Genomic DNA, 56,827 nt, shown 5'->3' on the forward strand with positions numbered 1-56,827 from the left:
CTTCGTGGACGACCTCGCCCCGGCGTCCCGCGTCCGCGACACCTCCTGGATCAAACCGGGCCCGGCCCTGTGGACCTGGCTGGCGGGCGGCAAGGAGGCGGGACAGAGTCTGGCGGCCCAGGAGAAGTACGTGGACTACGCGGCCGAGCGCGGCTGGCCGTACGAAGTCGTGGACGCGGGCTGGTACTTCAGGACCGACGCCTGGGACGTGGTCGATCCCGACTGGCAGACGAACAGCTGGATGCCGGAGCTGGTGCGCTACGCGGCGGCGAAAGGCGTCGGCATCCACGTGTGGCTGCACTACAGCCTGCTCACCGACCCGGCCGAGCGCGAGAAGTGGCTCGGGACGCTGGAGAGCTGGGGCGTCAAGGGCGTGAAGATCGACTTCATGGATTCGGAGTCCCAGGAGCGGATGCGCTGGTACGACGAGGTGCTGGAGTCCACCGCCCGTCACCACCTCATGGTGAACTTCCACGGCTCGACGATCCCCAAGGGCATTCAGCGCACCTGGCCGCAGGTCATGACGATGGAGGGCGTCGGAGGCGAGGAGAAGCGCACGAACACCCCGGAGCAACTGGCCTCGCTCCCCTTCACCCGCAATGTCATCGGCTCCATGGACTTCACACCGGGCGCCTTCCATCGCCCGTACCGCCCCAACGTGGCGTCGGACGCGGGTGAGTTGGGTCTGACGGTTCTCTACGAGTCGGGCATCCAGAACCTCTCCGGGACCCCCGAGTCGTACGACGCGCGCCCCGAGGCCCGCCGCTATCTGGAGCAGCTTCCCGCCCGCTGGGAGGAGAGCCGACTCCTCACCGGTGACCCGGGCCGCTCGGCGGCCCTGGCGCGACGCGCCGCCGACGGGCGCTGGTTCATCGGCGGCACGTTCACCGGCCCGGCCCGCACGGTCGACGTACCGATGCGCCTGGGCGCCGGCCGCTGGCTGGTGGAGACGGTGACGGACGGACCGTCGGGGCTGGTGCACGAGACGCATGCCGTACGCGGTGGCGACACCCTCGCCGTACCGGTGACGACGGACGGCGGCTTCGCGGCGATCGCCTGCCGCGCGCACGAGGGCCGTACGACCTGCGAGAACTGATCCGTCATCCACTAACCCCTGAAACTTGCTTGACTGGTTACAAGTGGACATGATGCACTACTGAAACCAGCAAAGAGAGTTTCAGGGGTTAGGGGAGCCGCTCATGAACGCGCACCGGATCCACCACCGCACGACCACCGTCCGCGGCCACGAGATCCACTACCGGGAGGCGGGGCCCGTGGATGCCCCGGTGCTGCTCCTGCTGCACGGCTTCCCGACCAGCTCGCACATGTTCCGGGACCTGATGCCGCTCCTCGCCGACCGGTACCGCCTGATCGCCCCCGACCACCTGGGATTCGGCCGCTCGGCGGCGCCCGCGGCCACCGAGTTCCCGTACTCCTTCGCCCGGCTGGCCGAGATCACCGGCGAGTTCACCGAGCGGCTCGGGCTGAAGGAGTACGCGCTCTACATCCAGGACTACGGCGCCCCGATCGGTCTGCGCCTCGCGCTCGCGCATCCCGAACGGGTGACGGCGATCATCACCCAGAACGGCAACGCGTACGAGGAAGGGCTGGGCGCCGAGGCCTGGGCGCCCGTCCTCGCGCTGATCGCCGCGCGCACGCCCGAGACCGAGGCGCCGGTCCGCGAGATCAGCAGCCCCGACGGCATCAAGTGGCAGTACCTGCACGGCGTCCCCGACCCCACGCTCGTCAGCCCCGAGGCCTACGAACACGACGCGGCCCTCATGGCCCGCCCCGGGCAGCCCGAGATCCAGCTCGACCTGATCTCCGACTACGGCTCCAACTTCGCCCTCTACCCGGCCTTCCACGAGTACTTCCGCGCCGGCCAGGTCCCCCTGCTGGCCGTCTGGGGCGCGCACGACGAGATCTTCGTGCCGGCGGGCGCCCTGGCCTTCCGGCGCGACCTGCCGCAGGCCGAGATCCACCTGCTGCCCACGGGGCACTTCGCCCTGGAGACGCACGCCGACCAGATCGCACGGCTCATGGGGGACTTCCTCGACCGGCACCTGACGACGGCCCACGGCTGAGCGTCGGATCGCCCACACGGCTGATCCTCCGCGCGGCATGCGGCATCGGGCTCCGGCAAGGGGAACGGTGACGTCATGAGCGACACGACCAAAGCACTGCTCGAGGGCGGCCCGGATGACCTGCCCGAACGGATCGTCCCGATCCCGCCCCCCGGAACGGATGTGAAGATCGAGTTGCGCAACGGATACGAACACTTCAGGGCGACCCCGCGGCAGGCGGACACACCGGAGGGCAGGCTGCCCGTGTACGAGTGGTGGGAGCGGACGGAGCTCCCCGGGTAATGCCACTCCGGGCCCGGCGAGGGACGGCTGATCACCGCATCGCCGCCGTCACCGCCTCCCGGAAGCCCTTCGGGTCCTCCACCCACGGCATGTGCCCGGCCTCCGGCAGGATCACCCGCCGTACCCGCGGCAGCGACCGCTCCAGCGAGTCGACCGCCGAGCGCGGCCGGATGTCCCGGGCGCCGTCGACGATCAGCACCGGCACGTCGAGCGTCGCGCAGGCGGCGGACAGCTCCGGCGTGCCCCAGATCCGCTTCCGTTCCTCGTTGAGGGCCTTGTTGCACGCGTCGTTGATCCCGAACCACGGGTCGGCCATGCGCCGGGCGTGGGCCGACGCCCGCTCCCGGTCCTCGAACTCGGTCGACCACTGGAGCACCGCCCGCTCCCGGTCCTCGTCCTCGGTCCGGTGCGGAAGGTCCGTCAACTCCTGCCAGCGGGCCCGCCGTTCAGGATCGTCCCGGAGCCGGGCGAGGAAGCGGACCACGAAGGCGGGGTACCAGTCGGCGTCCGGGCCGATGCCCGTACCGGAGACGTACACCAGCGCGCTCACCCGCCGCGGGTGGGCGAGCGCGTAGCTCAGCGCCAGCTGGGCGCCCCAGGAGTGGCCGAGCAGCGCCATCCGCTCCAGCCCGAAGTGCCGTCGTACGGCGTCCAGATCCGCGACGAAACGCTCGCTCGTCCAGGGGCCGGCGCACCGCTCGGACCGTCCGCACCCGCGCTGGTCCCAGCGGACGACCGGGGTCACGTCCGCCAGCAGCTCAGCCACGTCCGCGAACATGTCCCACAGGCCCGGCCCGCCATGGCACAGCACCAGCGGTGCCCCCGGACCCGACCTCGCCGCCCACAGGCGGCGCCCGTCATCGGCCTCAACCGTCTCGCTCTTCGCCCCGGTCATGGGGCAAGTCTGCCCGCGCGGACATGGAAACGGGCCGGGAAGCCTGCTCGGGGGGTCAGGCTTCCCGGCCCGGGTGTGCGGGGGCGTGTCAGCCCATGTGCGGGTACCCGTAGTCGGTCGGCGGGACCAGCGTCTCCTTGATGGCGCGGGTCAGCGTCCAGCGCATCAGGTTCTGCGGGGCGCCGGCCTTGTCGTTGGTGCCCGACGCGCGGCCACCGCCGAAGGGCTGCTGGCCGACGACGGCACCGGTCGACTTGTCGTTGATGTAGAAGTTGCCCGCCGCGTAGCGGAGCTTCTCCATCGTGTACGCCGCGGCCGCGCGATCGTTCGAGACGACCGAGCCCGTCAGCGCGTAGTCGGACGCCGACTCCATCTGGGTCAGCATCTCGTCGTAGTTCTCGTCCTCGTAGACGTGCACAGCGAGGAAGGGACCGAAGTACTCCGTCTTGAAGACCTCGTTCTCCGGGTCCGAGCACTCGACGACCGTCGGGCGCACGAAGTAGCCGACCGCGTCGTCGTACGAGCCGCCCGCGACGATCGTGCAGGACTCGTCGGCCTTCGCGCGGTCGATGGCGGCCTTGTTCTTGGCGAACGAGCGCTCGTCGATGACCGCGCCGATGAAGTTCGACAGGTCGGTGACGTCACCCATGGTCAGGTAGTCGACCTCGGCCGCGAACTCCTCCTTGAAGCCGGAGTTCCAGATGGAGGCCGGGATGTACGCACGGGAGGTGGCGGAGCACTTCTGGCCCTGATACTCGAAGGCACCGCGGGTCAGAGCGGTCTTGAGGACCGCGCGGTCGGCGCTGGGGTGCGCGACCAGGAAGTCCTTGCCGCCGGTCTCGCCGACGAGCCGCGGGTAGGAACGGTACTTCTCGATGTTGTTGCCGACCGTCTTCCACAGGTACTGGAAGGTCTTGGTCGAGCCGGTGAAGTGGATACCCGCGAGGTCGCGATGGACCAGGGCGACCTTGGAGACCTCGATGCCGTCGCCGGTGACGAGGTTGATGACGCCCTTGGGCAGGCCCGCCTCCTCCAGGAGCTGCATCAGCAGCACGGCGGCGTGGGTCTGCGTCGGGGACGGCTTCCACACGACCACGTTGCCCATCAGCGCGGGCGCGGTCGGCAGGTTGCCCGCGATCGCCGAGAAGTTGAACGGCGTGATCGCGTAGACGAAGCCCTCGAGCGGGCGGTGGTCGAGGCGGTTCCAGACGCCCGGCGAGTTGGCCGGGGGCTGCTCGGCGAGCAGGTCACGGGCGTACTTGACGTTGAAGCGCCAGAAGTCGACCAGCTCGCAGGGACAGTCGATCTCGGCCTGCTGGGCGGTCTTCGACTGGCCGAGCATGGTGGAGGCCGCGAGGGTCTCGCGCCACGGGCCCGACAGCAGCTCGGCGGCGCGCAGGATGATCGCGGCGCGGTCGTCGAAGGACATCGCGCGCCAGGCCGGGGCGGCGGCGAGGGCCGCGTCGATGGCGTCCTGGGCGTCCTGCTGGGTGGCGTGGGCGCCGGTGCCGATGACGGCCTTGTGGTTGTGCGGCTGCACGACCTCGAAGCGCTCACCGCCGCCGAGCCGCTTCTCGCCGCCGATGGTCATCGACAGCTCGATCGGGTTCTCGGCCAGCTCCTTGAGCTTGGCCTCCAGACGGGCGCGCTCGGGCGAGCCGGGGGCGTAGCCGTGCACCGGCTCGTTGACGGGGGTGGGGACCTGGGTCACAGCGTCCATGGTTTCCGTAACTCCTTTATGAGCGGGTGGTTCGGGCTCAGCCCTTGGTGAGGATCGAGCGGGCGAAGAAGAGGAGGTTGGCCGGCTTCTCCGCGAGTCGCCGCATGAAGTAGCCGTACCAGTCGGTGCCGTACGCGGTGTAGACCCGCATGCGGTGGCCCTCGGCGGCGAGCCGCAGGTGCTCCTCGCTGCGGATGCCGTACAGCATCTGGAACTCGTACTCGTCCAGCTTGCGCCCGGCCTGGCGCGCGAGCTCCTGCGCGATGGAGATCAGTCGCGGGTCGTGGGACCCGATCATCGGGTACCCCTCGCCCTCCATCAGGATCCGCAGGATGCGGACGTACGCCTTGTCGGTCTCGGCCTTCTGCTGGTAGGCGACATCGGCGGGCTCCTTGTAGGCGCCCTTCACCAGGCGTACGCGGCTGCCGCTCGCGGCGAGGCGGCGGGCGTCGGCCTCGGTGCGGAACAGGTAGGCCTGGATGACGCAGCCGGTCTGCGGGAAGTCCTTCCGCAGCTCCTCGTGGATGGCGAACATCGAGTCGAGGGTGGTGTGGTCCTCGGCGTCCAACGTGACGGTGGTGCCGATCGCGGCGGCGGCCTCGACGACCGGGCGGACATTGGCGAGGGCGAGCTCGTGACCGCCCTCCAGCGCCTGCCCGAACATCGACAGCTTGATGGACATCTCCGCCTTGGTGCCGAGGTCCAGGTCCTTGAGGTGCTCGATGAGCTCCAGGTACGCGTCCCGGGCGGCGAAGGCCTGCTCGCGGGTGGTGATGTCCTCGCCGACGACGTCGAGGGTGACCTCGAGCCCCTTGGCGACAGCGTCCTGGACGATCGGAATGACCTGGTCGACCGTCTCGCCGGCGATGAAGCGGGCGACCACCTGCTTGGTGCCGGGGGCCGCCGACACGAAGCGGCGCATCTTGTCGCTGCGCGACGCGGCGAGAATCACGGGACCCAGCACGGGGCACCTCCACGGAAAGAACGGACGGCCGCGGCCCCTGAAGAGACTTTTCGGGGACGGCACGGAGAACCACCGTGAAACCTAAGGATCCCTCCGATCGTCGACCATCGACAGCTGTCACGCATCCGTGCCCTGGATCTCAGACATCTGTATGAGGCGCCGTGGAATATGGGGCAGAATGCCCGTGTGACGGGCGATTTCAAGGCGGTCCGCGGGGCAGGCCGCGGTGAGTATCAGGAGCTGGTGGACGAGATCTCGGCGCTCCTCGGTGCCCCCGCGACGCTGGAGAACCGCGACTTCGAGCTGATCGCCTTCGGCGCCTACGACAGCGACAGCGACTTCGACGAGGCCTCCCTCGACCCCGTCCGCACCCGCTCGATCCTCACGCGCCGCTCCACGTCGGCGGTCCGGGCGTGGTTCGAGAGCTTCGGCATCGCCCGTGCGACGGGGCCGGTGCGCATTCCACCGACTCCCGAAGCCGGGGTGTACAGAGGGAGAATCTGCCTCCCGGTACGCCATCGGGGGGTCGTCCTCGGTTACGTATGGCTGCTGGCCGACGAGCCCGGGCCCACCGACACCCAGCTGACCGCCGCCATGGAGGTCGCCTCCCGCATCGGCGCCCTGCTCGCCGACGAGGCCCAGGCCGGCGCGGACCTCACCCGCGAGCTGCGCGCCGTGCTCACCGCCGAGCGCGGCTGGCAGCGCGACATGGCCGTCGCCGAACTGCGCACCGCCCTCGGCCCTCGCGGCGACGGACTGCACACCCTCGTCTGCGTCGCCCCCTGGGCCTCGGCCGATCCGGACGACGCCCCTTCCGCCCGTACGGTGCCGGGCGCGACGGCGCTGTGCACGGTGCCGTGGGGGGCAACCGGACAGAGCCTGGCGCTGCTCGTACGACTGCGCTCGGCGGACGTACTGACTCCGGCGCTGACGGCGGCTGCGCGGTTCGTGCGCAAGGCGGAGGGCGGGCGCGGGGTGGGTCGGCCCACGGGCGGCGGCACAGCGACAGGGAGCGAGCCGGGCGAGGCGACCGGATCCGTATCCGGCGGGGCGGCCGGCGGCGACCCCCGCCGTGCCGCGGCCGGGGTCGCCGCCGCCCGCGTCGGGCTCGCCGAGCTGGGCACGGCCTGGCAGGAGGCGTCCGCCGCCGCGCGCGCCGTACTGGCCGAGCCGCGCCTCGGCCCGGTCGCCGAGTGGGGGTCCATCGGGCCCTTCCGGCTCCTGACCTCCCTGCCTCCGGAGGCCGCCCAGGACCCTGCCGTGCGGGTCCTGCTGTCCCCCGCCCACCGCGAACTCGCACGCACCGCCGAGGTGTTCCTCGACTGCGCGGGCCAAGCCGGGCGCACGGCGGCGGAGTTGGGCATCCACCGCCAGACCCTCTACTACCGTCTCTCACGGGTCGAACAGCTCACCGGCCTCGACCTGGACGACGGCGAGGACCGGCTGTTGCTGCACATGGCGTTGAAGGGGGCGCGGCTCTAGTACCTGTCTTTCGGAGCACGCAGACTTCGGGTCACGGCGCCTCACCACTGCCGGTGTGCGGGGCTCGGTGCGTGCAACTGCAAGGCTGAGGAGGGAGTCGACGCGATGGGGTCCCCCCACGCGAGCGAAGCCGGGCGTGGGGGAGTCGGCGGCTGACAACAACGCCACAGATGCGCGTGCCGCGCCCCGCGGCCCAGGCGTCATCCGAAAGACAGGCCTCAGGCCCGTCCGGGGACAGGGAGTGTCTCCGGACCGGCCCGTCTCCAGCGATGGGGGCCGTCCGGCCGTCGAGGCCGCCGCCCCTCCTAGTGCCGCGTCAGCCAAGGTTCGCCCCGTCGCGACGCCCGGCACGCTCCCCCACTGCCTTAAGGGCGTGGGAGCTGCCCCCACTCGCCGCACCGGCCGAAAGCCCAAGTACATCCAGTACGAGGACTTCCGGCCGGCACTCCCCCAGCCTTCGGCCGGGGGACCCCCAGAGCACGCACCGGACGCCGCTCCTCAACGGGCAAACCTTGGCTGACGCGGCACTAGAAACACGGACCTGCGAGCAGGTCGCCGACCGCCGCGATGCCCTCCGCGATCGCACGCTCCCCCACATCCCCGAAACCCAGCACCAGTTGAACCGGCGTGGTCGCGTGCGTGGAGCGGCACGGGCTCATGCCGTACAGCCCGACGGACCGCTCCCGCGCCGCGATCACGACGGCCCGCTCGTCGGCGGGAGCGGCGAGGTGCGCGACGGCGTGGAACCCCGCGGCGAGGCCGGTGAGCCGGACCTCGGGGGCGTGCGCTGCGAGGGCGGAGACAAGGGCGGTACGCCTGGTCGCGTAGACGGTGCGCATGCGGCGCAGATGGCGGTCGTGGCGGCCGGACTCGATCAGCTTGGCGAGGGCGAGCTGATCGAGGGTCGGGGAGCCGCGGTCGCTGAGGCGCTTGGCCTCCGTGACGGGGCCGGTGAGCGCGGGCGGGCAGAGCAGCCAGCCGATGCGCAGCGCCGGGGCGAGGGACTTGCTGACGGTGCCGATGGAGATCACCCGGTCCGCGGCGAGCCCTTGCAGCGCGCCCACGGGCTCCCGGTCGTAACGGAACTCGGCGTCGTAGTCGTCCTCGATGACGTACGCGTCGTGCCGCACGGCCCACTCGATGAGGGCGAGCCGCCGCGCGGGCGCGAGGACGACTCCGGTGGGCCACTGGTGCGCGGGGGTGACGATGACGGCCCGTGCTCCGGTCGCGTCGAGCGCTCGTACGTCGATGCCGTCGTCGTCTACGGGTACGGGCACCGCGGTCAGGCCCGCGGCCTGCGCGGCGGCCGTAGCCGTGCCGGGCGCGCCCGGGTCCTCGTACGCCACGACCCGCACGCCGCCCCGGGCCAGACTGCGCAGCGCCAGCGCGAGGCCCTGTGCGTAACCGGAGCAGACGACGATCCGCTCGGGGTCGGCCGCCGCGGCACGCACCCGGCGCAGATACCCGGCCATGACCTCGCGCAGGACCGAACTCCCGCGCGGATCTCCATAGTCGAGGCCGGTCGTCGGCATGGCGCGGCCCGCCTCGCGCATCGCCCAGAGCCAGTCGGCGAGCGGGAAGCCGCCCAAGTCCGGTACGCCGTGCCGGAAGTCGGCGATCAGGCGCGGGGCCGCCGGGTGGGCGGAGGTGGGCGCGGGTGGCACATGGGCTCCCGCGGCGACCCGCGTGGCGGAGCCGACGCGTGTCACGAGGTATCCCTCCGCCTGGAGTTGGGCGTAGCAGTCCTGGACCAGTCCCCTCGACAGGCCGAGCGCGCGGGCGAGTTCGCGGGAGGAGGGGAGGCGTTCACCCGCGACCAGCCGACCGGTGCGTATCGCGTCGCGCACCTGTCGTTCCAGCTGCGCGCGAAGCTGCTCAGCGCTGCCCCGGTCGACGGACAGGAGCAGCTCGGGCGACAAACCGGCCCACTGCACAGGCATGGAATTGGAGCTTACCGGCAGTCCGGCAACGACCTAGCGTCGTTCCCATGACGACTGCCGCGACGACACAACCCCCTCTCCTCACCCGCCCCTTGTTGCTCCGCTTCGTAAGCATGATCGGCGCCTTGGTGAGCTTCTTCCTGCTCCTGTCGGTCGTCCCCCGCTATGCGACGGCGTCGGGCGCGGGCCTGGCCACCGGCGCGCTGATGCTCTCGACGGTCCTCGGCGAACTGGCCGCTCCCCGCTTCGTCGCGCGCTACGGATACCGCGTCGCGCTGATCGCGGGCCTCGCCCTGCTCGGCGCACCCGCACTCGTCTTGACCGCCTCCCGCGACATGGCATGGATCGTGGCGGTCTGCCTGGTCCGCGGCCTGGGCTTCGCGCTCACGCTCGTGGCGGGCGGCGCGCTCACCGCGTCGCTCATTCCCGACGGGCGCCGGGGCGAGGGCCTGGCGCTGGTGGGCGTCGTCTCCGGCGTACCGTCCCTGATCGCCCTGCCGCTGGGTGTGTGGCTCGCCTCGCACGTGGGCTGTACGCCCGTCGCGGTGACCGCGGGCGTGGCCGCGCTGGCCGCGATCGCCTCCGTGCCCGGCCTGCCGGACCGGGAGGCGACGGCCGAGAAGCCGGTGGGCATGGTGGCCGGGCTGCGGACCGCCGCCCTGACCCGCCCCGCCGCCGTCTTCGCGACCACTGCCCTCGCGACCGGGATCATCGTCACGTTCCTGCCGCTCGCCGTCCCCACCGCGTACACCGGCGTCGTGGCGGTGGCCCTCTTCATCCAGTCCGCCGCGTCGACCGCCGCCCGCTGGCTGGCGGGCAGGTACAGCGACCGACACGACCCGGCGCGACCCGTGCTGCCCGGTCTGGTCCTCTCCTCCTCCGGCATGCTGATCACGGCCCTGACCGGCAGTCCGGTCGCCGTCCTCGCCGGAGTGACCGTCTTCGGCATCGGCTTCGGCATCACCCAGAACGCCACGCTGACCCTGATGTACGCGAGGGTCGGGGCCTCCGGCTACGGCACCGTCAGCGCGCTGTGGAACCTCGCGTACGACGGCGGCATGGGCGTCGGCGCGGTCGGCTTCGGCGCGCTGGCCGGACGGACTGGCTATGCGCCGGCGTTCGCCGTCACGGCCGTACTGATGCTGGTGGCTCTGATCCCGGCGCTCCGGGACCGGCGGACGAGCGCCACGACGAAGGACTGACGAGCACCACGGGTGGCCGACCCGCAGGAAGACCTCGGCCCCGGCTGCCTGTTCGTCTGTCACGACCGCGCGGCCGTACGCCACTTCACGAACCGCGCGATCGAGATGCGCGAGGGCGGACTCGTACCGGCCCGACGCCTCAGCCCTGCTCCTGCCTCTTGTCCTGCTTCTTCGCCTCCGCGGCACCGGCCGCGTCGATCACCCTCCGCAACCCCTCCGTAAGGTCATCGGCAGTGGACGCACTCGCCGGGTCGAAGAGCCACTGCACCATCAGACCGTTGAGCAGCGCCTGGTAGAAGCCGCCGAGCGACTGCACGGTCCGCTCGTCGAGCGTCTCCTCGTCCAGGCCCGTCATCATCGCGACGAGCCCGGACCGCCCCTCGATCTGGGCCTTCGCCATCAGATCCCGGAGCTGCGGCACCCGGTCCCCCTGCGTGGCGATCTCCATGCTCGCGGCCCACAGGGGTCGGAAGTCGTCGAAGGACTCCAGCAGCCGCGTCCACACGCTGTGGAACCGCTCGAGGGAGCCTCCGCGCTCGGCTTCGAGCGCCGAGGCCGGGGCGAACTTCTCTCCCCACTCCTGAATCAGCTCCACGAAGGCCTGCGTCAGCAGCGCGTCCTTCGATCCGTAGTGGTAGCCGATGGACGCCAGGTTCGTCCCCGACTCCTTGACGATGTCGCGCGCCGTCGTGCGCACGAACCCCTTCTCCAGCAGGCAGCGTTTGGCGCCTTCGAGCAGATCCTCACGGTGTCCCATGCGGACCAGCGTACCCGCGATCCATACAGTCGTCCCATACTGACGTCCAAAACAGCCGTCTTAAACGCTCGTACTAGACAAGCGTTTAAGACGTGCGTACAGTCGCTGCCATGACGCACTCGACGAGCACAACTCCCGCACCCGGTACACCGGATGGCCCCGCCGCCCTCGCCGGCCGTCGCGAATGGACCGCCCTCGGCGTTCTGATGCTTCCGCTGCTCCTGGTCTCGATGGACGTCTCGGTCCTCTACTTCGCGATCCCCTCGATCAGCGCGGACCTGGAGCCCAGCGGCACCCAGCAGCTGTGGATCTTCGACATCTACGCGTTCGTGCTCGCCGGGCTGCTGATGACGATGGGCTCGCTCGGCGACCGCATCGGCCGCCGCAGGCTCCTCCTCTTCGGCGCCGCCGCCTTCGGCACCGCCTCGGTGATCGCCGCGTACGCCAACAGCCCCGAGACCCTGATCGCCGCCCGCGCACTCCTCGGGATCGGCGGCGCGACCCTGATGCCGTCGACGATGGCGATCATCCGCACGATGTTCACGGACTCCGGCCAGCGCGCGAAGGCGATCGGCATCTGGTCCGGCGTCATGACCGGCGGCGTCGCGCTCGGTTCGGTGATGAGCGGTGTCCTCGTCGAGTACTTCTGGTGGGGCTCGGTCTTCCTGGTCAACCTGCCCGCGATGGTGCTGCTGCTGGTCCTCGGCCCGATCATGCTCCCGGAGTCCAAGAACCCGGAGCCCGGCCGCTTCGACCTGCTCAGCGTGCCGCTGTCGATGGCGGCGGTCCTGCCCGTCATCTACGGCATCAAGGAAATCCCGTCCGAGGGCTGGAAGTTCGAGTACGTCGTCTCGGTCCTCGTCGGTCTGGTCTTCACCGCGCTCTTCGTCCACCGCCAGCGCACCGCGAAGTCCCCGCTGATCTCCCCGGCCCTGTTCCGCGGCCGCGGTTTCGCGCCGGCCGTCGTCCTCAACCTGATCTCCAACTTCGGGATGATGGGCTCGGCGTACTTCACCACCCAGTACCTGCAGTCCGTGCTCGGCAAGAGCTCCATGGAGGCCGCGCTGTGGGCGCTTCTCCCCACGATCCTGGTCGGCGTCGCGGCCCCGGTCGCCGCACAGCTCGTCCAGAAGGGCGTGCACCGCGCCCACGTCGTCTCCGGCGGCTTCGTCACCGCCGCCTGCGGCTACGGGCTGCTGACCCTCGCCGGTACCGACTCGATGTGGCTCGTCCTCGCCGGTGCCGGTGTCCTCGCCGCCGGAATCGTCACCGTGATGTCGCAGATGATGGACCTCGCCCTCGGCACCGTCCCCGTCGGCAACGCGGGCGCCGCCTCCTCCCTCCTGGAGACCGGCGCGGAGTTCGGCGGCGCGCTGGGCATGGCCGTCCTCGGCTCCATCGGCACGGCGGTCTACCGCCACGAGATCCCGGCCGGCGCTCCGGCCCCGGCCCACGAGACCCTGGGCGGCGCACTGGCCGTGGCCCGACACCTGCCGGGCGACGCGGGGCAGGCCCTGACGACGGCCGCGCGAGAGGCCTTCACCAGCGGGATGCAGGCCGCGGCGATCGCGGGGGCGGTGCTGCTGCTGGGAGCGGCGGCGCTCGCCACGGCGACGCTGCGCAAGGTGCAGGTGCCCGAGGCCGCGGAGACCGCGGAGACCGCGGAGTCGCTCGCCTGAGGGCCCGCTGCTGGGACGGGGCCGGGGGTTTCCCCGGCCCCGTCCGGCGTTTCCTCCTGGCAGGCGCCGTAGGGGATTTCGCCCCCTCCGCCCCTACCCGTCCCGTACCTGGGGGCTCCGCCCCCAGACCCCCGTATCGCGCTGACGCGCTCGCCCTCAAACGCCGGACGGGCTGAAGATCTCCAGCCCCGGCCGGCGAAGATTCAGCCCCTCCGGCGTTTGAGGAGCGGGAGTTTGGGGGCGGAAGCCCCAAGTGACGGGAATGGGTAGGGGCGGAGGGGGCGAAAACCGTCGTGTGGGCCGCACAGCGCGACCGTACGGGTGTCAGTTCCGCGTGCCAGGATGGTCCCCGTGGCACAGACATTCGGTACGCCGTTCATCGGGCGAGAGCACGAACTCGCCCGGCTCACCGGCGTGCTGGAGCGGGCGAAGCACGGCGACCCCCGCGCCGTACTGGTGGCGGGCGACGCCGGCGTCGGCAAGACCCGCACGCTGACAGAAGCCGCGACCCACGCCGCAGCCACCGGCATGACCGTCCTCACCGGCCACTGTGTGGACCTGGGCGACGTGGGCCTGCCGTACCTGCCGTTCACGGAGATCCTCGGCGTACTGGCCGCGGACGACAGGTTCGCCCCCGCTTTCGCCGCGCACCCGGCGGTGGACCGCCTGCTGAGCACCGGATCCGGCACCGGCACCGCGCCCGACCCGGGCAGCCGCCTGCAGCTCTTCGAGGGCCTGGCCGGTCTCCTCGCCGACCTCGCCGACATCGCCCCGCTCCTGCTGATCCTCGAAGACCTGCACTGGGCGGACCAGTCCTCCCGGGACCTCCTCCGCTTCCTGCTCAGCCGCGGGCTCCTCCAGCGCCCGAGACCCGGCGCCCCCGCCCACCGCCTGGCCGTCTTCGCCTCGTACCGCGCGGACGATCTGCACCGCCGCCATCCCCTGCGCCCACTGCTCGCCGAGCTGATCCGGCTGCCCGCCGTCGACCGCGTGGAACTGCGGCCGATGGCCGACGCCGAAGTGGCCCGTCTCGTCCGGGCGCTGCGGACGGACTCCCTGTCGGACACCACGGTCCGCCGTATCGTCGACCGGGCCGAGGGCAACGCCTTCTACGCGGAAGAGCTGCTCGCCGCGCTGCCGGGCGACTTCGACCCGGCGTCGCCCGCCATGCCGAGCGGGCTGGCCGACGTACTCCTCATCCGGATCGAGCAGCTCTCCGAGACCGCCCAGCAGGTGCTGCGCACGGCCGCCGTCGCCGGGCGCCGTGTCGAGCACGACCTGCTGCGGGACGCCGTACAACTGCCGGAGGACGAGCTGGAGTCGGCGCTGCGCGAGGCGGTCGGCCGGCAGCTGCTGGTCCCCGGCGAGGACGCCACGTACTCGTTCCGGCACGCCCTCACCCGCGAGGCCGTGTACGCCGATCTACTGCCCGGCGAGCGCGTCCGGCTGCACGGGGCGTTCGCCAAACTGCTGGCGGGCCACGGCCGTTCCGCAGAGAGCGCGGCGGAGCGGGCCCATCACTCACGGGAGAGTCACGACCTCGCCGACGCGCTCACGGCCTCGCTCGAAGCCGCCGACCACGCCCAGCGAGTCGGCGCGCCGGCGGAAGAGCTGCACCATCTGGAGACCGCACTCGAACTGTGGACCACGGTGGACGCTACCGCCCGCCCCCAGGACGGCGACTCGGTGACCCTCACGCTGCGCGCCTCCGCGGCCGCCGCACGCGCGGGCGAGGCGCACCGAGCGGTCCACCTCACCCGCGCCGCCCTCGCCAGGGCCGGTTCGGACGCCGACTCGGAACTCGCCGCCCGCGTCCGCTACACACTCGCGGGCAATCTGATACGCATCGACAGCCTGAAGGCCGCGTTCACATACAGCAGCGAGGCGCTCGCCATGATCCCCGCCGAGCCCGCGTCGTACACCTGGGTGTGGGCGGCGGCGACCCACGTCATGGCAGCGCGATACGTGGGGCACGACGAGGACGCCGAGCGGGTCGCCCGCCAGGCGCTGCGCACCGCAGAAGAACTCGAACTCGCCGATGCCCAGGCTGACTTGATAATCTCGCTGGTGGGTCTGGAGGCGCACAACCGGCGTACGCCTCAGGGCCGGGACCGACTCCGGCAGGCCCGCGAGCTGGCCCGGAGCGCCGGCAACATCCCGGTCGAGATGCGCGCGCTCTACAACCTCGCCATCGGGTGTTACGAATCCGGCGACCTCGACGAGTGTCTGACCTCGCTCACCGACGGCCTGGACCGAGCCCGCCGCGCCGGTCTCCTCTCCTCGCCGTACGCACTGGAGCTGCGCTACCTCCAGTCCCTGGTGCTCTACACGCTGGGCCGCTGGGACGAGTGCGCGCGAGCGGCCGCCGCGGATGCCGGACGGCTGCCCGCGGCGGGCGGGTTCGCGACCGGTCCCGCGCTGTACGTCGCCCTGGCGCGCGGCGATCAGGAGACGGCCGTCGCAGGGGCTCGAGCGCTGCTCGACGGGCCCTTCGACTGGATGGCGACCCTCGTCGCGAACATCGTCCTGACCGATGCCGCGGCACTGCGGGGCGACGCGCAGGCGGCCGTCGAGCGGGTGCACAGCGCACTCGAAGCCCTCACGGACACCACGGGCGCCGAGCGGCCCGACGTAGGTGTGCGGCTGGCGGCGCTGGCCCTGGCCGCTGTCGCCGACGCGGCCGAGGAGGCACGGCTGTCCGGTGACCCGGTGGGGGCCCGCCGTTGGACGGACACCGCGACCGAGTTGGTGGAGCTGGCCAGGACCACGGCGGCCAGGGGCGAGGACGGTACCGAGCAGGGCCCCGAAGGCCGGGCCTGGCTCGCCCGCGCCGAGGCGGAGTGGAGCCGTGCCCGCACCGGGCCGGACGTCGCGGCCTGGGAGAAGGCCGTCGCCGCGTTCGGCTACGGCGATCCGTACGAGCTGGCGCGCTGCGGACGGCGGCTCGCGGAAGCCCTGGTGACGGCCGGTCGCCGCGAGGAGGCCGCCGAGCACGCGCGCACGGCCCGTGACACCGCCGTCCGCCTCGGCACCGTACCGCTGCGAGAGGACCTGGAGGCCCTCATCCGTCGCGGCCGCCTCGCCGAGTCACCGTCCGCCGAGAACCGCATCGCCGTACTGACCGCCCGCGAGAGCGACGTCCTGCGGCTGCTCGCCCGCGGGCGCACCAACCGCCAGATCGGCGAGGAGCTGTTCATCAGCGGCAAGACGGCCAGCGTCCACGTCTCCAACATCCTCGCCAAGCTCAGCGCCGCCAGCCGCACGGAGGCGGTGGCCATCGCCTACCGCGAGGGCCTGATCGCGCCGGAGACGACGACGTCCGGCTGACCCGGTCATACGACAGAGGGCCGGACCACCCGATGGTGGTCCGGCCCTCTGCGGCGAATGTCAGACGAGGTTCACCGAACGCGCCGAGGTCGCGCCGATCTCCTCGGCGAGCTCGGAGAGGACGGCCTGCGAGACCGTGTCGTCGACGGTGAGGACCGCGAGGGCCTCGCCGCCGACGGCCGCGCGGGCGACCTGCATGCCGGCGATGTTGATGCCCGCCTCGCCGAGGATGCGGCCGACGGTGCCGACGACGCCGGGACGGTCCTCGTAGCGGAGCACGACCATGTGGTCGGCGAGCGCGAGGTCCACGTCGTAGTCACCCACGGCGACGATCTTCTGCAGGTGCTTCGGGCCCGCGAGCGTGCCGGAGACCGACACCTCCTCGCCGTTGCCGAGCGTGCCGCGCACGGTGACCACGTTGCGGTGGTCGGGGGACTCCGAGCTGGTCGTCAGGCGGACCTCGACGCCGCGCTCCTGCGCGAACAGCGGGGCGTTGACGTACGACACGGTCTCGTCGACGACGTCCTCGAACACGCCCTTGAGCGCGGAGAGTTCGAGCACCTTCACGTCGTGCTGGGTGATCTCGCCGTACACCTCGACGTCGAGGCGGACCGCGACCTCGCCCGCGAGGGCGGTGAAGATGCGGCCGAGGCGCTCGGCGAGCGGCAGACCCGGCTTGACGTCCTCGGCGATGACTCCGCCCTGGACGTTCACCGCGTCGGGCACCAGCTCACCGGCGAGGGCGAGGCGCACCGAGCGGGCGACGGCGATGCCGGCCTTCTCCTGCGCCTCGTCCGTGGAGGCACCGAGGTGCGGGGTGCAGACGACCTCGTCGAGCTCGAAGAGCGGAGAGTCCGTGCAGGGCTCCTTCGCGTACACGTCGAGGCCGGCGCCGGCGACGCGGCCCTCCTTGAGCGCCGAGTACAGCGCCTCCTCGTCGACGATCCCGCCGCGCGCGGCGTTGACGATGCGCACCGACGGCTTGACCTTGTGCAGCGCCTCGTCACCGATGAGACCGAGGGTCTCGGGGGTCTTGGGCAGGTGCACGGTGATGAAGTCGGAGACCTCGAGCAGCTCGTCGAGGGTCAGCACCTTGACGCCCATCTGCGCGGCCCGGGCAGGCTGGACGTAGGGGTCGTACGCGACGACCTTCATGCCGAACGCGGACATGCGCTGGGCGACCAGCGCACCGATGCGGCCGAGGCCGACGACACCGAGGGTCTTCTCGGCAAGCTCGACACCGGTGTACTTGCTGCGCTTCCACTCGCCGTTCTTCAGCGCCGAGTTGGCCTGCGGGATGTTGCGCGCGGTGGCGAGGAGGAGACCGCAGGCCAGCTCGGCCGCGGTCACGATGTTCGAGGTGGGGGCGTTGACGACCATCACGCCGGCCTTGGTGGCGGCGGAGACGTCGACATTGTCCAGGCCGACACCGGCTCGTGCGACGACCTTCAGCTTCTTGGCGGCCGCGACGGCCTCGGCGTCGACCTTGGTGGCCGAGCGGATCAGGATCGCGTCGACGTCTGCGATCGCGGGCAGCAGCTCGGCGCGGTCCGCGCCGTTCGCGTGCCGGATCTCGAAGTCCGGGCCCAGGGCGTCGACGGTCGCGGGCGACAGCTCTTCAGCGATGAGTACGACAGGTTTCGAGCTCACGTGAGTCCTCACAAGTCCAATGCGGACGGCCGTCCCGACGGCCGCAGGCGGTGGAGGTTGGCTAGCCGCGTGGAAGACGCACGACGCTGTGGGCCTGACGCGTATGTTGTGCAGCAGTGTAGTGGCGTCGCGGTGGTCGTCTTACGCCGCTGCGGAAGGATCACCCGTCCGTGGCTGGACGGGATGGACAACGCCGCGCTTCGGGCGTTACCCGGGGTTCGACGAAGGGGCCGGAGCGTCACGCCCCGGCCCCCCGTCGTACGGCCTACGCCTCGTCGTCGTTCACCCACGACATGAGCTTGCGCAGCTCCTTGCCGGTGGTCTCCAGCAGGGACTCGGCGTCCTGCTTCTTGTACTCGTTGTACTTCTTCAGACCGGAGTGGTACTCCTCCATCCAGTTACGGGCGAACGTGCCGTCCTGGATCTCGGCGAGGACCTTCTTCATCTCGGCCTTGGTGGCGTCGGTGATGATGCGCGGGCCGGTGACATAGTCGCCCCACTCGGCGGTCTCCGAGACGGACCAGCGCATCTTCTCCAGGCCGCCCTCGTACATGAGGTCGACGATGAGCTTCAGCTCGTGCAGGCACTCGAAGTACGCGATCTCCGGCTGGTAGCCGGCCTCGGTCAGCGTCTCGAAGCCCGCCTTGACCAGCGCGGCGGTACCACCGCAGAGGACGGCCTGCTCACCGAACAGGTCGGTCTCGGTCTCCTCGGTGAAGGTCGTCTTGATGACGCCGGCGCGGGTGCCGCCGATGCCCTTGGCGTACGACAGCGCGAGCGCGAAGGCGTTGCCGGTCGCGTCCTGCTCGACGGCCGCGATGCAGGGAACGCCGCGACCCTCCTCGTACTGGCGGCGCACGAGGTGGCCCGGGCCCTTGGGGGCGACCATGGCGACGTCGACACCGGCCGGGGGCTTGATGAAGCCGAAGCGGATGTTCAGGCCGTGACCGAAGAACAGGGCGTCGCCGTCCTTCAGGTTGCCCTGGATGGACTCCTCGTAGACCTGGGCCTGGATCGGGTCCGGCACCAGGATCATGATGACGTCGGCCTCGGCGGCGGCCTCCGACGGGGTCACCACGCGCAGGCCCTGCTCCTCGGCCTTCGCCTTGGACTTGGAGCCCTCGTGCAGACCGACGCGGACGTCGACACCCGAGTCGCGCAGCGACAGCGCGTGGGCGTGGCCCTGGCTGCCGTAGCCGATGACCGCGACCTTGCGGCCCTGGATGATGGACAGGTCGGCGTCGTCGTCGTAGAACAGCTCGGCCACTGGGGTTCTCCTTGTTTTCCGGTATTGCCGGTGTTGCGTCCCACCGTACGGCGGGCGGGGGAAGGGAAGTTTTCGGGTCTCGGCATACGGGCGATCGGCGATCACCGACCGCCCGCATCAAGACCGTTTACGGACTCATGGAGACCGTTTCAAGACTTACGCCGATCGGTCCAACGAGCGCAGCGAGCGGTCCGTGATCGAACGCGCCCCGCGCCCGATCGCGATCGTGCCGGACTGGACGAGCTCCTTGATGCCGAACGGCTCCAGCATCTTGAGCATGGCCTCCAGCTTGTCGCTGCCGCCGGTGGCCTCGATGGTGACGGCCTCCGGGGAGACGTCCACGGTCTTGGCGCGGAACAGCTGGACGATCTCGACGATCTGGGAGCGCGTCTCGTTGTCGGCGCGCACCTTCACCAGAACGAGTTCGCGCTGCACCGCCGAGGACGGCTCCAGCTCGACGATCTTCAGAACGTTGACGAGCTTGTTGAGCTGTTTGGTGACCTGTTCGAGCGGGAGTGCCTCGATCACGTTCACCACGATGGTGATGCGGGAGATGTCGGGGTGCTCGGTGACACCGACGGCGAGCGAGTCGATGTTGAAGCCGCGCCGGGAGAACAGGGCGGCGATCCGGGCGAGGATGCCTGGCTTGTTCTCGACGAGGACGGAGAGGGTGTGCTTGCTCATGGGTCTGACTCGGCTCTCTCTCAGTCGTCTTCGTTGTCGCCGAAGTCCGGGCGGACGTCCCGGGCGGCCATGATCTCGTCGTTCGAGGTTCCGGCGGCGACCATCGGCCACACCATCGCGTCCTCGTGCACGATGAAGTCGATCACGACGGGGCGGTCGTTGATCGAGTTCGCCTCTTCGATGACCTTGTCGAGGTCGTCCGGGGACTCGCAGCGGATCGCGTAGCAGCCCATGGCCTCCGACAGCTTCACGAAGTCGGGGACGCGGGTGCCGGCGCTCGGCTGCTTGCCGTCGGCCTCGGGGCCCGAGTGCAGCACTGTGTTGGAGTAGCGCTGGTTGTAGAAGAGGGTCTGCCACTGGCGGACCATCCCGAGGGCACCGTTGTTGATGATGGCGACCTTGATCGGGATGTTGTTCAGGGCGCAGGTGGTGAGCTCCTGATTGGTCATCTGGAAGCAGCCGTCGCCGTCGATCGCCCAGACCGTCTGGTCCGGCTGACCGGCCTTCGCACCCATCGCGGCCGGGACCGCGTAGCCCATCGTTCCGGCGCCGCCGGAATTCAGCCAGGTGGCGGGCTTCTCGTACTGGATGTAGTGCGCGGCCCACATCTGGTGCTGGCCGACGCCAGCGGCGAAGATCGTGCCCTCCGGCGCGAGCCTGCCGATGCGCTCGATGACCTGCTGCGGCGACAGCGAGCCGTTGTCGGGCTGCTCGTAGCCCAGCGGGTATGTCTCGCGCCAGCGGTTGAGGTCCTTCCACCAAGCGGTGTAGTCGCCGTGGTGGCCCTCGCTGTGCTCCTTCTGCACCGCCTGGACCAGGTCGGCGATGACCTCGCGGGCGTCACCGACGATCGGCACGTCGGCAGCGCGGTTCTTGCCGATCTCCGCCGGGTCGATGTCGGCGTGGACGATCTTGGCATACGGGGCGAAGCTGTCCAGCTTGCCGGTGACGCGGTCGTCGAAGCGGGCTCCGAGGGCGACGATCAGGTCGGCCTTCTGCAGCGCGGTGACGGCGGTGACCGCACCGTGCATGCCCGGCATTCCCACGTGCAGCGGGTGGCTGTCGGGGAATGCGCCGAGCGCCATCAGGGTGGTGGTGACGGGCGCTCCGGTGAGTTCTGCGAGGACCTTCAGCTCGGCGGTGGCCTTGGCCTTGAGGACGCCGCCGCCGACGTACAGGACGGGCCGCTTGGCCTGGGTGATGAGCTTCGCGGCCTCGCGGATCTGCTTGGCGTGCGGCTTGGTCACCGGGCGGTAGCCGGGCAGGTCCTGGGTGGGCGGCCACTGGAAGGTGGTCTGTGCCTGGAGGGCGTCCTTGGCGATGTCGACGAGGACGGGTCCCGGGCGGCCGGTGGAGGCGATGTGGAAGGCCTCCGCGATCGTCCGCGGGATGTCCTCGGCCTTGGTCACCAGGAAGTTGTGCTTGGTGATCGGCATGGTGATGCCGACGATGTCCGCCTCCTGGAAGGCGTCCGTACCGATCGCCTTGGACGCGACCTGCCCGGTGATCGCCACGAGCGGCACCGAGTCCATGTGCGCGTCGGCGATCGGGGTCACCAGGTTGGTGGCACCCGGGCCGCTGGTGGCCATGCAGACGCCGACCTTGCCGGTGGCCTGCGCATAGCCGGTGGCCGCGTGACCTGCGCCCTGCTCGTGGCGGACGAGCACGTGCCGCACCCGCTCGGAGTCCATCAGCGGGTCGTAGGCCGGGAGGATCGCGCCGCCGGGAATGCCGAATACCGTCTCGGCCCCGACCTCCTCGAGAGAGCGGATGAGGGACTGCGCACCCGTGACGTGCTCGGGGGCGGACTGCTGCCCTCCGGAACGGGGCCGCGGCTGCGGATGGTGGGCCCCGGTGGCCTGCTCGGTCATCGGCATTCTCTTCTCGATGCTGAGGGTTTTTGCGAGTTTTGTGCGGTGTACGACTGGTGCCTGTGCAACAAAAAACCCCTCGTGCCGTGAGGCAAGCGAGGGGAGCGCGCCGGGTGCGGTCGCTGGGTGTTCCGGGTCCGTCCGGTGGCCACCAAGCTTCAGCCGACGCGCTTTCCAAGTACGAGAATTCGGGTGCGCATGGCATTGACCCTCCCCCCGGCACGCACTGACTGTCAAGTGGGTGGGACGGGAGTCTCATTATGTGAGCGGAGGGCCGTTCCGCCCCCGAAAACAGAAGGCACACCACTCGTATACACCCCTGCGCCGCCGCCCGCGAACGCCGGCTCGACCGGCCCGTGCGGCACCGGATACTGGCCGGAAGACAGCGCCCGGCGCAGCCGGTACTCGTCGAGCGGCCCCGAGAAGGCCATGCCGTGCCCATGGGTGCAGCCCATCGCGCGCAGAGCGATGACCTGCTCCGGAAGATCGACCCCGTCGGCCACGGACTGCAGCCCCAGGTCGGTGGCGATCCGCAGCAGCCCGCTGGTGATCTTGTGCAGCCGGGCGGACTCGACGACACCCTCGACGAGACCCCTGTCGAGCTTGAGCATGTCGATGGGGAGCCTTCTGAGTGCCGTGATGGCGGCGTATCCGCTGCCGAAGCCGTCCAGGGCGACCCGGACGCCGAGGCGCCTGAGCGCGTTCAGCCGGCGCTCCAGCTCGTCCAGGGAGACCCGGGGGTCGGTGTCGGACAGCTCCACGATCAGGGCGCCGGAGGGCAGGCCGTGCCGGGTCAGCAGAGCTTCCACCGAGCCGACGGGCAGCGAGCGGTCCAGCAGGCGCCGCGCGTTCATCCGGACGGCGACGGGCACGGCGGCGCCCGCGGCCGCGCGCTGGGCGGCCTGCTCGACGGCTTCTTCGAGCATCCAGCGGCCGAGCTCGGCGGTCTTGTCGCTGTCTTCGGCGACTCGCAGGAACTCTGCGGGTGTGAAGAGCACCCCCTGGGAGGAGCGCCAGCGCGCCTGCGCGGTGACCGATGTGATCCGGCCGTTTTCGAGCGACACCACGGGCTGGTGCAGCAGCGCGAACTCGCCGTCCTGAAGAGCCGAGCGCAGCCGGGTGGCCAGCTCCGCCTTCCGTACGACGTCCTGCTGCATCTGGGGCGCGTACAACTCGACGCGCCCCTTGCCGGCCGCCTTGGCGCGGTACATGGCGAGGTCGGCGTTGCGCTGCAACTCGCCGGCGCCCAGGCCCGGTTCTGCGAAGGCGACGCCGATGGACGCGGCCACCCGGACATCGTTGCCGTCGATGGCGTACGGCTGCGAGAGCCTGACCCTGAGCCGGTCGGCGAGCTCCATGATGTGGCGTTCGCGTGCGGTGCGGTCGCGGGTGCCGTCACCGACGATCAGGGCCGCGAACTCGTCGCCGCCGAGGCGGGCGGCGGTGTCGCCGTGCCGCACCGAGTCCTGGAGTCTGCGGGCGGCCTGGACGAGGAGCTCGTCGCCGGCCTGGTGCCCGATGGTGTCGTTGACGGCCTTGAAGCCGTCGAGGTCGATGAACAGGACGGCGGTGCCGCGGTCGGAGGAGCGGCGGCCGGAGAGCGCCTGCTGGACGCGCCGGGTGAACAGCGCGCGGTTGGGCAGGTCGGTGAGTGGGTCGTGCTCTGCGTTGTGCTGCAGCTGTGCCTGCAGACGCACCCGTTCGGTCACGTCACGGCTGTTGAAGATGAGGCCGCCCTGGTGCCGGTTGACAGTGGACTCGACATTGAGCCAGCCGCCGTCGCCGGACCGGAAGCGGCACTCGATCCGGGTGGTGGGTTCCTCGGTGTGGCTGGCCGTAAGGAAACGTCGCACTTCGTGCACTACGCAGCCGAGGTCCTCCGGGTGGATGAGCGAGGCGAGCTCGGAGCCGACGAGTTCGTCGGCGTCGCGTCCGTAGACCCCCGCGGCGGCCGGGCTGACGTACCGCAGGATGCCGTTGGGCGCGGCGATCATGATCACGTCGCTGGAGCCCTGCACCAGGGAGCGGAAGTGGTTCTCCTTCTGGGCCAGCTCCTGGGTGAGGGTGATGTTGTCGAGCAGCATGATGCCCTGGCGCACGACGAGGGCGAGCACTACGAGCCCTGCGGTGATGAGCACCACGCGGTCCACGTTGCGACCGTTCAGGACGTTGTAGAGGATCCCCAGCGTGCAGACGGCCGCGGCCAGGTAGGGCGTGAGGGCGGCCAGCGATCCGGCGATCGGGCGCGTGGCCGGGTACCGGCTGTGGCCGCTTTCCTGGAGGAGGCTGTGGCCACCTTCCTGGAGGAGCACGTGCATGTGTCCTCCCTGCTGTCCTTCGTGCCGTTTCGCCTGATGTCCGTGCTGCCGCTGTTGGCCGTGATGGCCTTGTCGGCCTTGATGTCCGTGCTGCTCCCGGTGCCCTTCTTGGCGCTGTCCCGGGATGTGTTCGTGCACCACGCGGGCGTGCCCGTTCGTCGGCCCCTCGGCGTCCGGCTGTCCGTGCCGGGTGCCGACCCAGGGGGCGTACGCGAGAAGCAGCGAGCCGGCGAACCAGCCCGCGTCGAGGAGCTGCCCGGAGTGGTAGTTGTTGTGCAGGAGGGGCGAGGTGAACAGGGCGTCGCACATCACGGTCAGGGCGAGAGCCCCGATCGCCGTGTTCACCGCGGATCTGTTCACCGACGAGCGCCGGAAGTGCAGCGCCAGCACCATGCTGACCAGTGCGATGTCCAGCAGCGGGTACGCCAGCGACAGCGCGGTGTGGGCGACGCTGGGCCCGTCGAACTTCGCGGCCTGGGCGAGCGCGAGGCTCCAGGACAGCGTGAGCAGCGAGCCGCCGATCAGCCAGGCGTCCAGCGCGAGGCACACCCAACCCGCCTTGGTGACGGGCCTCTTGGCGAGCACGAGCAGTCCTACGATGGCGGGTGGCGCGAAGCACAGGAAGAACAGGTCGGCGTAGCTCGGGCTGGGCACCGGGCGGCTGAGGACCACCTCGTACCATCCCCAGACCAGGTTGCCGAGCGAGGCCATGGCGGAGGAGAGCGCGAAGAGCAGCCACGCGGGTCGAAAGCGGCTGCGGCGGCTGCGCGCGTAGAGGAAGCAGGAGACCGCCGCGGTGCCCGCCGCGGCGCTCAGCCCGAAGTCGCCCATGATCAGCGCGAGGGTCGCGGAGCCCCAGTCGAGCGCGGAACCGACGGCGTATCCCGCGCACACCAGAGCCAGTACGAGTTGCGGGAACAGGCCCGGCCCGCCGCCGAATACCGGGCGGCGGATCAGCAGCGCCACTGGGGAGCTCACCGGGCCGACCCGGTCCGCACTCCGGGGTCCCGCTGGTCCCCGTGCGCTGGGTGCGCATGCCTCCGGCGGCCGCTGTTCCTGCGGTGGTGATGGCCACCGTGGCCACGTCTGCGCGTGGCCACGCGCCAGGGTCGTCGGCGGCCCCGCCGCGTCGGATCGTTCGTCCATAGGCCGTGCATCGCCCGTCGCCCCCCTCGCAGTCTCACATGTCCATCCCCGGCGCCGAACGGTGCGCGGCGCAGCCCCTGTCGGGACGATACACCAGTCTCGTCACTCAGGGACATAGTTCCTCTACGCTCCGTAACGACCAGGGAGGATGTCGGCACTGCCCGCATTCAAGGAACTGCGGAGGGTGCTCGAAGCGGACGCGGAGCGAACGGGACGTGACTTACGTGCCGGTGGTAAGGACCACGTTCCGCAGCGGCTCCCGGTTCACGAAGCGGTTCAACTGGTCCACCAGGAGCCGCTTGGCGCGCGGCAGGAACGCCGAGGTGGGCCCGCCGACATGGGGGCTGATGAGCACGCCGGGCGCGTGCCACAAGGGGTGGCCCTTCGGCAGTGGCTCGGGATCGGTGACGTCGAGGGCCGCGGTGATGCGCCCGCTCTCCAGCTCGGCGAGGAGCGCCTTGGTGTCGACGACGGGGCCGCGGGCGACGTTCACGAGGAGTGCGCCGTCCTTCATCCGGGACAGGAAATCGGCGTTCACCAGGCCACGTGTGCCGGCCGTGAGGGGCGTCGAAAGCACGACGATGTCGGCTTCCGGAAGCAGAGAAGGCAGTTCTGTGAGCGGATGCACCGGACCGCGCGCCGTGGTGCGCTCAGAGCGCGCGACGCGCGCCACCCGCGCCAGCTCGAAGGGCGCGAGCCGGTCCTCGATGGCGGACCCGATCGACCCGTACCCGACGATCAGTACGGTCTTGTCGGCCAGCGCGGGATAGAAGCCCGAGCGCCACTCCTCCTTGTCCTGGCCTCGTACGAAGCCGGGGATGCCCCGCAACGAGGCGAGGATCAGGGCGAGAGCGAGTTCGCCGGTGCTCGCCTCGTGCACTCCCTGGGCGTTGCACAACTGCACGCCCGGGGGCAGGAGCTTGAGGCTCGGCTGGACGTGGTCGACACCGGCGGAGAGCGTCTGCACGACCCGGACCGATGCCATTTCGGCCATGGGCCGCTGCGAGACGGCGGGCCCCTTCATATAGGGCACGACATAGAACTCACAGGCGGCGGGATCAGCGGGAAACTCCTGGTCGCCGTCCCAGAAGCGGTAATTGAGGCCCTCGGGGAGGCCGTCGATCTCGTCGGCGTGAATCGGAAGCCACACATCGGAAGTCATGGTCAGGAGGCTATGCGAAGCACCCGCGCGCGCAGAGGTTAGTTTGGGGTGCCAGGAAAGGGAGGGTGCGGCCAGGTGGAGCGCAGGACGATCGGGGCTGCGGCGCTCGATGTGGGGGCGGTCGGGCTCGGATGCATGCCGATGAGCTGGGCGTACACCGGTTCGCGGCAGCGCGGCGAGGAATCGCTCCGCGCGGTGCACACTGCGCTCGACCGGGGTTCGACGCTGCTCGACACGGCCGACATGTACGGGCCCTTCACCAACGAACTGTTGGTGGGGCGGGTGCTCAAGGAGCGGCGCCCGGAGGCCTTCGTGTCGACCAAGGTCGGCCTGCTGGTGGGCGAGCAGCACATCGTGGCCAATGGCCGCCCCAGCTATGTGAAGCGTGCGTGCGACGCCTCGTTGCGGCGCCTGCAGACGGACGTGATCGACCTCTATCAGCTGCACCGCGCGGACCCGGAGGTTCCGGTCGAGGAGACCTGGGGCGCGATGGCCGAACTCGTGTCGGCCGGAAAGGTGCGGTCGCTCGGACTGTGCGCGGTGGGTGCCCGATCGGCCCGCCGCTCGGGAGCACGGCTGCACGACGGAACGATCCGGCAGCTGGAGCGGGTGCAGCAGGTCTTCCCGGTGAGTGCCGTGGAGGCCGAGTTGTCGGTGTGGTCGACCGAGGCGCTGGACGCGCTCCTGCCGTGGTGCACGGCCCGCGGGGTCGGCTTCCTGGCCGCGATGCCGCTCGGCAACGGCTTCCTGACCGGCAGGCTGACCCCCGGCGAGGGCTTCGAACCCGATGACGTACGCGCCCGCCATCCCCGCTTCACCGCCGAGATGATGGCCGCGAACCAGCCCATCGTCGCCGGGCTGCGGCGCATCGCCCGACGGCACGGGGACCACGAGAACGCGGTCACGTCCGCACAGGTGGCGCTGGCGTGGGTGCTGGCGCAGGGACCGCAGGTGGTGCCGGTGCCGGGGACCAAGCGGGAGCGCTGGGTCACGGAGAACGCGGGAGCGGCCGGGCTGCGGCTGACGGCGGAGGATCTAGCGGAAGTGGCGGGGCTGCCGGGGGCGCTGGGATCCTGGGACTGAGACGCGGTGTGCGGATTCCCCGGGTGTGATCGGGAACCTGGGACACGCGAGCGGTGTATGAACTGTAGGACCGCCGTGTCGAAGGGACCTTGATGGTGCAACGTCGAGCAGTGACAGCCGTGTTGGCCGCGGCCGCGCTTCTGGTGACGGCCGGTTGTTCCTCCGACGGCGGAGGGAAGTCGGACGGCGGCGGGAGCCTGTTCCCCGGTGCCGGGAGTACGAAGCCGGGGTCGTCGCCCTCGGAGCAGGCCGCAGAGGAGACACCGCCCGCCAAGGGCTCGGTGAAGGTCGTGCGCACCGTCACCGAGGACCTCAACACCCCCTGGGGCCTGGCACCGCTGCCCGAGGGCGGCCTGCTGGTGTCCTCGCGGGACGAGGGGACGATCACGCGGGTCGACGAGAAGACCGGCAAGAAGACGGAGCTGGGCGAGGTGCCCGGGGTGGCCCCCGCCGGAGAGGGCGGCCTCATGGGCATCGCGCTCTCCCCCGGCTACGCGTCCGACCACATGATCTACGCCTACTTCACGACGGCCTCGGACAATCGCATCGTCCGCATGCTGTACGACGAGCGGAAGCCCGCTGGGGAGCAGCTCGGCGCGCCGGACACGATCTTCAAGGGCATCCCCAAGGGGATGATCCACAACGGCGGCCGGATCGCGTTCGGTCCGGACAAGATGCTGTACGCGGGCGCGGGCGAGACGGGTGACCGGGGGCTGGCCCAGGACAAGAAGTCGCTGGGCGGCAAGATCCTGCGCATGACACCGGACGGCGAGCCGGCACCGGGCAATCCGTTCGGCGACTCGGTCGTCTACTCGTACGGGCATCGCAATGTCCAGGGCCTCGCCTGGGACGACAAACAGCGCCTGTGGGCCTCCGAGTTCGGCCAGGACACCTGGGACGAGCTCAACCAGATCAAACCGGGTGACAACTACGGCTGGCCGGTGGTCGAGGGCAAGGGCGACAACCCCAAGTACCACAACCCGATCGCCCAGTGGCACACGGACGACGCCTCCCCCAGCGGCATCGCGTACGCCGACGGCTCCATATGGATGGCGGGCCTCAAGGGCGAACGCCTGTGGCGCATCCCCTTGAACGGCACGAAGGCCTCCGCCGCCCCCGAGGCCTTCCTCACGGGCAAGTACGGCCGCCTGCGCACGGTCGTCTCCGCGGGCGGCGACAAACTCTGGCTGACGACGAGCGAGACGGACGGACGCGGGAGCCCCGGTAAAGGAGACGACACGATTCTGGAGCTGGAGGTGAAGTAGGAGGTGAGGTAAGGAGGAGGCGGACGCGCGGGGCCTCAGGACTCGCCGGGCTCCGGCACGGACTTCTCCGCGGTGCTCGCCCGCTCCGGCGCGCGTTCCTCCGCGGTGCCCGCCCACTCCGGCGCGGGCTCTTCCGCGTTGCTCGCCCGCTCCGGGACGGGCGCCTCCCCCACGCCGGCCTCGTCCGCGTTCGGCGGCTCAGGCTCATGCTTCGGCAGCCGTACGACCACCTTGCCCGAGGACAGGTCTATGGGGCCGCGTCCCGGGTCGGCGTCGTTCAGGTCCACGCGGGTCAGTTCCAGGCGTTTGCGTTCGTCGTTGGTGTGCTTGCGGCCTGGTGCGAAGAGCTCCTCGAACATGTTGAACACGGTGCCTCCCTCGGCCCGGATCCCTTACGGCTTAGACCTCAGCCCACCGCCTGGGCAGCGGGGGCCTCCGGCGGGAAGAGCCGCAGCCGGTGTGCCAGGGCCGCCGCCTCCCCCCGTCCTGAGACGTCCAGCTTGGCCAAAATGTTCGAGACGTGGACGCTGGCAGTCTTCGGGGAGATGAACAGTTCCTCGGCGATCTGGCGGTTGCTGCGGCCGGCGGCGACCAGGCGGAGGACGTCGCGCTCGCGGCTGGTGAGGCCGAGCGCCAGTGCCGGGTCGACGGGGGCGAGGACGGATGATTCGGGGGCGTGGACCAGGGCGAGGCGGGCCCGCTGGGCGAGCAGCGCGACGGCGTCGGCGAGCGGGCGCGCGCCCAGATGGTCGGCGACCGCCCGGGCCAGCCGGAGGAGCTCCGTGGCGCGGGCACGGTCGCCCTCGTCGGCGCCCGAGGTCAGCAGGGCCTCGGCGAGGCGGTGGCGGACGCGGGCGAGGTCGTAGGGGCGCTCCAGGGGTTCGAAGGCGGTGACCACCTCGGACCAGTGGTCCGGGCTGGTCGCGCCCTCGGCGCGGCGGAGTTCGGCGCGCACCCATTCCTGGTGCGCGAGCCAGATGGGTGCGCCCGTGGCGAGGGACTTCGCGGCCTTGCGGATGCGCTCCACGGTCTCGGCGCGGCCCGGTTCGGTGGCGGGCAGTCCGAGGGCGTCCGCCTCCGCGGTGGCGGCGGCGAGCAGCAGTGGCCAGCCATAGCGCTGGGTGCCGGGCGGGAAGCCCGCGTCCAGGGTCTGCTCCAGGGCGGCGCGGGCGTCGAGGAGGCGGCCCTCGGCGGCGGCGATGCCGATCGCGGTGCGCACCAGCGGCAGGGTGTGCTGCGGCGTAGGGTCGTGGGTGCCGAAGTGATCGCGGGCTGCGGCCAGTTGGCGGCCGGCCTCGGGGAGGTCGCCGCGGGCCAGGGCGAGGTGCGCGAGGCGGGAGGCGCCGAGGCCGGACGGCTTGCCGCTCAGTCCGATGCGCAGCGTGTTCCGCGCGGCCTCCACGGCCTCGTCCCACTGGCCGAGCGCGTAGAGAGACTCCGAGAGGTTGCCCCAGACCCAGGCCTGTGTGTCCAACAGGCCGTTCTTCCGGGCGAGTTCGACGCCCTCCCGCAAGACCGGGACGGCCTCTCGGGAGCGGCCGACCGACTCCAGATGGGACGGCAGGTTGATGTGCAGACGCCCCACGACGAGGGAGGCGCCGTAGCGGCCCACCCACTCCTTGACCTCGTACATCTCCGCGAGCCCCGCCTCGACGTCGCCCGCGTCCACCATGAGGCCGCCGAGCGTGAGCCGGGCGTTCAGCTCGATGTCGCGGGCGCCGACCATGCGCGCGTACTCCACGGCTCGTTCGGCGGCCGACAGCGCGCCCGGGCCGGGCTCGTGGAGCATGCACCAGGCGGCGACGGTGGACAGGACCTCGGCGTGCACCTCCGACGGCGGCAGGCCGCGCACCAGGTCCTGGGCGGTGGCGAGTTCCTGCCAGCCGTCGCCGCGGGCCTGCGCCTGGACCAGCCGGGAGCGCTGGATCCAGAACCAGGCGGCGCGCAGGGCATCGTCCTCGTCCTCCAGGAGGCGCAGCGCCTTCTTGGTGATCTTCAGGGCGCGCTCGCGCTCCCCGCACAGCCGGCCCGCGACAGCCGCCTCGGCCATCAGGTCGAGATAGCGCAGCGGCGTGGTCTCCGGGTCGCAGCCGCTGGGGGTCCCCCCACGCCGTTTGGGCAGTGGGGGAGGACAGACCTCCACGTAGTCGACGGGGCGCAGTTCGGCCCGGACGGCGTCGGGGGCGATGTCCCACAGCTCCATCGCCCGCTCCAGGAGCCGTAGTTGCTCGGAGTGGGCGTGGCGACAGCGCGCCTCGGCCGCGGCGTCGAGGACGGCGGGCAGGGCCTTGGCGGCGTCATGGGCGTGGTACCAGTAGCTGGCCAGGCGGGTGGACCGCTCGTCGGCCGGTACGAGTGTCGGGTCGGCCTCCAAGGCCTCCGCGTAGCGCCGGTTGAAGCGGGAGCGCTCGCCGGGCAGCAGGTCGTCGCTGACGGCCTCGCGGACCAGGGAGTGGCGGAAGCGGTAGCCGTCGCCGCCGGGCGAGGCGAGCAGGATGTTGGCGCCGACGCAGGCCCGCAGCGCCTCGATGAGGTCGTCCTCGGCGAGCCGGGCCACGGCGGCCAGCAGCGGGTACTCGACGGTGGAGCCGCCCTCGGCGACGATCCGGGCGACCCGCTGAGCGCTCTCGGGCAGGCCCTCGACGCGTACGAGGAGCAGATCGCGGAGGGAGTCCGTGAGCCCCGTACGCGGGCCCTCGCGCTCGGCGACGGCGAGTTCCTCGACAAAGAACGCGTTGCCGTCCGAGCGGGCGAAGATCTCGTCGACCTGGGCCGGGTCGGGCTCATGGGCGAGGATTCCAGCGATCTGGCGGCCGACTTCGGCGCGGCTGAAGCGGCCGAGTTCGATGCGGGTGACCGTGCGGAGGCGGTCGAGTTCGGCGAGGAGGGGGCGCAGCGGGTGGCGGCGGTGGATGTCGTCGGAGCGGTAGGTGGCGATCACGACGAGGCGGCCGCTGCGCAGCGTGCGGAAGAGATAGGCGAGCAGGTGGCGGGTGGAGGCGTCGGCCCAGTGCAGGTCTTCGAGGACGACGACGACCGTGCGGTCGGCCGCGACGCGCTCCAGGAGACGTGCGGTGAGTTCGAAGAGGCGGGCCATGCCCTCCTCGTCGTATTGCCGTCCTCGGGCCGCCTCGCCCAGTTCGGGCAGCAGCCGGGCCAGCTCCTCCTCCTGCCCGGCGGCCGCGGCGGCGAGTTCGTCCGGGAGCAGGCGGCGCAGGGCACGCAGGGCGGTGGAGAACGGTGCGAACGGCAGCCCGTCGGCGCCGATCTCGACGCAGCCGCCGCAGGCGACGACGGCACCCTCGCGAGCGGCCGTCGCCGCGAACTCCTCAAGGAGGCGGGTCTTGCCGACCCCGGCCTCGCCGCCGAGGAGCAACGCCTGCGGCTCTCCCCCGTTGCTGGACGCCTGGGAGCTGCCCGCGGCGGCGGCGCGGGCGAGCGCATCGTTCAATGTCCCCAATTCGTCGGTGCGTCCGACGAACACCGGGCTGACGGACCTGGTCTCCACGGGCCCGAGCATCGCACAGGGGTCCGACAGTGCGGCACCGGTTATCGGGAGGACGCCGGTTGCTCCGGGCGGCACCGGCACGGGACGACGGCCGACCCCCGTGCGGCCGTCCTCCCGTGCCCCGGCGCTCACGCGGCGCGGGCGAACCGGTGCCGGCGGGGACGCTTGGTATGGCCCTGCCCCTCGGACTCGTGCTGGGCGGACTCGCGCGCGGCGGCGCGACGGGCGGCACGGCGGCCGCGGAGGGCTTCCTGCGCCAGTCGGTGGTTCTGGGCCTCGCGGATCAGCTCTGCGGATCGGATCTGGTGAAGCTCGTACTCGAACATCTCGTACCCCTCGTGAAGAGTCGGTTTCGGCCTCGCTCGTCTGCGATGCCTCAACCTTCGTCTCCCAGGGGGGTGCGCCACATCGGGAGAGTTCCGCATCTTGCGCACGCGAAGGGCCTTAGGGCGGCCGTAAGTGACTCGGGCCGGCCCTAAGGCCCCTCAGAGGTAGGGAGGTTCAGCTGGTGGAGGGCAGTCCGAGCAGGATGTCGGAGTACTTGGCGACCGCGAGGACCAGGCCGATGACGCCGAGCGAGACACCCGCCCAGGCAACCGACTTGATCCAGACGGCCTGCGGCTTGCCGGGGGCCCCGAAGGCGGGCCGGACCAGGACCACGACACCGACGATCAGCGCGGCCAGGGCGAAGAGGCCGCCGACCAACGCCGTGGTCGCCCAGGCATCGCCGTAGATCTCCTTGACCTGCTTGGCGACGCTCGCGCTCTGCGAGGTCTGCAGCTGGCCCACGAGCGTCTCGCGCGCGGCGGCCACGGTGCCGATCCAGCCGCCGGAGAGCGAGACGAGACCGAGCGCGGCGGAGACCACGGCCGCGGCGCCCTGGCCGACTCCGGAGGCACCCTTCTCGGCCTCGGGGGCGTCGTCGCCCGCCTCGATCGCGTCCTCGGCCTCGTCCGGCTCGTCCTGCTCGACGTCGGCCCCGGCTTCGGCAGGCCCGTCGGCCTTGGTGATGTCCGCGGTCTTCGCAGGTCCGTCGGCCGTGGCGACATCCACGGTCTCCTGGTCGCTCTTCGCCTCGGTGCCGTTCTCGTCCACGGCCTCGTCAACAGTCTTGGTTGCCATGCCCCGCACCGTACGGACGCTCTCTGAGAAGTCTCTTAATGATCGTTGTGAGCGTCACGCGCGCGTGCCTCGCGCCACTCGGGGGCGAGGAGGGACCACACCTCGAGGTCGTGCCGTACGCCTCGATACGGATGGGCCTGCCGGCGCACCCCGTCCCGGGTCATGCCCAGCCGCCGCGCCACGTTCAGGCTCGGCTCGTTCCCCGAGGCGGCGACCCATTCGATCCGGTGGATGCCACGCTGCTCGACGGCGAAGTCGATGAGCACCCGCATGGCCCGGGTGACCAGTCCACGTCCGGCGCCGGCGGGTTCCAGCCAGCAGCCGACCTCGCAGTTGCCGCTCTCCGCGTCGAAGTTCAGGAAGAGCACCCCGCCCACGAGCTTCCCGTTCAGCCACAGACCGTGCAGGGAGCCGGTGTCGGCGGCGCGCAGGTCGGCGTACCTCTGGAGCTGTTCCCGAGCGGACGCCACGTCTGTGGTCTTCGATCCGAAGGGGATGAACTGCTGGATGAACTCTCTCCCCCGGTCCAGATGCGCCAGGAACTCCTCGGCGTGCCACGGCTCCAGGGGGCGCAGTTCGGCTCCGTCGTCACCCAGAGATATCGCGTACATCCCGCTGCTGCTCCTTCGCCAGTACGTCCGCCACCTCGGCATCCGTCGCAGCGGCCAGCCTCTCATGGGCGGCGCGGCACTCGGGCGGCTCGATGCTGATGCGCGGCAGCCGCTTGTCGAGCCGGCTGGGCAGCCACCAGTTGGCGCCGCCCAGCATGTGCATCAGGGCGGGCACCAGGAGCGTACGCAGGACGAAGGCGTCGAGGGCGACGGCGGAGGCGAGGGCGATGCCGAACATCGCGATGACGCGGTCGCCGCTGAGTACGAAGGCGAGGAAGACCGAGATCATGATGACGGCGGCGGAGTTGATCACACGGCTGGTCTCGGCGAGGCCGATCCGGACCGCGCGCCGGTTGTCCCCGGTCTCCAGCCACTCCTCGTACATCCGGCTCACCAGGAACACCTGGTAGTCCATGGAGAGTCCGAAGAGGACCGACACCATGATCACCGGCAGGAAGGGTTCGATCGGACCCGCGCGGCCGAGGCCGAGCAGTTCGCTGCCCCAGCCCCACTGGAAGATGGCGACGACGACTCCGAAGGCGGCCGCCACGGCGGCGATGTTCATCACGGCGGCCTTGATGGGGATGCCGATCGAGCGGAAGGCGAGCAGCAGCAGGATGCAGCCGAGCCCGATCACGACGCCCACGAAGAGCGGCAGTTTGCCGACGATGAGGTCCGCGAAGTCGTCGTAGCCGGCCGTCACACCACCTACGTGGACGTCGAGCGCGGTGTCCGCCTCCGCACGCGGCAGGACGTCGGTGCGCAGCCGGCCGACGAGAGCACTGGTCTTCTGGGACTGCGGGGCGGACTCCGGTACGACGGTGAGGTAGGCGGTGTCACCATCGGTGTTGTACGTCGCCGAGGTCACCGACGCGACGCCCTCGGTCGCCCGGAGCGTGGCGTCCAGATTGTCGAGGGCGAGTTTGTCCTCGGCGCCGCGGACCTTCGTGACGAGGGTGAGGGGCCCGTTCACGCCCGGTCCGAATCCCTCCCCGATCAGGTCGTACGCCTGTCGCGTGGTCGCCGACTTCGGGTCGTTGCCCTGGTCCGAGGTGCCCAGGTGGAGCGAGAGCGTGGGCAGGGCGAGCAGCGCCATGACGACGACGGCGACGGCGCCGAGCAGCTTGGGGTGCCGTTCCACGAAGACGGACCAGCGGGCGGCGAACCCGGTCGGGAGCTCCGGTTCGGGCCCGTGTTCGTAGAGCCTGCGCCGCTCGCGACGGCTCAACGCGCGTGGACCGATGAAGGAGAGCAGCGCCGGCAGCAAGGTCACGGAGGCCGCGACCGTGAGGACGACCGTCAAGGAGGCGGCGATCGCCACTCCGTTGAGGAAGCCGAGCCGCAGGATGAGCATGCCGAGCAGGGCGATGCAGACGGTGGCGCCCGCGAAGACGACGGCCCGGCCCGTGGTGACGACGGCGTTCCGCGCGGCCTCGGCGACCGGGAGCCCGCGTTTCAGACCCCGCCGGTGCCGGGTCACGATGAACAGCGCGTAGTCGATGCCGACGCCGAGCCCGATCAGCATGCCGAGCATGGGGGCGAAGTCGGCGACGGTCATGGCGTGTCCGAGGAGCACGATTCCGGCGTACGCGGTGCCGACGCCGACCAGGGCGGTGGCGATGGGCAGCAGGGAGGCGGCGAGCGAGCCGAAGGCGAGGAAGAGGACCACGGCGGCGACGACCACGCCGACGATCTCGGCGAGATGCCCGCCCGACGACTGGGTGAGCCCCATGGCACTGCCGCCGAGCTCGACTTGGAGCCCCTTGGTCTCGGCGGCCTTCGCCGTGTCGACGACGGCCCGGGCCTCGCGCTTGTCGATGTTCTCGACCTGGGCGCGGAAGGTGACGGTGGCGTAGGCCGTGCGTCCGTCGGCGCTGATCCGGCCCGCGCCCCCGCCCTCGTAGGGGCTGACGACGGAGGCCACGCCGGGCAGTCCCGCGATCCGGTCGAGGGTGCGGGTCATCGTCTGTTCGACGTCGGTGGAGCGCACGGTGCCCGGTGTGGTGCGCCAGACGACGGTGTCGCTGTCGCCGCCGAGGCCCGGGAAGCCGGTCCGCAGGAGCTGCGTGGCGCGGCCCGATTCGGTTCCGGGTGCTTCGTAGTCGTTCGAGTACGCGGAGCCCGTGAGAGACGCGGCGGCGGTGATGCCACCGAAGGCGACGAGCCAGAGCAGTACGGCAACGAGGCGGTGCTGGACACACCAACGCGCGAGGGTCCCCACGGACCAGCTCCCTGGATGATTTGAGGATCTTTATCGGGAACTGCCCGCAAAGAACGCATGACTTACACGCCATCACTCTTTCAGCCGGAAGTGATCGTTCGTCTCATTCGTGGGTCTGCTCACAAGAGTGCGACCCAACTCACAGGACATTCCCGTGAACTCTGTCTCCTCGCGAAGCGACGCTCAGTCGAACTGGTCACCCACCGCCATGATCATGACCCCGGCGACCATGAGCCACAGGGCCCGCCGGGTGCGCCCTCGGACCCCCAGCGCGGACGCGAGGGCGCAGACGGCGGCGCCCGAGGCGTAGGACACGGGTATGAGCGCGGTCGCGGAACCGGTGGAGCGCAGTGCCGACGCCGTGAGGCCGGCGAGGGTCAGCAGGGCCCCGGTTCCGGCCGCCGTCCAACGGGCCCGTCGCGCCTCCCGCGCCGGATCCTCGAAGTCGTGCGTCTCGGAGTCAGTGCTTCCACTCATGGCGCGGCAGCGTACCGCGCACACCTGTGCGGGTGTTGACGTGCCTGGGGGGATGCATCGGAACCGATGCATCCCCCCAGGGAGTAGGAAAACCTCGACCTCAGCCCTCGCTGACGCCCAGCTTCTCCAGGATGAGCTCCTTCACACGGGCCGCGTCGGCCTGGCCACGGGTGGCCTTCATGACCGCGCCGACCAGGGCACCGGCCGCGGCCACCTTGCCGCCGCGGATCTTCTCCGCGACGCCGGGGTTGCCGGCGATGGCCTCGTCGACGGCGGCGGTCAGCGCGCCCTCGTCCGAGACGACCTTCAGACCGCGCTTCTCGACGACCTCGTCCGGGGTGCCCTCGCCTGCGAGCACGCCCTCGATGACCTGGCGGGCGAGCTTGTCGTTCAGGTCTCCGGACGAGACGAGCTCCGTCACCCGCGCGACCTGCGCCGCAGTGATGGGAAGGTCCTCCAGGGCCTTGCCCGACTCGTTGGCGCTGCGGGCCAGTTCGCCCATCCACCACTTGCGGGCGGAGGCGGCGTCGGCTCCGGCCTCGATCGTGGCGACGATCGGGTCGATGGCACCGGCGTTGAGGATCGACTGCATGTCGTGCGCCGAGACACCCCACTCCTCGCGGAGGCGGTTGCGACGCGCGAGCGGCTGCTCCGGCAGACCCGCGCGCAGCTCCTCGACCCACTCGCGGGAGGGCGCCACCGGCACCAGGTCCGGCTCGGGGAAGTACCGGTAGTCCTCGGCCTCCTCCTTCACGCGGCCCGAGGTCGTGGACCCGGTGTCCTCGTGGAAGTGGCGGGTCTCCTGGATGATCGTGCCGCCGGAGCTCAGCACCGCGGCGTGGCGCTGGATCTCGTAGCGGGCCGCACGCTCCACGGAGCGCAGGGAGTTGACGTTCTTCGTCTCGGAGCGCGTGCCGAACTTCTCGGTGCCGTTCGGGCGCAGCGACAGGTTCACGTCGCAGCGCATCTGCCCCATCTCCATGCGGGCTTCCGACACACCGAGCGCCTTGATGAGCTCGCGCAGCTCGGCGACGTACGCCCTGGCGACCTCGGGGGCGCGCTCGCCCGCGCCCTCGATGGGCTTGGTGACGATCTCGATGAGCGGGATGCCCGCGCGGTTGTAGTCGAGCAGGGAGTGCGACGCGCCGTGGATGCGGCCGGTGGCACCGCCGACGTGCGTCGACTTACCGGTGTCCTCTTCCATGTGGGCGCGCTCGATCTCCACGCGGAAGACCTCGCCGTCCTCCATCTGGACGTCCAGATAGCCGTTGAAGGCGATCGGCTCGTCGTACTGCGAGGTCTGGAAGTTCTTCGGCATGTCCGGATAGAAGTAGTTCTTCCGGGCGAAGCGGCACCACTCGGCGATCTCGCAGTGCAGCGCGAGACCGATCTTGATGGCGGACTCGACGCCGGTCGCGTTGACGACCGGGAGCGAGCCGGGCATGCCGAGGCAGGTCGGGCAGGTCTGCGAGTTGGGCTCGGCGCCCAGCTCGGTCGAACAGCCGCAGAACATCTTGGTCCTGGTGCCGAGTTCGACATGGACTTCGAGGCCCATGACGGGGTCGTACGACGCCAGCGCGTCCTCGTACGACACCAGGTCGGTCGTGGTGGTCACGGTGAAAACTTCCCTCTCAGCCCAGCAGGACGTCGTCGTCGCCCAGGCGCTTGAGCTCCCGGTAGAGGATGGCGAGGCCGGTGACGATGGCGGCGGCGGACACGGCCGCGTCGATCAGGCGCAGCGTGTCGTGCTCGGAGCGGGCCTTCTTGGCCTGCTTGGCGACACTGACGGCACCGAACGCGGTGGTCGCGATGGACAGGTACGTACCGGACTTGGACTTCTTGAAGCCCTTGGCCTTGGACAGTGCCTTACTCACAACGACGGAGCCTCCTCGAGCAGCGGGTGCCCCCACTTTTCCACGAAGGCGGCCTCTACGGCGGCGCCGACCTTGTACAGGCGGTCGTCCTTCATCGCGGGGGCGATGATCTGCAGACCGACCGGGAGGTTGTCCTCCGGCGCGAGACCGCAGGGCAGCGACATGGCCGAGTTGCCCGCCAGGTTGGTGGGGATGGTGCACAGGTCCGCGAGGTACATCGCCATCGGGTCGTCGGCGCGCTCGCCGATCGGGAAGGCGGTGGTCGGCGTGGTCGGCGAGACGATGACGTCGACCTTCTCGAACGACTTCTCGAAGTCCTGCGTGATGAGCGTACGGACCTTCTGCGCGGAGCCGTAGTACGCGTCGTAGTAGCCGGAGCTGAGTGCGTACGTGCCGAGCATGATGCGGCGCTTGACCTCGGGACCGAAGCCGGCCTCGCGGGTGTGGGCGGTGACCTCCTCGGCGGAGTGGGTGCCGTCGTCGCCGACGCGCAGGCCGTAGCGCAGACCGTCGAAGCGGGCGAGGTTGCTCGAACACTCGGACGGGGCGATCAGGTAGTACGCCGACAGCGCGAGGTCGAAGGACGGGCAGTCCAGCTCGACGATCTCGGCGCCCAGCTCCTTGAGCACGGCGACGGCCTCGTCGAAACGCTGCACGACACCGGCCTGGTAGCCCTCGCCGCGGAACTGCTTGACGACGCCGACGCGCATGCCGGCGACGGAGCCGTTGCGCGCGGCCTCGACGACCGGCGGGACCGGGGCGTCGATGGAGGTGGAGTCGAGCGGGTCGTGCCCGGCGATCACCTCGTGCAGGAGCGCCGCGTCCAGGACCGTACGGGCGCACGGCCCGCCTTGGTCGAGGGAGCTGGAGAACGCCACCATGCCGTAACGGGAGACGGCCCCGTACGTCGGCTTGACACCGACCGTGCCGGTGACGGCCGCGGGCTGGCGGATGGAGCCGCCGGTGTCGGTGCCGATCGCGAGGGGCGACTGGAAGGAGGCGAGGGCGGCGGAGGAGCCACCGCCGGAGCCGCCGGGGATACGGGTGAGGTCCCAGGGGTTGCCCGTGGGCCCGTACGCGCTGTTCTCGGTGGAGGACCCCATGGCGAACTCGTCCATGTTGGTCTTGCCGAGGATGACGACGTCGGCGGCCTTCAGCTTCTTGGTGAGGGTCGCGTCGTACGGCGGAATCCAGCCCTCGAGGATCTTCGACCCGACGGTGGTCGGGATGCCCTCGGTGGTGAAGATGTCCTTGAGCGCGAGCGGCACACCGGCGAGCGGCCCGAGCTCCTCGCCCGCCTCACGCTTCGCGTCGACGGCGCGGGCCTGGGCGAGCGCCCCTTCCCGGTCGACGTGCAGGAAGGCGTGCACCTTCTCGTCGACGGCCTCGATACGGGCGAGGTGGGCCTCGGTGACCTCGACGGCGGTGAGCTCGCCTGCCGCGATCTTGGCAGCGATCTCCGCCGCCGTCAGCTTGATGATGTCCGTCATGTGATTAGTCCTCCCCCAGGATCTGCGGCACCTTGAAACGCTGCTGCTCCTGGGCCGGGGCGCCGGAGAGCGCCTGCTCGGGGGTGAGCGACGGACGGACCTCGTCCGCGCGCATGACGTTCGTCAGCGGCAGCGGATGAGAGGTCGGCGGTACGTCTTGGTCGGCGACCTCGCTGACGCGGGCGACCGCGCCGATGATGTCGTCGAGCTGGCCTGCGAAGTGGTCGAGCTCTTCGCCCTTCAGCTCCAGACGCGCCAGCCGTGCGAGGTGGGCGACCTCCTCGCGCGTGATGCCAGGCATGCAGCGATCCTCTGGGGTGAGTGAGTGTGGTTTGGGCCCAATCCTATGGCGCCGGTACGGATGCCCGCGCACGGGTTTCTTCCGGGGCTCGCCCACGCGCTCACCGCCCGTGACTCTTACCCGACAAGTGGACGTCACCTCCGGGCGCGACGCAGGGACGCTGCGCACCTACCGGAGCTGGTCCGTGGTGACAGTTCCGGGCGGTGCGTGGGCGGGAGAACCGGGCGAATCCCCCACGTACCCGCTTTCGACAGAGGCCCCTGGAACCTACTCCGCGGCAGGCAGCGCGGCCCGCGGCCGCTGCCACCCCCGCGACCCCCGGGCGCGAAGCCACGCCGTGGTCTCCTCGGCAGGCATCGCGGCGGCGACCAGCCACCCCTGCACCGCGTCACAGCCGAGGTCCCGCAACCGCTCCCACGTCTCGTCGTCCTCGACACCCTCGGCGACGACGAGCAGCCCGAGCGAGTGCGCGAGGTCGACCGTGCAGCGCACGATCTCCGCGTCCTCCGTGTCCACGGCGAGCCGTGCGACGAACGAGCGGTCGATCTTCAGTTCACTGACCGGCAGCCGGCGCAGATGAACGAGCGAGGAGTACCCCGTACCGAAGTCGTCCAGCGACATCTTCACCCCGTGCCCGGTCAGCCCGGCCAGGGTGTCCGCGGCCCGCTGCGGGTCCTCCAGGAGTACGTGCTCCGTTATCTCCAGCTGCAACGCCCCCGCGGGAACCCCGTGCCGGGCGAGCCGCGCGGCGACCGCGCCGGCGAACCCGGGGGTGTGCACATCGCGCGGCGACACGTTCACCGCGACCGGCACGTACAGGCCCTGCGCCCGCCAGCGCGCGACCTGTCCGAGCGCCGTCTCCAGCACGTACTCGGTGAGGTGGGGCATCAGCCCGGACGACTCGGCGATGGCGATGAACTCGTCCGGCGGCACCTTGCCGCGCTCGGGATGCACCCAGCGGACCAGCGCCTCGAGGCCGGCCACCTGTCCGTCGAAGCGGACCTTCGGCTGGTAGTGCAGTTCGACGTCCCCGGCGTCGAGGGCCCGGCGCAGATCACCGAGCAGACCGAGCCGGTCGGGGGTGTTCGAGTCCCGCTTGGACTCGTACACCTCCACCCCCGTACGGTCCCGCTTCGCCTGATACATCGCCACGTCCGCCCGCCGCAGCAGCCCCTCCGCGTCCAGCGCGTGGTCGGGGAAGACGGCGAGCCCGGCGCTGGCCTCCAGGACGAGGGTGAGCCCGTCCAGGTCGAGCGGCGAGCCGAGCGCGGCGACGAGGCTGCGGGCGACCCGGGTGGCCGACGTGGTGGAGTCGGCGACCGGCAGTAAGACGGCGAACTCGTCCCCGCCGAGCCGCGCGGCCTCCGCCCCGCGCGGCAGCGCCAGCCGCAGCCGGTCGGCTATTTGGAGGAGCAGTCGGTCGCCGGCGAGATGCCCCAGCGTGTCATTCACCGAACGGAAACGGTCGAGGTCGATCAGCATCAGCGCGGAACGCGCACCGATGCGCTCGGCATCATCCAGGGCCGTCCAGGTGCGTTCGAGCAGCCACTGCCGGTTCGGCAGCCCGGTCAGCGGGTCGCGCAGCTGCTCCTCCGCCCGGGCGCGGGCGATCCACAGCGTGGAGTCGAGGGCGATCAGGGGTATCGAGAACAGCGGCAGCAGAATCGGCAGCGCGATGGCGACCACGCAGAGCAGCGGCGCGATCCCGAGCAGCGCGACCGCGAGCAGCCCCTGTCTGACCAGCGCCGTACGGGCGACGGTGGGCAGACCGCCGGTGCGCGGCGCGTGCAGGTACCAGAGCAGGGCGCGGGTCACCGCGAGATACGCGGCCGCGACCAGCGCCACCTCGGGAGCGGCGGCGAACGTCCAGGTCTCCGGATTCCAGGGCGTCTCGACGGACGGGAACCGCCCGCACGCGGCCAGGACCAGCGCTCCGGCGCCGATGCCGAGGATGTCGACCGCGCCGTGCAGCACGCCTTGGCGCCAGCGGTTGCGGCGCGCGATGCCGACCAGGACGACGACGGTCAGGCTGACCATTCCCGCGGGAACCCAGCCGTACAGCAGCAGGACCGCGAGCGTGAGCGCCGCGCCGGAGCCGGTGCCGCCCCACCAGCGGGCCCTGCCGAGGGCGACCAGATGGCCGACGATGATGCCGGTCAGCACGGCCAGCGACCAGCCGACGGTGCCCGACGGGAAGAGCGCGTGGTCGCCGCTGAACGCCCGGTAGAAGCCGGCGCCCAGGACGAACCCGGCCGCCGCGACGACCGCCGCGGGCAGCGCCGGCCAGGACACGTGCCGTTCGGGATCGTGGCCGGGCATGAGGGCGCCGCGCTCGGCAGTGAGCCTGCCGACGCCGGGAGCGGTGGGTGCCGTGAGGGACGCGGAGCCCGGCCCGTCCGTGCCGGCGTGCTCCGAGGGTCGCCCTGTCCGAAGGCCGGCCATCCATGCGCCGGTCATCCGGCGCAGGCGCAGCCGTGAGTCGGGGGCGGCGCTCTCGGTCGGTTCCATTCCCGTCCCTCTCACAGCCGGCGGTGCCCACGCCACGCGGTCCGTTGACGGCGACAACTGCCAACGGCGCCGCGTCTGAAAACCCTTCCCCTGGCTCTCGAAGAGCAGGGGATGCCCCAACCGCAGATGGGCACGGCAGGCGCACACCTCAACAGTAGGCCGCAGAAGGCTTCCACGGGCAGCGGTCGTCGACGGTTGCCCGAATGCGACCCGGCCACCCGTATGCATCTGATATGCGCCGAACGGGTGGCCTTCAACCGCTACTCCTCGATCGGAAGCGCGACTTCCGCCGCTGCGTCCGGCCCTTGTTCGAGCAGGACGGCGAAGCCTTCCTCGTTCAGAACCGGAACCTTCAACTGCATCGCCTTGTCGTACTTCGAACCCGGGTTGTCGCCCACCACGACGAACGAGGTCTTCTTTGAGACAGAACCGGTCACTTTCGCTCCCCGGCTCTGCAGAGCCTCTTTCGCGCCGTCCCGCGTGTGGTGTTCGAGTGTGCCGGTGACGACGACGGTGAGCCCTTCGAGCGGGCGCGGCCCCTCGTCCTCGCCGACGCCTTCTTCCTCCATCCGCACCCCGGCGGCCCGCCACTTGCGGAGGATCTCGCGGTGCCAGTCCTCGGCGAACCATTCCTTGAGCGAGGCCGCGATGATCGGTCCCACGCCCTCGGTGGTGGCGAGCTCCTCCTCGGTGGCCTGCTCGATCCGGTCGATGGAGCGGAACTCGCGCGCCAGCGCCTCGGCCGCGACCGGCCCGACATGACGGATCGACAGACCCGTGAGGACGCGGGCGAGCGGACGGTCCTTGGCGGCCGCGATGTTGTCCAGCATCGCGATCGCGTTCTTCTTGGGCTCGCCCTGCTGGTTGGCGAAGACCGTGGCGATCTTCTCCTCGCCGGTCTTCGGGTCGCGCTTGGGCAGACCGCTGTCCTGGTCGAGGACATATGCCTTGATGGGCAGCAGCCGCTCGATGGTGAGGTCGAAGAGGTCGCCCTCGTCCACCAGCGGCGGCTCGGCAGGCTCCAGGGGCTTGGTGAGGGCCGCCGCGGCGACGTACCCGAAGTGCTCGATGTCCAGCGCCTTGCGGCCCGCGAGGTAGAAGAGCCGCTCGCGCAACTGGGCCGGGCACGAGCGCGCGTTCGGGCAGCGCAGGTCGACGTCGGCCTCCTTCATGGGCCGCAGTGCCGTACCGCACTCGGGGCACTCGGCCGGCATCACGAACTCCTGCTCGCTGCCGTCGCGCAGGTCGACGACCGGACCGAGGATCTCCGGGATGACGTCACCGGCCTTGCGCAGCACGACCGTGTCGCCGATGAGGACACCCTTGGCCTTCACCACGTCCTGGTTGTGCAGGGTGGCGAATTCGACCTCGGAGCCCGCGACCGTGACAGGTTCGACCTGTGCGTACGGCGTGACCCGGCCCGTACGCCCCACGCCGACGCGGATGTTGATCAGCTTGGTGTTGACCTCCTCGGGCGCGTACTTCCAGGCGATCGCCCAGCGCGGCGCGCGCGAGGTGGAGCCGAGCCGTCCCTGGAGCGGGATCTCGTCGAGCTTGACGACCACGCCGTCGATCTCGTGCTCCACGGAGTGGCGGTTCTCCCCGTAGTACGCGATGAACTCCCGTACGCCGCCCAGGTCGTCGACCACCTTGGCGTACCGGGTGGTCGGCAAGCCCCAGGAGCGCAGCAACTCGTACGCCTCGGAGAGACGGGTGAGGCCCTCGAAGCCTTCCAGGGCTCCGATGCCGTGGACGACCATGTGCAGCGGGCGGGTCGCGGTGACGCGCGGGTCCTTCTGGCGCAGGGAACCCGCCGCCGCGTTGCGCGGGTTGGCGAAGGGCTTGTCGCCGGCCTCCACCAGGCGGGCGTTGAGCTCCTCGAACTTCTCCATCGGGAAGTAGACCTCGCCGCGGATCTCCACGAGGTCCGGGACACGGTCGCCCTTCAGGCGGTCCGGAATCTCCGCGATCGTACGGACATTGGGGGTGATGTCCTCGCCCGTGCGGCCGTCGCCGCGGGTCGCCGCGCGGGTGAGGCGGCCGTGCTCGTAGGTGAGGTTGACCGCGAGGCCGTCGACCTTCAGCTCGCACAGGAAGTGGTGGTCGGAGGTGCCCACTTCCTTGGCGACGCGCTCGGCCCAGGCGGCCAGCTCCAGGTCACTGAAGGCGTTGTCGAGGGAGAGCATGCGCGAGCGGTGCTGGACGGCCGTGAACTCCGTCGCGTACGCCCCCGCGACCTTCTGGGTCGGCGAGTCGGGAGTGCGCAGCTCGGGGTACTCCTCCTCCAGCGCCTCCAGGGCACGCAGGAGCTTGTCGAACTCCGCGTCACTGATGACCGGGGCGTCCTTCACGTAGTACCGGAAGCGGTGCTCCTCGATCTGCTCAGCGAGCTGCGCGTGCTTCTCCCGTGCCTCGGCGGGCACCGTCGTCTCCGCTTGCTTGTCGCCGGCCACCGTGTTGTCCTCCCGTTACTCTGGGTTGTCCGCGAGGGATCTCGCCGCCCGGACGCAGTGGGCGAGTGCCTTGCGTGCGAAGTCGGGGGAAGCCCCCGCGAGCCCGCACGACGGAGTGACCGTGACCGCCTCCGCGAGAAGTCCCGGGTGCAGCCCCAGCCTGCGCCACAGCGTCCTGACACCCATGACGCTACCGGCAGGGTCTGACAACGGGCCGTCCACGCCGGGGACGACACCGGCGAAGAGCCGCGTACCGCCTTCCACGGCCTCACCGATCGCGTCGTCGTCACGCTCGGTGAGGAGTGAGAAGTCGAAGGAGATCGCCGCCGCGCCCGCCCGGCGCAGGAGGGCGAACGGCACGTCCGGTGCGCATGAGTGGACCACGACCGGGCCTTCACCGTGAACCCCGACGACGTCGCGGAGCGTGGACTCGACGAGTTGCCGGTCGACGGCGCGGTGCGTGCGGTAGCCGCTGGCGGATTTGACCTGCCCGCGCAGTACGGCGATGAGGGACGGCTCGTCGAGCTGGAGGACGACCTGGGCGCCGGGCACGCGCCGGCGCACTTCGTCGAGATGCAGGCGCAGTCCCTCGGCGAGCGACCCGGCGAGGTCCCGGCACGCACCGGCGTCGGAGAGGGCCACCTCGCCGTTCCTCAACTCCAGCGCGGCGGCGAGCGTCCACGGACCGACGGCCTGCACCTTCAGCGGTCCCTCGTACCCCTGCGTGAACTCCTCCAGCGCGTCCAGGTCCTCCCCCAGCCACGACCTGGCCCGCTTGGTGTCCCGCCCGGGCCGGTCCCCGATCCGCCAGCCGCTGGGCTCCACGCGCGCGTACAGCTCGACCAGCATCCCGGCGGTCCGCCCGATCATGTCCGCGCCGGGCCCGCGGGCGGGCAGCTCGGGCAGATACGGGAAGTCCTCGAAGGACCCCGTGACCGTCTTGGCGGCCTCCCGGGCATCCCCACCCGGCATGGAGCCGACCCCGGTAGCCGGACCGAACCTGAACTCGCTGTTTTCGCTCACCCCGGAAGCGTACGTAACCCTCCGGGGGGCGGTCCCAACGACCGCCCCGCGTGACGTTCCAGGAAGACGAGCAGTCGCTCGGGATCGGCGACCTCGAGGTTATTGCCGAAGCGGCCGCGCTCCCAGGCGATGTCGGTGCGGCCGTGGTAGCTCCCGCTCGCGATGAACTCCCCGTCGGCGTCGAGCAGGGCCACGGTCAGGCTGCCGTGGCAGCGGCAGATGTCGTTCAGGAAGTCGCCGGTCGTGGTGAGGGCCCGTAGTTCCGCGAGACCGTCCCGGTCGAAGACCTCACCCAGGACCGGGCGCTCGGCGAGCGGGCCGCCGTCGTCCCCGTGCTACAGGATCAACGCGGCCTCGGTGCGCCCCCAGACCTCCTCCAGCCACGCGCGGATCTCGTCACCGCCCGTGCCTTCGTCCATCCACCACGGCGTCACCGCCCCGGTCGCACCGTCAGGTCGTTGACCTCCGCGTCGCGCGGCAGGTCGATGGCCATCAGGATCGTGGTCGCCACGGACTCCGGGTCGATCCACTTCGAGGCGTCGTACGGCTTGCCCTCCTGCTGGTGGACCTTGGCCTGCATGGGGCTTGCCGTGCGGCCCGGGTAGACGGAGGTGACGCGGACGCCGTTCGCGTGTTCCTCGTGGCGGAGGGAGTCCGCCAGGGCCTTCAGGCCGTGCTTGGAGGCGGCGTACGCGGACCAGTCGGCGTGGGCGCTGAGGCCGGCACCGGAGTTGACGAAGATCACGTGCCCCTGGGCGACGCGGAGTTGGGGCAGGAAGTGGCGGGTCAGCTCGGCGGGGGCGATCAGATTGACGTTGAGCTGGTGGCGCCAGGCCTTCGGGGTCAGCTCGCCGACCGGGCCCAGGTCGACGACGCCCGCGATGTGCAGAAGGGAGTCGACGCGGTCGGGGAGGGTCTGGTGCGAGAACGCCCAGGAGAGCCTGTCCGGGTCCGCCAGGTCGCCCACCAGGGTCTTCGCCCCGGGGAACTCGGCCGCCAGCTCCTTCGCGCGGCCGGCGTCGCGCGCGTGCAGCACGAGTTCGTCCCCGCGCGCGTGAAGGCGGCGGGCGAGAGCCGCGCCGATGCCGGAACCCGCCCCGGTGATCACATGTGTAGCCATGCCCGCCATGCTCGCATCACTGGGTGCCGTGACTCTCCTCCAGGTAGGCCAGCGCGCCCACCGGCTCCTCGGCGAAGAAGACCAGGTCGGTGAGGGGCCTGGGCAGAAAACCCTCGTCCTCCATGCGCCGGAACTGCGCCTTCAGGCCGTCGTAGAAGCCCGCCGTGTTGAGCAGGACGACCGGCTTCTCCGTCTTCCCGTGCTTCTTCAGCTCCAGGATCTCGGTCGCCTCGTCCAGCGTCCCGGTGCCGCCCACCATGATCACGACGGCATCGGCCTTCTCCAGGAGCAGCGCCTTGCGCTCGGCGAGGTCACGCGCGATGACCATCTCGTCGGCGCCCTTGCGGGCCTTGGCCGCCAGGAAGTCCACCGAGACGCCCAGCAGCCGCCCGCCCGCCTCCTGCACACCGTCGGCGACCACCTTCATCAGACCGATGTCCGAACCGCCCCACACCAGCGTGTGGCCCCCCTTGCCGAGGAGTTCGGCGAAGTCGCGGGCGGGGCCTGTGTAACGGTCGTCGAGGTCGGCGGCGGAAAGGAAGACGCAGATATTCATGCACCTACCGTACGGGGGAAGAACTCCGGTCCCGCCGGTGCTGTCCAGGTATGGCTGATGGACACACGATCACGATCGAGCAGGGCTCGGAGCACGTCCGCGTGGTGCACGACGGGCAGGTCCTCGCCGAGAGCCGCCGCCCTCTGCTGCTGCGTGAGACGGGCCTTCCCGTGCGGTACTACCTGCCGCCCGAGGACGTCCGACTCGACCTGCTGACACCCTCGGACACCCACACGTACTGCCCGTTCAAGGGAACGGCCTCCTACTGGTCGCTGCCGGACGCGCAGGACCTGGTCTGGTACTACCCCGAGCCCAAGCCGGATGTCGCGCAGATCAAGGACCACCTCTGCTTCTACGAAGTAGAAGTGGGCTGAGCGACGATTCCCGACCGATGAGTTCCGGCGCGCGCGGCAGTCTTCACCGTCATGGACAAGAAGACCATCTCGCGCGACGGAACCCCCATCGCGTACGAACGTCACGGTGACGGCCCGGCGGTCGTCCTGGTCGGCGGTGCCATGTGCACGGGCGCCACACTGGCGCCCCTGGCGGCGGCCCTGTCCGACCGCTTCGGCGCCGTCACGTACGACCGGCGGGGGCGCGGCGACAGCGGCGACACCGCCCCCTTCGCGGTGGCCCGTGAGGTCGAGGACATCGCGGCCCTGATCGAGGCGTCCGGCGGCAGCGCGGTGCTCTACGGCATCTCGTCGGGCGGCGCACTGGCTCTTCGGGCGGCGGCGAGCGGACTGCCCGTGAGCAAAGTCGCCGTCTACGAAACGCCGTTCGCCGTCTCCGAGGGCGGTGGCAAGGAGCGCCGGGAGTACACACAGCGGCTGACCGAGCTCCTCGGCGAGGACCGGCGCGGGGATGCCGTCGAGCTCTTCATGGCGCTCGTCGGCACTCCCCCGGAGATGATCGCGGGGGCCCGCCGGTCCCCGGCCTGGCCGCACATGGAGGCGATCGCACCCACGCTGGCGTACGACAACGCGGCGATGGGCGACGGCCTGGTGCCCCGGGACCTGCTGACCTCGGTCACCGTGCCGGTGCTCTCCGTCGCCGGTGGCGCGAGCCCCGAGTGGCTGCGTGAGGCGGCCCGTGCCGTCGCGGACATGGTGCCCGAGGGGTCGTACCGCACGCTGGACGGCCAGACCCACATGGTGGACCCTCAGGCCCTCGCGCCGCTCCTGACGGAGTTCTTCGTCGAGGCCACCCGGCACAGGAGGCCGACGAAGCCGGCGGAACAGGCCGGAGAGGCCGGCTAGACGGCCGCCTTCGCGCGCGTGGTCGTCGCGATCGTCGCCGAGCCGACCACACGCGTGCCGTCGTACAGGACGATCGCCTGGCCGGGGGCGACCCCGCGGACCGGCTCCGTGAAGGTCACCTCGAGGGAGCCGTCGACCAGCTCCGCCGTCACCGTCGTCTCGCCGCCGTGCGCGCGGAGCTGGGCGGTGTAGGTGCCGGGTCCCGTCGGGGCGGCGCCGCACCAGCGGGGCTTGATGGCCGTCAGGGCCTCGACGTCGAGCGCGGCGACCGGGCCGACTGTCACCTTGTTGTCGACCGGCGAGATGTCCAGGACGTAGCGCGGCTTGCCGTCGGCGGCCGGGGTGCCGATGCGCAGCCCCTTGCGCTGGCCGATCGTGAAGCCGTACGCGCCCTCGTGGCTGCCGATGACCGCCCCGGACTCGTCGACGATGTCGCCCTCGGACTTGCCGAGCCGGCCCGCCAGGAAGCCCTGGGTGTCGCCGTCGGCGATGAAGCAGATGTCGTGCGAGTCGGGCTTCTTGGCGACGGCGAGGCCGCGGCGCTCGGCCTCGGCGCGGATCTCGTCCTTGGTGGTGACCGTGTCGCCGAGCGGGAACAGCGCGTGGGCCAGCTGACGGTCGTCGAGGACCCCGAGGACGTACGACTGGTCCTTGGCCATGTCGGAGGCGCGGTGCAGTTCGCGCGTGCCGTCCTCGCGGACGATCACCTGCGCGTAGTGGCCGGTACAGACCGCGTCGAAGCCGAGCGCGAGCGCCTTGTCGAGCAGGGCGGCGAACTTGATCTTCTCGTTGCAGCGCAGGCACGGGTTCGGGGTGCGCCCCGCCTCGTACTCGGCGATGAAGTCCTCGACCACGTCCTCGCGAAAGCGCTCGGCGAGGTCCCAGACGTAGAAGGGGATGCCGATGACGTCCGCCGCGCGGCGGGCGTCGCGCGAGTCCTCGATGGTGCAACAGCCGCGCGCGCCGGTCCGGAACGACTGCGGGTTGGCGGAGAGCGCGAGGTGTACGCCCGTCACGTCGTGGCCTGCTTCCGCCGCGCGGGCGGCGGCTACGGCGGAGTCCACTCCACCCGACATGGCGGCGAGGACGCGGAGGGGGCGCTGCGAGGTCTCAGTCATAACCCCTCCAGAGTACGGGGCCGTGGGAACTGGAGCCCGCGAGTATCCGTTGACGATCGCATGGGGGAGAAAAAGGGCGGGGACAGCGACCGGCGCATCGGACGCCGGGCGCTGCTCATCGGCGGTGCGGCGGCCGCCGTGGGCACGGCCGCGCTGGCGCGGGACGAGCTCGGGCACCTGTGGTGGCGGCTGCCCGGCGTGGAGAAGCCGCGGGTGGCGGGGGCGGTGGACTTCCGTGGCGCCCAGTGGGTGGCGGCGTCGTCGGCGAACTGGCGGCGCGCGGACCGGCCCGACGACTACGCGATAGACCGGGTGATCATCCATGTCACCCAAGGCGGCTTCAAGAGCGCGGTGAAGGTCTTCCAGGACCCGGGGCACCGCGCCGCCGCCCACTACATCGTCCGCAAGGACGGCCACATCACGCAGATGATCCGCGAGCTGGACGTGGCGTTCCACGCAGGCAACCGGGAGTACAACGAGCGGAGTGTGGGCATCGAGCACGAGGGGTTCGTGGAGCGGGCCTCGTCGTTCACGGACGCGATGTACGCGGCCTCCGCGCGGCTCACCGCCGGGATATGCAGGCGCTACGGCATCCCCGTCGACCGGAAGCACATCATCGGGCACGTGGAGGTCCCGGGCACGGACCACACCGATCCCGGGCCGTACTGGGACTGGGACCGGTACATACGGCTCGTTCGTGAAGCACATACGGCGAAGGCCTGACCCTCGCGCCGGATGGCCCTGGCGCGAGGCCCGGCCCCCGCGCCAGGGCCTGTCTTTCGGATCACGCCTGGGCCGCGGGGCTCGGCACGCGCATCTGCCGCGTTGTCGTCACTCGCCGGCTCCCCCACGCTGGGCTTCGCTCGCGCGGGGGGACCCCCATCGCGTCGACTCCCTCCTCCGCCTTGCAGCTGCACGCGCCGAGCCCCGCTCACCGGCAGTGGTGAGGCGCCGCAACCCGAAGTCTGCGTGCTCCGAAAGACCGGCCCTAACTGAGCCCAGCCGTGCGCGCCCGTTCCACCGCCGGGCCGATCGCCTTCGCCACCGCCTCGACGTCGGCCTCCGTGGAGGTGTGGCCGAGGGAGAAGCGGAGGGTGCCGCGGGCGAGGTCGGGGTCGGTGCCGGTGGCGAGGAGAACATGGCTGGGCTGAGCGACGCCCGCCGTGCACGCCGAGCCCGTGGAGCACTCGATTCCCTGTGCGTCCAGGAGAAGCAGCAGGGAGTCGCCCTCGCAGCCGGGGAAGGTGAAGTGCGCGTTGGCGGGCAGGCGGCCTCCGGCTGCCGGGTCGCCGCCGAGGATCGCGTCGGGCACGGCCTTGCGTACGGCCTCGACCAGGTCGTCGCGCAGGGAACCGATCTCGCGGGCGAACCACTCGCGCTGCTCGGCGGCGAGCCGGCCCGCGACGGCGAAGGACGCGATCGCGGGCACGTCGAGCGTGCCGGAGCGGACGTGACGCTCCTGGCCGCCGCCGTGCAGCACGGGTACGGGGCTGTACTCGCGGCCGAGCAGCAGCGCGCCGATGCCGTACGGGCCGCCGACCTTGTGGCCGGACACGGTCATCGCGGCCAGACCCGAGGCGGCGAAGTCGACGGGGACCTGCCCGAAGGCCTGGACGGCGTCGGAGTGCAGCGGGACGCCGAACTCGGCAGCGACGTCGGCCAGTTCACGGACCGGCAGCACGGTGCCGATCTCGTTGTTGGCCCACATCACCGTGGCGAGGGCGACGTCGTCGGGGTTGCGGGCGATGGCCTCGCGCAGGGCGTCGGGGTGGACGCGGCCGTAGGCGTCGACGGGCAGGTACTCGACCGTGGCGCCCTCGTGTTCGCCTAGCCAGTGGACGGCGTCGAGGACGGCGTGGTGTTCGACGGGGCTCGCGAGGACGCGGGTGCGGGCCGGGTCGGCGTCCCTGCGGGACCAGTACAGGCCCTTCACCGCGAGGTTGTCGGCCTCCGTACCGCCGGAGGTGAAGACCACCTCGCTGGGGCGTGCGCCGAGGGCGTCCGCCAAGGTCTCGCGGGCTTCCTCGACGGTTCGCCTGGCTCGGCGGCCGGCTGCGTGCAGGGAGGAGGCGTTGCCCGTGATGCTCAGCTGGGCGGTCAGTGCCTCTACCGCCTCGGGGAGCATGGGGGTGGTCGCGGCGTGGTCGAGGTAAGCCATGGTGCGCCCGATTCTACGGGCCCGCTCTGCACGGCCTCGGCCCCCACCGGGGGTGGAGCTCGGCCGGCTCGCACCCTGCGGGTGTGTCCGCCTGACCGGCGCTGGGGCCGGACCTCTTCGCGAGGCACCCGGCACTGCCGGCTGGGCCCGCCCTCCCCCAGGCCCTCGGCTTCGCTCGAGCGGGGACCCCCATCGCCCTGCGGACGATTGCCCACAGCGGTGACAGCGGTAGCCGCAGTCGGCCGCCGCCCCCGGATCTCGCTCTTGAAAATTCCCGGAAGTTTCTAAAAGTTCCAGGACACCGTGCTGTCGAACTGCATGAAGGCCACCAGGACGAGCAGGTCGGCGATGCCGAGGCCCAGGCCGAGGAAGGCGCGGCCGCGGCGGGTCGTGCCGCGCCAGAGGGCGACGGAGGCGAGGGCGATGGCGATGGGGCCCAGGAAGACATTGAGGACCAGGAGGCCGAGAAGGCCGAGGATGAAGGAGGCGACGGCCATGCCGTCGGCGTCCCGGGCGGCGGTCCGGCGGGCGGGGGTAGCGGTGAGTTCCATGATGTGGGTCAGCTCCCAACGGTCGGTTGGTTGACGAATGGCACCAACGGTCGGTTGGTGAAGGTGTGACGCCGGCGGTCAGTTGGTGGAGGTGTGACGCCGGCGGTCAGTTGGTGGAGGTGTGGCGCCGACGGGCATGGCGCTCGCGGACCGCGAAGACGGCGAGCCAGATGCCGATGACAGCGGCGACGACGAGGGTGACGGGCAGCGGCGCGTGGGCCACGGAGCCCATGACGACACCCAGCAGCAGAAGGGCGGCGACGAGGAACAGCATGAGATGCCTCTCGTGGAAGTCTCGATGTCCCGACCCCGGGATCGATGCCTCGACGGTGAGGCCCGATTGTTTCGGGGACTTGACGGCTCAGTGAACGGTTGTAGTAACACTTGTTCACTGACTCTTGAGTCTAGCGCGTCGCCCGGCTTTCCAATTACAGAGAACAGTTGTTAACTGCATGGTATGAGTCACACTCTCGGCATCCGACAGGCCCAGAAGCAGAAGACCCGACAGGCGCTCCTGGACGCGGCGTTGGGTCTCCTGGAAGAGCAGAGCCTGAGCAGCCTGGGTCTGCGCGAGGTCACCCGCGCCGTCGGAGTCGCCCCGACCGCCTTCTACCGGCACTTCCGCTCCACGGCGGATCTCGGCGTGGCGCTGGTCGAGGAGGCGCTGGGCAGTCTGCACCCGATGATCGAGGACACGGTGTCCGCGGCCGGAAACAGCAACGAACGCATCGCGCGCGCCGTCGACCTGATCGCCCGCCATGTCGAGACGTACCCGGCGCACGTGCGCTTCATCGCGCGCGAGCGGCACGGCGGCGTCCAGCCGGTGCGGGAGGCGATCAGGGAGCAACTGGCGCGGTTCGCCGAGGAGGTGAAGGTCGCGCTGGCCGAACACCCCGAGTCGAAGGGGTGGAGCGACGACGATCTCCTGATGCTCGCGGGTCTGTACGTCGACCACATGCTGATGGCGGCCTCCGCGTTCCTGGAGGCGCTGGAGGGGTCCGATCAGGACCGGGAGCGGGTGGCCTGCGTAACGAGCCGCCAGATGCGGCTGATCAGCATCGGCCGCCACAACTGGCTGGGGTGACGCACCCGTTCACCGAGTGCGTCACCTCTTCGAGAGCCGACCTGGGTCAGCCCTGCGCAGCCTGCTGCCCCTGCTGCCCCTGACCCTGCTGCCCGCCGGGGCCGCCGCCACAGCCGCCCTGACCGCCGCCCATGCCGCCGCCGGGACCGCCGCTCGGCATGCCCGAGGGGTTGCCGGACGGCGCCTTCCCGGTCGGCATGTTCGACGGCGTCCCGGACGCGCCTGCCGACGGCATCCCGGACGGCGCACCGCTGGGACGACCGGACGGGCCCCCGCTCGGCATGCCGGACGGCCGCTGACAGTTCTGGCCGGAGGTGCCGCTGTTCGAGGACGACGAGGAGTCGCCCGAGCCGCAGGCCGCGAGCAGCGGCGAGAGCGCCAGCAGGGCAACGGCAGGGACGAGTCGCGCACGACGATTCATTGGGGTATCTCCCAGTCAGGTCACGAGTCCGGTTCATGAAAGCCGGATGAGCGGGGGCCAGAGCACCAGATCCACGTAGGGCCGCGCTGTGTCGAAGCTGTGCCTTGCTGTGGATCAACGCCGCCGCGCGGGGCTCAATCCCCCTCGTACACCGCGCTGATGGCGGCGGCCGCCCCCGCCAGCTCCGCCCGTACCTCCGGTGGCTCCAGAACCTCCACCGCGTCCCCGAAGGCCAGCAACGTGCGGGCTTCGCCGATGAAGCCGTACGACAGCCGGGCGAGGGCCCATTCGCCCGCGCCGTCGTCCTCGGGCAACGCCGAGAGCGAGGAGGCGTTGAGACGCAGGAACATGTCGAGGCGGGAGCGCTGTACCCGAACCGTGACATCGAGACCGCCCGGACGCTCCTCGACCTGACGCCGCAACACCTCCCAGACGTCACCGAGTTCGATCCCCCGACGCCGCTTCACGGGGTCCGGCAGAACGGTGGCCGTCCGCACCCGGTCGCCACGGAACAGCCGGGGCCTGCCGCGCCGGTCGGCGACCAGGTACCAGACGCCGGCCTTGGACACGAGCCCGTACGGGTCGACGGTGTACGTGCTGGGCTCGGCATCCCCGCTGTGCCGGTAGCGCAGCCGCAGCCGGCGGTCGCTGAAGACCGCGTCCTGCAGCACCTCCAGGTCGACAGCCGGTTGCGGACCGCCTTTCCAGCGCGTCGCGTCGACCAGGATGCGGCGACTGGTGACCTCGGCGGCGGGCCGGTGCGGCGCTGGGAGCGCGGCCATCACCTTGCGCAGCGCCGAGCCGAGCGCCGCGTCCAGGCCGAGCGCGGCGTGGGCGCCCTGCGCGGCCAGGATGAACAGCGCGCGGGACTCGTCGGCGGTCAGCCCCGTGACGTCCGTACGGAATCCGGCGAGCAGTTCGATGCCGCCGTGCCGCCCGCGCTCGGCGTAGACCGGGACCCCGGAGGCGGACAGGGCCTCGACGTCCCGGTAGATGGTGCGCACCGACACCTCGAGGCGGTCGGCGAGTTCGCGCGCGGGGACACGGCCGCGGGTCTGCAGGAGCAGCAGGATCGAGAGCAGGCGGTCGGACTTCACGCCCCCAGAATCGCGCCCGTCGAAGGGCTGGGCAAATGTTGACGGAAACTGTCAGGTTATGCGGCGAACGTGGGGGCACACCGACACCCGGAAGAGGTCAGCCATGAACGCCCCGCACACCATCGACCCCCGCCCCCTGTACACCCGCACCGCCGAGCAGATCGCCGCGCTGGTCGAGACGGTACGACCGGAACAGCTCAGCGCTCCGACTCCGTGCGCCGACTTCGACGTACGGACCCTGCTCTCGCACATCGTCGGCGGCACCCGCCGTATCGCGGTGATCGGCGAGGGCGGCGACGGGCTCGCCGTACGCCCGTTCGCGGACGGGGTCGGGGACGGGGACTGGCCGGCCGCGTACGACGACGCCAGGAAGCGGGTCCTGAAGGCCTGGGCGGACGACGCCCGGATGGACGCGCCGGTGCGCGTGCCGTGGGGCGAGGTGCCCGGCCGCAACGCGCTCTCCGGGTACGTCATGGAGGCCGTCACCCACACCTGGGACCTGTCCGAGAGCCTCGGCCGGCCGCGCGAACTCGACCCGGAACTGGCCGAGTTCGCGCTCGCGATCGCCCACCGCGTACTGCCCGACGGGCAGCGCGACGACGAGGAGCTGCCCTTCGACTCGGCGGTACCGGCCCCCGAAGGGGCCGACGCCTACGGGCGGTTGGCGGCCTGGCTCGGCCGCCGCCCGCTCCTCACCGTGTAAGGCAGGAGCCGGGACTCAGCCGAGCCTGGCCCGCGCGAGCTGGCGGGACTGCGCGACCAGCCGGTCCGCGCTGTCCCACACCTCGGCGTCCTCCTCCAGGAAGCCGCCGGCGAGGTTGCGGGTGGTGATCGACACCCGCAGCGGGCCGGGTGCCGGACTGGAACGCACATGCACCGTCAGCTCGACGGTCGGCACCCAGCCGGACAGGCCGATCTCGAAGGCGGTCGGCGGCAGGGCGTCGACCGCGAGGAGCAGCGAGAGGGGGTCCGCGTCGCGGCCGTCGGCGAGCCCGAACCAGGCCCGCATCTCGCCCTTCCCGGACGGCGCACCGAGCGCCCAGCCCAGGGTGGACGGGTCGAGCTTGAGGAAGAGCCGGTCGGTGATGGCCGAGCTG

Annotated in this window: 49 protein-coding genes (2 of these 49 only partly in view); 14 read left to right on the forward strand and 35 right to left on the reverse strand. The window is 71.0% G+C overall.

The window, feature by feature from the left end:
* From ACIBK0_RS19485 to ACIBK0_RS19495, 3 genes are all read left to right on the forward strand, one after another.
* Positions 1-1,096, forward strand: partial view of a glycoside hydrolase family 97 catalytic domain-containing protein gene (locus ACIBK0_RS19485; protein ID WP_399081227.1) — the 3' portion only. 863 nt of this gene lie to the left of the window's left edge; 1,096 of the gene's 1,959 nt are visible here — the last part of the coding sequence; its start codon lies off the left edge, out of view; the stop codon is at positions 1,094-1,096.
* A gap of 103 nt (positions 1,097-1,199) precedes the next feature.
* Positions 1,200-2,084, forward strand: coding sequence for an alpha/beta fold hydrolase (locus ACIBK0_RS19490; protein WP_399081229.1), 885 nt, complete (start codon positions 1,200-1,202; stop codon positions 2,082-2,084).
* Between the two features lie 75 nt (positions 2,085-2,159).
* Positions 2,160-2,366, forward strand: a complete 207-nt coding sequence (locus ACIBK0_RS19495; protein WP_399081231.1) for a DUF5988 family protein — start codon at positions 2,160-2,162, stop codon at positions 2,364-2,366.
* 31 nt (positions 2,367-2,397) lie between these two features.
* Here the strand turns inward: ACIBK0_RS19495 and ACIBK0_RS19500 are convergent, their stop codons facing one another.
* The 3 genes from ACIBK0_RS19500 to ACIBK0_RS19510 all read right to left on the reverse strand — a co-directional run bounded on the left by ACIBK0_RS19500 (position 2,398) and on the right by ACIBK0_RS19510 (position 5,945).
* Complete coding sequence (locus ACIBK0_RS19500; protein WP_399081233.1) at positions 2,398-3,261, reverse strand: alpha/beta fold hydrolase; 864 nt, start codon at positions 3,259-3,261, stop codon at positions 2,398-2,400.
* A gap of 88 nt (positions 3,262-3,349) precedes the next feature.
* Positions 3,350-4,981: an L-glutamate gamma-semialdehyde dehydrogenase gene (pruA, locus tag ACIBK0_RS19505; RefSeq protein ID WP_399081236.1), complete on the reverse strand. Its 1,632-nt coding sequence runs from the start codon at positions 4,979-4,981 to the stop codon at positions 3,350-3,352.
* Between the two features lie 37 nt (positions 4,982-5,018).
* Complete coding sequence (locus tag ACIBK0_RS19510) at positions 5,019-5,945, reverse strand: proline dehydrogenase family protein (protein WP_399081238.1); 927 nt, start codon at positions 5,943-5,945, stop codon at positions 5,019-5,021.
* Between the two features lie 168 nt (positions 5,946-6,113).
* Here ACIBK0_RS19510 and ACIBK0_RS19515 point away from each other — a divergent pair, with 168 nt between their 5' ends.
* Entirely contained in the window at positions 6,114-7,427 is a 1,314-nt protein-coding gene (locus tag ACIBK0_RS19515; protein WP_399081240.1) for a PucR family transcriptional regulator, read from the forward strand.
* 527 nt (positions 7,428-7,954) lie between these two features.
* Here the strand turns inward: ACIBK0_RS19515 and ACIBK0_RS19520 are convergent.
* Positions 7,955-9,367, reverse strand: a complete 1,413-nt coding sequence (locus ACIBK0_RS19520; protein ID WP_399081242.1) for a PLP-dependent aminotransferase family protein — start codon at positions 9,365-9,367, stop codon at positions 7,955-7,957.
* A gap of 47 nt (positions 9,368-9,414) precedes the next feature.
* Here ACIBK0_RS19520 and ACIBK0_RS19525 point away from each other — a divergent pair, with 47 nt between their 5' ends.
* Entirely contained in the window at positions 9,415-10,569 is a 1,155-nt protein-coding gene (locus ACIBK0_RS19525; protein WP_399081244.1) for an MFS transporter, read from the forward strand.
* 139 nt (positions 10,570-10,708) lie between these two features.
* On the opposite strand, the gene ACIBK0_RS19530 is transcribed toward ACIBK0_RS19525, so the two are convergent.
* Complete coding sequence (locus ACIBK0_RS19530; protein ID WP_399081246.1) at positions 10,709-11,326, reverse strand: TetR/AcrR family transcriptional regulator; 618 nt, start codon at positions 11,324-11,326, stop codon at positions 10,709-10,711.
* Between the two features lie 110 nt (positions 11,327-11,436).
* Between ACIBK0_RS19530 and ACIBK0_RS19535 the strand changes: the two genes are divergently transcribed.
* Both ACIBK0_RS19535 and ACIBK0_RS19540 read left to right on the forward strand, forming a co-directional pair.
* Complete coding sequence (locus tag ACIBK0_RS19535) at positions 11,437-13,005, forward strand: MFS transporter (protein ID WP_399081248.1); 1,569 nt, start codon at positions 11,437-11,439, stop codon at positions 13,003-13,005.
* Between the two features lie 342 nt (positions 13,006-13,347).
* Positions 13,348-16,332, forward strand: a complete 2,985-nt coding sequence (locus tag ACIBK0_RS19540) for an ATP-binding protein (protein WP_399081250.1) — start codon at positions 13,348-13,350, stop codon at positions 16,330-16,332.
* A gap of 60 nt (positions 16,333-16,392) precedes the next feature.
* Here the strand turns inward: ACIBK0_RS19540 and serA are convergent, their stop codons facing one another.
* The 6 genes from serA to ACIBK0_RS19570 all read right to left on the reverse strand — a co-directional run bounded on the left by serA (position 16,393) and on the right by ACIBK0_RS19570 (position 26,430).
* Positions 16,393-17,982: a phosphoglycerate dehydrogenase gene (serA, locus tag ACIBK0_RS19545; RefSeq protein ID WP_399081253.1), complete on the reverse strand. Its 1,590-nt coding sequence runs from the start codon at positions 17,980-17,982 to the stop codon at positions 16,393-16,395.
* Between the two features lie 265 nt (positions 17,983-18,247).
* On the reverse strand, positions 18,248-19,249 hold the full coding sequence (gene ilvC, locus ACIBK0_RS19550) for a ketol-acid reductoisomerase (RefSeq protein ID WP_369249365.1): 1,002 nt from the start codon (positions 19,247-19,249) through the stop codon (positions 18,248-18,250).
* Between the two features lie 156 nt (positions 19,250-19,405).
* Entirely contained in the window at positions 19,406-19,933 is a 528-nt protein-coding gene (ilvN, locus tag ACIBK0_RS19555) for an acetolactate synthase small subunit (protein WP_399081255.1), read from the reverse strand.
* A 20-nt stretch (positions 19,934-19,953) separates the two neighbouring features.
* Positions 19,954-21,810, reverse strand: coding sequence for an acetolactate synthase large subunit (locus ACIBK0_RS19560; protein ID WP_399081258.1), 1,857 nt, complete (start codon positions 21,808-21,810; stop codon positions 19,954-19,956).
* 227 nt (positions 21,811-22,037) lie between these two features.
* A complete protein-coding gene (locus tag ACIBK0_RS19565) occupies positions 22,038-25,268 on the reverse strand; it encodes a putative bifunctional diguanylate cyclase/phosphodiesterase (protein ID WP_399081260.1) in 3,231 nt (1,076 codons plus the stop codon).
* Positions 25,269-25,488: 220 nt separating this feature from the next.
* A complete protein-coding gene (locus tag ACIBK0_RS19570; protein ID WP_399081262.1) occupies positions 25,489-26,430 on the reverse strand; it encodes a 2-hydroxyacid dehydrogenase in 942 nt (313 codons plus the stop codon).
* Positions 26,431-26,505: 75 nt separating this feature from the next.
* Between ACIBK0_RS19570 and ACIBK0_RS19575 the strand changes: the two genes are divergently transcribed.
* Together ACIBK0_RS19575 and ACIBK0_RS19580 are read left to right on the forward strand one after the other, a co-directional pair.
* On the forward strand, positions 26,506-27,513 hold the full coding sequence (locus ACIBK0_RS19575; RefSeq protein ID WP_399081264.1) for an aldo/keto reductase: 1,008 nt from the start codon (positions 26,506-26,508) through the stop codon (positions 27,511-27,513).
* 92 nt (positions 27,514-27,605) lie between these two features.
* Positions 27,606-28,778, forward strand: coding sequence for a PQQ-dependent sugar dehydrogenase (locus ACIBK0_RS19580; RefSeq protein WP_399081266.1), 1,173 nt, complete (start codon positions 27,606-27,608; stop codon positions 28,776-28,778).
* A 35-nt stretch (positions 28,779-28,813) separates the two neighbouring features.
* On the opposite strand, the gene ACIBK0_RS19585 is transcribed toward ACIBK0_RS19580, so the two are convergent.
* From ACIBK0_RS19585 to ACIBK0_RS19665, 17 genes are all read right to left on the reverse strand, one after another.
* On the reverse strand, positions 28,814-29,137 hold the full coding sequence (locus ACIBK0_RS19585; protein WP_399081418.1) for a DUF6191 domain-containing protein: 324 nt from the start codon (positions 29,135-29,137) through the stop codon (positions 28,814-28,816).
* Positions 29,138-29,184: 47 nt separating this feature from the next.
* Entirely contained in the window at positions 29,185-32,298 is a 3,114-nt protein-coding gene (locus tag ACIBK0_RS19590) for an AAA family ATPase (RefSeq protein ID WP_399081268.1), read from the reverse strand.
* A 116-nt stretch (positions 32,299-32,414) separates the two neighbouring features.
* Complete coding sequence (locus tag ACIBK0_RS19595) at positions 32,415-32,612, reverse strand: hypothetical protein (protein WP_399081270.1); 198 nt, start codon at positions 32,610-32,612, stop codon at positions 32,415-32,417.
* A 175-nt stretch (positions 32,613-32,787) separates the two neighbouring features.
* Positions 32,788-33,408, reverse strand: a complete 621-nt coding sequence (locus ACIBK0_RS19600) for a hypothetical protein (protein WP_399081272.1) — start codon at positions 33,406-33,408, stop codon at positions 32,788-32,790.
* Positions 33,409-33,443: 35 nt separating this feature from the next.
* Entirely contained in the window at positions 33,444-34,019 is a 576-nt protein-coding gene (locus ACIBK0_RS19605) for a GNAT family N-acetyltransferase (RefSeq protein WP_399081274.1), read from the reverse strand.
* On the reverse strand, positions 33,997-36,240 hold the full coding sequence (locus ACIBK0_RS19610; protein WP_399081276.1) for an MMPL family transporter: 2,244 nt from the start codon (positions 36,238-36,240) through the stop codon (positions 33,997-33,999). Before ACIBK0_RS19610 ends, ACIBK0_RS19605 begins: the two co-directional genes overlap by 23 nt.
* A 183-nt stretch (positions 36,241-36,423) precedes the next feature.
* Positions 36,424-36,717, reverse strand: a complete 294-nt coding sequence (locus tag ACIBK0_RS19615; RefSeq protein WP_399081278.1) for a hypothetical protein — start codon at positions 36,715-36,717, stop codon at positions 36,424-36,426.
* 100 nt (positions 36,718-36,817) lie between these two features.
* The gene (gatB, locus tag ACIBK0_RS19620) at positions 36,818-38,332 is read right to left on the reverse strand and encodes an Asp-tRNA(Asn)/Glu-tRNA(Gln) amidotransferase subunit GatB (RefSeq protein WP_399081280.1); all 1,515 of its coding nucleotides are present in this window, start codon (positions 38,330-38,332) and stop codon (positions 36,818-36,820) included.
* A gap of 16 nt (positions 38,333-38,348) precedes the next feature.
* Positions 38,349-38,591: a hypothetical protein gene (locus ACIBK0_RS19625; RefSeq protein ID WP_189188880.1), complete on the reverse strand. Its 243-nt coding sequence runs from the start codon at positions 38,589-38,591 to the stop codon at positions 38,349-38,351.
* Positions 38,588-40,081, reverse strand: coding sequence for an Asp-tRNA(Asn)/Glu-tRNA(Gln) amidotransferase subunit GatA (gene gatA / locus ACIBK0_RS19630; RefSeq protein WP_399081283.1), 1,494 nt, complete (start codon positions 40,079-40,081; stop codon positions 38,588-38,590). Before gatA ends, ACIBK0_RS19625 begins: the two co-directional genes overlap by 4 nt.
* A 4-nt stretch (positions 40,082-40,085) precedes the next feature.
* Positions 40,086-40,382, reverse strand: coding sequence for an Asp-tRNA(Asn)/Glu-tRNA(Gln) amidotransferase subunit GatC (gene gatC, locus ACIBK0_RS19635; protein WP_015036350.1), 297 nt, complete (start codon positions 40,380-40,382; stop codon positions 40,086-40,088).
* 267 nt (positions 40,383-40,649) lie between these two features.
* Entirely contained in the window at positions 40,650-42,890 is a 2,241-nt protein-coding gene (locus ACIBK0_RS19640; protein WP_399081285.1) for a putative bifunctional diguanylate cyclase/phosphodiesterase, read from the reverse strand.
* A 260-nt stretch (positions 42,891-43,150) separates the two neighbouring features.
* The gene (gene ligA / locus ACIBK0_RS19645) at positions 43,151-45,343 is read right to left on the reverse strand and encodes an NAD-dependent DNA ligase LigA (protein ID WP_399081287.1); all 2,193 of its coding nucleotides are present in this window, start codon (positions 45,341-45,343) and stop codon (positions 43,151-43,153) included.
* 15 nt (positions 45,344-45,358) lie between these two features.
* Positions 45,359-46,366, reverse strand: a complete 1,008-nt coding sequence (locus ACIBK0_RS19650; protein ID WP_399081289.1) for a methionine synthase — start codon at positions 46,364-46,366, stop codon at positions 45,359-45,361.
* Complete coding sequence (locus ACIBK0_RS19655) at positions 46,363-46,560, reverse strand: hypothetical protein (protein ID WP_399081291.1); 198 nt, start codon at positions 46,558-46,560, stop codon at positions 46,363-46,365. The genes ACIBK0_RS19650 and ACIBK0_RS19655 overlap by 4 nt, the downstream gene beginning before the upstream one ends.
* A 236-nt stretch (positions 46,561-46,796) precedes the next feature.
* On the reverse strand, positions 46,797-47,495 hold the full coding sequence (locus ACIBK0_RS19660; protein WP_399081293.1) for an SDR family oxidoreductase: 699 nt from the start codon (positions 47,493-47,495) through the stop codon (positions 46,797-46,799).
* Positions 47,496-47,502: 7 nt separating this feature from the next.
* Positions 47,503-48,042, reverse strand: coding sequence for a TIGR00730 family Rossman fold protein (locus tag ACIBK0_RS19665; protein WP_399081295.1), 540 nt, complete (start codon positions 48,040-48,042; stop codon positions 47,503-47,505).
* Positions 48,043-48,092: 50 nt separating this feature from the next.
* On the opposite strand from ACIBK0_RS19665, the gene ACIBK0_RS19670 reads away from it, so the two are divergent.
* Both ACIBK0_RS19670 and ACIBK0_RS19675 read left to right on the forward strand, forming a co-directional pair.
* On the forward strand, positions 48,093-48,416 hold the full coding sequence (locus ACIBK0_RS19670) for a DUF427 domain-containing protein (protein WP_399081297.1): 324 nt from the start codon (positions 48,093-48,095) through the stop codon (positions 48,414-48,416).
* Between the two features lie 51 nt (positions 48,417-48,467).
* Positions 48,468-49,301, forward strand: a complete 834-nt coding sequence (locus ACIBK0_RS19675; protein WP_399081299.1) for an alpha/beta fold hydrolase — start codon at positions 48,468-48,470, stop codon at positions 49,299-49,301.
* Here ACIBK0_RS19675 and mnmA read toward each other — a convergent pair.
* Positions 49,298-50,419 carry a tRNA 2-thiouridine(34) synthase MnmA gene (gene mnmA / locus ACIBK0_RS19680; RefSeq protein ID WP_399081301.1) on the reverse strand — a complete coding sequence of 374 codons (1,122 nt, stop codon included), beginning with the start codon at positions 50,417-50,419 and terminating at the stop codon, positions 49,298-49,300. The genes ACIBK0_RS19675 and mnmA overlap by 4 nt on opposite strands.
* A gap of 60 nt (positions 50,420-50,479) precedes the next feature.
* Here mnmA and ACIBK0_RS19685 point away from each other — a divergent pair, with 60 nt between their 5' ends.
* Positions 50,480-51,142: an N-acetylmuramoyl-L-alanine amidase gene (locus ACIBK0_RS19685; RefSeq protein WP_399081303.1), complete on the forward strand. Its 663-nt coding sequence runs from the start codon at positions 50,480-50,482 to the stop codon at positions 51,140-51,142.
* 265 nt (positions 51,143-51,407) lie between these two features.
* Here the strand turns inward: ACIBK0_RS19685 and ACIBK0_RS19690 are convergent, their stop codons facing one another.
* From ACIBK0_RS19690 to ACIBK0_RS19700, 3 genes are all read right to left on the reverse strand, one after another.
* Positions 51,408-52,577: a cysteine desulfurase family protein gene (locus ACIBK0_RS19690; protein WP_399081305.1), complete on the reverse strand. Its 1,170-nt coding sequence runs from the start codon at positions 52,575-52,577 to the stop codon at positions 51,408-51,410.
* A 284-nt stretch (positions 52,578-52,861) separates the two neighbouring features.
* A complete protein-coding gene (locus tag ACIBK0_RS19695; protein ID WP_399081307.1) occupies positions 52,862-53,128 on the reverse strand; it encodes a DUF4190 domain-containing protein in 267 nt (88 codons plus the stop codon).
* 106 nt (positions 53,129-53,234) lie between these two features.
* Positions 53,235-53,402, reverse strand: a complete 168-nt coding sequence (locus ACIBK0_RS19700) for a hypothetical protein (protein WP_399081309.1) — start codon at positions 53,400-53,402, stop codon at positions 53,235-53,237.
* Positions 53,403-53,585: 183 nt separating this feature from the next.
* On the opposite strand from ACIBK0_RS19700, the gene ACIBK0_RS19705 reads away from it, so the two are divergent.
* Complete coding sequence (locus ACIBK0_RS19705; RefSeq protein ID WP_399081311.1) at positions 53,586-54,212, forward strand: TetR family transcriptional regulator; 627 nt, start codon at positions 53,586-53,588, stop codon at positions 54,210-54,212.
* Positions 54,213-54,258: 46 nt separating this feature from the next.
* Here ACIBK0_RS19705 and ACIBK0_RS19710 read toward each other — a convergent pair whose 3' ends face one another.
* Together ACIBK0_RS19710 and ACIBK0_RS19715 are read right to left on the reverse strand one after the other, a co-directional pair.
* The gene (locus ACIBK0_RS19710; protein WP_399081314.1) at positions 54,259-54,633 is read right to left on the reverse strand and encodes a hypothetical protein; all 375 of its coding nucleotides are present in this window, start codon (positions 54,631-54,633) and stop codon (positions 54,259-54,261) included.
* 134 nt (positions 54,634-54,767) lie between these two features.
* Entirely contained in the window at positions 54,768-55,730 is a 963-nt protein-coding gene (locus ACIBK0_RS19715; protein WP_399081316.1) for a helix-turn-helix transcriptional regulator, read from the reverse strand.
* A 103-nt stretch (positions 55,731-55,833) separates the two neighbouring features.
* Here ACIBK0_RS19715 and ACIBK0_RS19720 point away from each other — a divergent pair, with 103 nt between their 5' ends.
* Complete coding sequence (locus ACIBK0_RS19720) at positions 55,834-56,433, forward strand: TIGR03086 family metal-binding protein (RefSeq protein ID WP_399081318.1); 600 nt, start codon at positions 55,834-55,836, stop codon at positions 56,431-56,433.
* A gap of 15 nt (positions 56,434-56,448) precedes the next feature.
* On the opposite strand, the gene ACIBK0_RS19725 is transcribed toward ACIBK0_RS19720, so the two are convergent.
* Positions 56,449-56,827, reverse strand: the 3' portion of a protein-coding gene (locus ACIBK0_RS19725) for a thioesterase family protein (RefSeq protein ID WP_399081320.1). The gene runs 482 nt beyond the window's last position; 379 of the gene's 861 nt are visible here — the last part of the coding sequence; the start codon falls outside the window, past its right edge; it ends in the stop codon at positions 56,449-56,451.

The organism is Streptomyces sp. NPDC050564 (assembly GCF_044457265.1).
GTDB lineage: Bacteria > Actinomycetota > Actinomycetes > Streptomycetales > Streptomycetaceae > Streptomyces.

Coding starts and splice junctions, on each gene's coding strand:
- ACIBK0_RS19490 (WP_399081229.1), top strand. CDS start 1,200: ATGAACGCGCACCGGATCCACCACCGCACGACCACCGTCCGCGGCCAC.
- ACIBK0_RS19495 (WP_399081231.1), top strand. CDS start 2,160: ATGAGCGACACGACCAAAGCACTGCTCGAGGGCGGCCCGGATGACCTG.
- ACIBK0_RS19500 (WP_399081233.1), bottom strand. CDS start 3,261: ATGACCGGGGCGAAGAGCGAGACGGTTGAGGCCGATGACGGGCGCCGC.
- pruA (WP_399081236.1), bottom strand. CDS start 4,981: ATGGACGCTGTGACCCAGGTCCCCACCCCCGTCAACGAGCCGGTGCAC.
- ACIBK0_RS19515 (WP_399081240.1), top strand. CDS start 6,114: ATGGGGCAGAATGCCCGTGTGACGGGCGATTTCAAGGCGGTCCGCGGG.
- ACIBK0_RS19520 (WP_399081242.1), bottom strand. CDS start 9,367: ATGCCTGTGCAGTGGGCCGGTTTGTCGCCCGAGCTGCTCCTGTCCGTC.
- ACIBK0_RS19525 (WP_399081244.1), top strand. CDS start 9,415: ATGACGACTGCCGCGACGACACAACCCCCTCTCCTCACCCGCCCCTTG.
- ACIBK0_RS19530 (WP_399081246.1), bottom strand. CDS start 11,326: ATGGGACACCGTGAGGATCTGCTCGAAGGCGCCAAACGCTGCCTGCTG.
- ACIBK0_RS19535 (WP_399081248.1), top strand. CDS start 11,437: ATGACGCACTCGACGAGCACAACTCCCGCACCCGGTACACCGGATGGC.
- ACIBK0_RS19540 (WP_399081250.1), top strand. CDS start 13,348: ATGGTCCCCGTGGCACAGACATTCGGTACGCCGTTCATCGGGCGAGAG.
- ilvN (WP_399081255.1), bottom strand. CDS start 19,933: ATGAGCAAGCACACCCTCTCCGTCCTCGTCGAGAACAAGCCAGGCATC.
- ACIBK0_RS19560 (WP_399081258.1), bottom strand. CDS start 21,810: ATGCCGATGACCGAGCAGGCCACCGGGGCCCACCATCCGCAGCCGCGG.
- ACIBK0_RS19565 (WP_399081260.1), bottom strand. CDS start 25,268: ATGGACGAACGATCCGACGCGGCGGGGCCGCCGACGACCCTGGCGCGT.
- ACIBK0_RS19570 (WP_399081262.1), bottom strand. CDS start 26,430: ATGACTTCCGATGTGTGGCTTCCGATTCACGCCGACGAGATCGACGGC.
- ACIBK0_RS19580 (WP_399081266.1), top strand. CDS start 27,606: ATGGTGCAACGTCGAGCAGTGACAGCCGTGTTGGCCGCGGCCGCGCTT.
- ACIBK0_RS19585 (WP_399081418.1), bottom strand. CDS start 29,137: ATGTTCGAGGAGCTCTTCGCACCAGGCCGCAAGCACACCAACGACGAA.
- ACIBK0_RS19590 (WP_399081268.1), bottom strand. CDS start 32,298: ATGCTCGGGCCCGTGGAGACCAGGTCCGTCAGCCCGGTGTTCGTCGGA.
- ACIBK0_RS19595 (WP_399081270.1), bottom strand. CDS start 32,612: ATGTTCGAGTACGAGCTTCACCAGATCCGATCCGCAGAGCTGATCCGC.
- ACIBK0_RS19600 (WP_399081272.1), bottom strand. CDS start 33,408: ATGGCAACCAAGACTGTTGACGAGGCCGTGGACGAGAACGGCACCGAG.
- ACIBK0_RS19605 (WP_399081274.1), bottom strand. CDS start 34,019: ATGTACGCGATATCTCTGGGTGACGACGGAGCCGAACTGCGCCCCCTG.
- ACIBK0_RS19615 (WP_399081278.1), bottom strand. CDS start 36,717: ATGAGTGGAAGCACTGACTCCGAGACGCACGACTTCGAGGATCCGGCG.
- gatA (WP_399081283.1), bottom strand. CDS start 40,081: ATGACGGACATCATCAAGCTGACGGCGGCGGAGATCGCTGCCAAGATC.
- gatC (WP_015036350.1), bottom strand. CDS start 40,382: ATGCCTGGCATCACGCGCGAGGAGGTCGCCCACCTCGCACGGCTGGCG.
- ACIBK0_RS19640 (WP_399081285.1), bottom strand. CDS start 42,890: ATGGAACCGACCGAGAGCGCCGCCCCCGACTCACGGCTGCGCCTGCGC.
- ACIBK0_RS19660 (WP_399081293.1), bottom strand. CDS start 47,495: ATGGCGGGCATGGCTACACATGTGATCACCGGGGCGGGTTCCGGCATC.
- ACIBK0_RS19665 (WP_399081295.1), bottom strand. CDS start 48,042: ATGAATATCTGCGTCTTCCTTTCCGCCGCCGACCTCGACGACCGTTAC.
- ACIBK0_RS19670 (WP_399081297.1), top strand. CDS start 48,093: ATGGCTGATGGACACACGATCACGATCGAGCAGGGCTCGGAGCACGTC.
- ACIBK0_RS19675 (WP_399081299.1), top strand. CDS start 48,468: ATGGACAAGAAGACCATCTCGCGCGACGGAACCCCCATCGCGTACGAA.
- mnmA (WP_399081301.1), bottom strand. CDS start 50,419: ATGACTGAGACCTCGCAGCGCCCCCTCCGCGTCCTCGCCGCCATGTCG.
- ACIBK0_RS19685 (WP_399081303.1), top strand. CDS start 50,480: ATGGGGGAGAAAAAGGGCGGGGACAGCGACCGGCGCATCGGACGCCGG.
- ACIBK0_RS19690 (WP_399081305.1), bottom strand. CDS start 52,577: ATGGCTTACCTCGACCACGCCGCGACCACCCCCATGCTCCCCGAGGCG.
- ACIBK0_RS19695 (WP_399081307.1), bottom strand. CDS start 53,128: ATGGAACTCACCGCTACCCCCGCCCGCCGGACCGCCGCCCGGGACGCC.
- ACIBK0_RS19700 (WP_399081309.1), bottom strand. CDS start 53,402: ATGCTGTTCCTCGTCGCCGCCCTTCTGCTGCTGGGTGTCGTCATGGGC.
- ACIBK0_RS19705 (WP_399081311.1), top strand. CDS start 53,586: ATGAGTCACACTCTCGGCATCCGACAGGCCCAGAAGCAGAAGACCCGA.
- ACIBK0_RS19710 (WP_399081314.1), bottom strand. CDS start 54,633: ATGAATCGTCGTGCGCGACTCGTCCCTGCCGTTGCCCTGCTGGCGCTC.
- ACIBK0_RS19720 (WP_399081318.1), top strand. CDS start 55,834: ATGAACGCCCCGCACACCATCGACCCCCGCCCCCTGTACACCCGCACC.